The organism is Enterococcus sp. AZ091, from assembly GCF_051714805.1.
Classification (GTDB): Bacteria; Bacillota; Bacilli; order Lactobacillales; family Enterococcaceae; genus Enterococcus_D; species Enterococcus_D gallinarum.
Map to the genome: position 1 here is coordinate 1 of NZ_JBIOSO010000001.1, position 57671 is coordinate 57671.

A 57671-nucleotide genomic window follows, 5' to 3' on the forward strand; every position below is an offset into this window, starting at 1 on the left:
AGAAATTTTTGCTTCTTTGTCTTGTTGTTCACCTTTTTTGACAAAAAATCCCAGTACTCTTGAAAAAATGGAATTGACAAACAGCAGGCTTTCAGGTATTCTATATCTTGTGTTAAATAACAAGCCGCTTTAGCTCAGTTGGTAGAGCGCATCCATGGTAAGGATGAGGTCGACGGTTCAAGCCCGTCAAGTGGCTTTCTCAAAACAACGTTCTTGGGACGTTGTTTTTTTGTTTGCAGTTAGCACCGATTATTTTCAGTTGCTCCTTATTTCAACAACGAAAATGATAAACGGTCCCTGCATTGCATCACTATTTCACACTGTTCATTATGTTCATTTGAACAATCATAAATATCAATGATTCTCAAGAATAACTTCTTAGCCTATTATTTATCCAGTCACCAAAACTAGCTACGTATTCTATAGGGCCTTGTATTATTACTCTGGCTTGTTCTTTAGAAATTGCCTGGTAAAAGAACTGTCGGTTTTCTCCATCGTATACATTGTTATATTGATTCAACAAATCATTTTTTAAATTTTCAACTAACCTCATACTAGAGATTGGAATATTAATGACGAGTATTGAACCCGTTTTAAAATTATTCTCGTTTTCAAAAAAGTTAGTAACAGGGTTCTCAACTGACTGACCTATAAAACGATACACTTCGGATTTCAAAAATTTCCATTGTCCACCAATCTTTTGCCCTTTTAATTTACCATCAGACAAGTAGTTTCTAATAGTTCTTGTAGTTACTCCCAATGCATCCGCAACTTCAGATACACTTAGCAAATCGTGATTCATAGTTTATCTCCTTACATTAATAATTTTGTTCGCGTATTTCTTGAATGATTTATCATGGGTTGTATATAAAATAATTTTCTCTTGTGATTTGATTGTAATGAAATTCAATATTGCATTTGCAGATTCTTTATCTATATTACTAATGCTTTCATCTAAAATATATAATTCTGCATCAGATATAATTAATCTACATACTGCAATTCTTTGTTTTTCTCCTCCAGATAAATTCGCACCATTTTCTAATAATACACTATCCCAATGCTTTTCTTTAAATATCGGACTTAAAATACCAGATGTTTCAATCAAATATTTTTCATCTCTGGTTAGTTTTCTTCCCATTCCTATATTGTTTTCTAATGACGTAGACAAAATCGTTGGATCTTGTGAAATATAAGCAATTTTATTCCTTAAACTTGAATTTTCCAAGCTGTTAATTTCTAATCCATTGATCTTTATTCCTTTAGATTTTCTAAATTTCAACATCAGTCTCAATAGAGAAGTTTTTCCACTACCAGAATCTCCTTCTATATAAACTATATCCTCTTTATTCACTACTTCTTTTAAATTATAATTAAAAATTTGTTTATTTATTAAAAATGATGGGAAATTAAACTCAATATTGTTTATATTTTGTATTTCTATTTCCCCATTTTCTTCACGTAATAAGTCAAGATTATTCTTAATGAACTCATTAGAAATAGTTAAAGATTTATAATCTACATTTGCCTTAGATAAATCACTTAAAGCGGAATAATACATTGGAATAACAATACTTAGAATAATTAAATTTCCCACAGGAAATTCATTTTGAACAATTAATATACTCGCCCAAATATAAGTCATATTTTGAACCAATTGATTAATAAAGACAATAGCATTACTAGTAACTTGTGCATATTTATTATTATTTGCTAATGAATCATACATTGCAATCATCTTTGGTTTAAGCAGATGTTCTAATGCAGATACATTAGCTTGGGATTTTATATTATCCACATTTGATAATGTCACAATTAAATCTTTATTTGCACTTGCAGCATCTTTTTGCATTTTTTCCATTCTAATAGATAATTGCTTGTTAATATGCTTAAAGCCAACTAAATTTAAAGGAAGTAATATCAATAAGAGCAAAAAAATTTTCCATGATATAAATCCAACAATTCCTAGAGATAACAAAATTACAAAACATGACTTTACTATAGTCGATACACTATTAATCAAAAATAAATATAAAGAATCCACTGAAGTAAATATACGATTAATTAAATACGTGGGTTCTTTTTCAATAAAACCATCATAAGAAATTTTAGTCAGCTTACTTATCAGTTTGAACAAATAATTCGAATTAAACTTTGCTGCAAAATTTTCTCTATACACGAGCATGAAAGTCTGCAATAAGAAAGAAAACAACATAACTATAAATATAAAGAGCATTATCTCATAGGTTAGTTTGATCTTATTTTCATTAAAATATTGTATGAATAGAGGAGTAATCATTGATGTTAAAGAGCCAATAACAACTAATAGACTGGTTATTAATACAAATTGCTTATTTTCTTTTAGAACATTTTTCATATTTTTTCCTCTTTTTCGTTTTATTTTTCATAATTGTACTCTTTATCATTTATAAATGTCAATTATTTTCCTTAAATTAGGAAAAAATACGAAAAAACAAAACGACACTTCAATTAGAAAATATACGAACACCTGCCTTGAATAAAGCAACTACAAACTATTTAAATAGTACGTGTGGGAAATTAGTTGGAAGTGGGAAATTAAATAGTTACGGAAAACAGGAAAATGGAGAGTTATTGCAGAAAAAATAAACTAGCATAAACATTCCCAGCTTATTTCGTATTCAGACCTTGCTGCTCTCCAGTTAGTCGTAGTTAGTCTATTTACTCCGTATACGGTGAAATCACTTATCTGATTTTATAACCATTACTAAGTACGATTACTTCATCAACAATTTCCAGGTTTTTCGGACGATGGGTAATCATAAGGACGATCCTATTCTTAAATATTTTCATTACTTCTTTGAGCAACTTTTCTTCGGTTGATTCATCCAATGCCGAAGTGGCCTCATCTATCACTATTATCTCTGCAGTAGAAAAGAACATTCTCGCAAACGCAATACGCTGCTTCTCTCCACCAGAAATATTAGAACCTTTTTCACCAATTCGTGTATCTAATCCTTCTTCAAGTGAATGATAAAAATGTCCTAATTGACATTTCTCTAGTGCCTCTATTACTTGAATATCTGGTATATTTTTGTCAAAAACAATAGTTTCTTTTAATGTTCCCTGAAAAATAGGAGCATCTTGTGAGAGATAGAAAATATGATCGTAATATTCATTTAAATTATACGAAGATAAATTCTTATGATTCACAAAAATATCTCCACTAGTGGGTTTGAATAATCCCAATATAACTTTCATCAAATAAAAAAGGGAAATCAGCAGTTACCTGATTTCCCTTTTTTGATCAAACAAATCAATAGTTTATTTCACAACAAATACCGAACATTTTGCATGGTTGACGACATAGTCAGTTGTCGATCCCACCACAGCTCTTGTGAGAGTTCCTTTACCCGTCGCACCAATCACGATTAGATCAATTGGATAAGTTTCTGTTGCTGCATGGATGATAAATCGCTTAGGGTCTCCTACCTCTACGATCACCGCAACGTCTTCGACACCATGGTTATTTGCATCATAGATTTTCTTTAGCATCTCGGTTTCAACCCTCGTCTTTTCCTGTTCAAATAGCTTTGAAAAAGAATAAGCACTCGTTGAAAGCTCTGCATTGTTAATGATTGAAAGGACATACAGTTTGGCTTTGTTTCGTTTGCAAATATCGACAGCTTCCCAAAAGGCCTTTTCTGATTGCTCAGAACCATCTAACGCAACGAGAACATTTTGACATGTACGCAACATTTTTATCCCCTCCTCTTTAGTTTACCACATTCAAGTGACAGCTGAAAGATTCACGAATGAACTGCTTTGTTATTTTTATTTTTTCTGTTCCAATTGCATGCAATATATGTTTTTTTACTTCATTTCCCATGAATAAACCTTAAACATCTACAAAGATTTCTAGAATTTCATTCAAACAGGCTCTTTCATGCTAGAATCATAGTGAACAACTGATTTGAGGTGAAGACAATGCGTCAATTCTTTCAAGCCCTGTTAACTTTTATTCTGTATATTGGTCTTTTTTTCGTGATTCTCGGATTGATAGCCTACTTCTTACTACGATAGGAACGAAATAACACCTGAGTCTTTGCATCTTAGCATTTCCATGTTAAAATAACAAAAGAAGCATTGTGCCCTTTTAGTCGTCTTCCACAAGCTAACTATCTGGTCCAATGCTTTTCGTTATCTGTTTATAAGTTTTTTATGTTCAAGTCAATCAGCCAACAAAGAAAAATAGCAATTGCTTTTATAGAAAGAAGGTACTAGAAATGGAGCTAACGATTACCACAGAAGCAGCACAACGTCTTCCACAAGGTACAACTCAATTTATCTTGACAGCCAATGATGGTTCCAACCAGTTTTCCTCTGCTGAAGGCTGCTGTATGATTGGCGAGCGTTTCTTGATCGCACCTATTGAAGAAATCATTGTTCCTTTTACATTAGAGATCACTAGCAATTTGTTTACTTTCTATACTTCTGAGTACGACACAATGTTTTTAACTGGTCACCTCGAGTTAATGGTGCATCCGACTTCCGGCACCCTCGTTTTGAAAAATGAGAGTGGCTATCTGGATAATAACGTCTTAGTCCTAAAAACTACTACCATCAAATAACATTCATGAGCTTAAAAAAGAGTCGAAGTAAGTCCCGCTACTAATCAAACATCGCGGGGATAATCACCTTTCTTCCTCTGTTCTAAGCTCTTTTTTGCATTTATTTTCCAGCATGATCCATTCTGATCAATTCCAGCAAATCTAGGGGTTTTTCTGCCAAAGCGACTGCTCCTGCAGAAAGTAGTTCTTCCTCGCTACCAAATCCATAAAGAACACCGATCGCGGATAACCCATTGGCTTTTGCTCCTAGAATGTCATGGCTTCGATCACCAATCATTAAGGCACTTGTATTGCCATCCGCCTTCTCTAGTGCATATGCAAGGACTGCCGCTTTTTCTCCCCGCTTATTTTCAAGATCAGCTCCGTAAATTCCTTTGAAGTAATCTGTAAAATCTAAGTAACTTAAAATTTCTTTTGCGAATATCTCTGGTTTTGATGTAGCAATGAAGACATCATGTGTTTCCGAAAGTTCAGCCAAAGTGGTTTCGATTTTTTCGTAAGGCGTAATCTGAAACATCCCTTTTTCTCGATAATTCTCCCGATAATAATTCACAGCACGCTGCGCAGTCTCTTCTGTAAAGCCCAGCTCACGAAAAGAATTAATCAGTGGTGGACCAATAAAAGCTCTCAATCCATCGGTTGAGAGAGGTTCATGTCCCAATTTTTCCAGTGCATAGCGAATCGAAGAATAGATTCCTTCGCTAGAATCAATGATCGTACCATCTAAATCAAAAAATAATTGTTGTTTCATGTCATCTCCCCTTTTCCTTATTATAGGAAAAAAAGGACTCTCCCGCAAACGCTTCTTTTTTGAAACATTCGACAAATCGACTGATCTTTGGATTCCTCAAAATAGTTTTAACTTTTATCTGCAAAAAAAGAGCGATCTTTCCGCTAGTAGAAAGACCGCTCCAAAATGGCAAAAAAAAGATAGCTTCACAGCTATCGATAACTCCGGCAGTAGGACTCGAACCTACGACATCATGATTAACAGTCATGCGCTACTACCAACTGAGCTATGCCGGAATGAAACAGCGTGGCGACGTCCTACTCTCACAAAGGGAAACCCTTCACTACAATCGGCGCTAAGAAGCTTAACTTCTGTGTTCGGCATGGTTACAGGTGTATCCTTCTCGCTATCGCCACCACACTATTCAATTGAGTAAGTGTTGCTCACTCAAAACTGGATCGAAGAATCAAAACTCTTCCGAGTTTCCTTGCTTTTTTCAATCGTGGTTAAGTCCTCGATCGATTAGTATCAGTCCGCTCCAACCATCACTGGCCTTCCACTTCTGACCTATCTACCTGATCATCTCTCAGGGATCTTACTTTCTTAAAGAAATGGGAAATCTCATCTTGAGGTGGGCTTCACACTTAGATGCTTTCAGCGTTTATCCCTTCCCTACATAGCTACCCAGCGATGCCTCTGGCGAGACAACTGGTACACCAGCGGTAAGTCCATCCCGGTCCTCTCGTACTAAGGACAGCTCCTCTCAAATTTCCAACGCCCGCGACGGATAGGGACCGAACTGTCTCACGACGTTCTGAACCCAGCTCGCGTGCCGCTTTAATGGGCGAACAGCCCAACCCTTGGGACCGACTACAGCCCCAGGATGCGACGAGCCGACATCGAGGTGCCAAACCTCCCCGTCGATGTGGACTCTTGGGGGAGATAAGCCTGTTATCCCCAGGGTAGCTTTTATCCGTTGAGCGATGGCCCTTCCATGCGGAACCACCGGATCACTAAGCCCGACTTTCGTCCCTGCTCGAGTTGTAGCTCTCGCAGTCAAGCTCCCTTCTGCCTTTACACTCTTCGAATGATTTCCAACCATTCTGAGGGAACCTTTGGGCGCCTCCGTTACCTTTTAGGAGGCGACCGCCCCAGTCAAACTGCCCATCTGACACTGTCTCCCAGCCCGTTAAGGGCTGCGGGTTAGAGTGGCCATAACGCAAGGGTAGTATCCCACCATTGCCTCCATCGAAACTGGCGTCCCGATCTCTACGGCTCCTACCTATCCTGTACATGCGGTACAGACACTCAATATCAAACTACAGTAAAGCTCCATGGGGTCTTTCCGTCCTGTCGCGGGTAACCTGCATCTTCACAGGTACTAAAATTTCACCGAGTCTCTCGTTGAGACAGTGCCCAAATCGTTACGCCTTTCGTGCGGGTCGGAACTTACCCGACAAGGAATTTCGCTACCTTAGGACCGTTATAGTTACGGCCGCCGTTTACTGGGGCTTCAATTCGTACCTTCGCTTACGCTAAGCACTCCTCTTAACCTTCCAGCACCGGGCAGGCGTCAGCCCCTATACGTCATCTTTCGATTTTGCAGAGACCTGTGTTTTTGATAAACAGTCGCTTGGGCCTATTCACTGCGGCTGCTCGTTAGAGCAGCACCCCTTCTCCCGAAGTTACGGGGTCATTTTGCCGAGTTCCTTAACGAGAGTTCTCTCGCTCACCTTAGGATGCTCTCCTCGACTACCTGTGTCGGTTTGCGGTACGGGCCATTGTTTTCTCACTAGAAGCTTTTCTTGGCAGTGTGACATCAGAAGCTTCGGTACTATTATTTCCCTCCTCATCACAGCTTGTCCTTGAAAGTAGAAGCATTTGACTCCCACTAAGACTCACTGCTTGAACAGACATATCCATCAGTCTGCACTTCTTAGCCTCCTGCGTCCCTCCATTGCTCAAACAAAAACAACGGGTACAGGAATATCAACCTGTTGTCCATCGCCTACGCCTGTCGGCCTCGGCTTAGGTCCCGACTAACCCTGGGCGGACGAGCCTTCCCCAGGAAACCTTAGTCATACGGTGGACAGGATTCTCACCTGTCTTTCGCTACTCATACCGGCATTCTCACTTCTAAGCGCTCCAGTAGTCCTCACGATCTACCTTCAACGCCCTTAGAACGCTCTCCTACCAATGCACCTTATGGTGCACTCCACAGCTTCGGTAAACTATTTAGCCCCGGTACATTTTCGGCGCAGGGTCACTCGACTAGTGAGCTATTACGCACTCTTTAAATGGTGGCTGCTTCTAAGCCAACATCCTAGTTGTCTGTGCAACCCCACATCCTTTTCCACTTAATAGTTATTTGGGGACCTTAGCTGGTGGTCTGGGCTGTTTCCCTTTCGACTATGGATCTTATCACTCACAGTCTGACTCCCGGATATGAATGAATGGCATTCGGAGTTTATCTGAATTCGGTAACCCGAGATGGGCCCCTAGTCCAAACAGTGCTCTACCTCCATCATTCTCAATTCCGAGGCTAGCCCTAAAGCTATTTCGGAGAGAACCAGCTATCTCCAAGTTCGTTTGGAATTTCTCCGCTACCCACACCTCATCCCCGCACTTTTCAACGTACGTGGGTTCGGTCCTCCAGTGCGTTTTACCGCACCTTCAACCTGGACATGGGTAGATCACATGGTTTCGGGTCTACGACAACATACTCATTCGCCCTATTCAGACTCGCTTTCGCTGCGGCTCCGTCTCTTCAACTTAACCTCGCATGCTATCGTAACTCGCCGGTTCATTCTACAAAAGGCACGCTATCACCCATTAACGGGCTCTAACTTGTTGTAGGCACACGGTTTCAGGATCTATTTCACTCCCCTTCCGGGGTGCTTTTCACCTTTCCCTCACGGTACTGGTTCACTATCGGTCACTAGGGAGTATTTAGCCTTGGGAGATGGTCCTCCCGGATTCCGACGGAATTCCTCGTGTTCCGCCGTACTCAGGATCCTCCTAGGTGTGAGCCAGATTTCATCTACGGGGTTTTTACCCTCTTTGACATACTTTTCCAAGTATTTCGACTATCTGTTTCAACTACCATATCGGAGTCCTACAACCCCAACAAGCAAGCTTGTTGGTTTGGGCTTTTCCCGTTTCGCTCGCCGCTACTCAGGGAATCGAATTTTCTTTCTCTTCCTGCAGGTACTTAGATGTTTCAGTTCTCTGCGTCTACCTCACAGCTGCTATGTATTCACAACTGTGTAACATCCTATAAAAGATGCTGGGTTCCCCCATTCGGAAATCTCTGGATCATAGCTTACTTACAGCTCCCCAAAGCATATCGGTGTTAGTCCCGTCCTTCATCGGCTCCTAGTGCCAAGGCATCCACCGTGCGCCCTTATTCACTTAACCTTTGACCTTACGGTCGGTGAGTACTTCTTCTAGCGATAGAAGGTTGCTCAAGAAAATAAGCGTTGAACTTATTAAAAAACTCTTTAACTTGTCAACTCGGTGTGTGTTACTTGTTTTGATTTTCTTCGATATCCAGTTTTCAATGAACAAACTATTTTGAGAGTAAACCTCTCAAAACTGAACAAAGGCAAACGATGTGTAGTCTTCCGTATTATTCCTTAGAAAGGAGGTGATCCAGCCGCACCTTCCGATACGGCTACCTTGTTACGACTTCACCCCAATCATCTATCCCACCTTAGGCGGCTGGCTCCAAAAAGGTTACCTCACCGACTTCGGGTGTTACAAACTCTCGTGGTGTGACGGGCGGTGTGTACAAGGCCCGGGAACGTATTCACCGCGGCGTGCTGATCCGCGATTACTAGCGATTCCGGCTTCATGTAGGCGAGTTGCAGCCTACAATCCGAACTGAGAGAAGCTTTAAGAGATTAGCTTAGCCTCGCGACTTCGCAACTCGTTGTACTTCCCATTGTAGCACGTGTGTAGCCCAGGTCATAAGGGGCATGATGATTTGACGTCATCCCCACCTTCCTCCGGTTTGTCACCGGCAGTCTCGCTAGAGTGCCCAACTAAATGATGGCAACTAACAATAAGGGTTGCGCTCGTTGCGGGACTTAACCCAACATCTCACGACACGAGCTGACGACAACCATGCACCACCTGTCACTTTGCCCCCGAAGGGGAAGCTCTATCTCTAGAGTGGTCAAAGGATGTCAAGACCTGGTAAGGTTCTTCGCGTTGCTTCGAATTAAACCACATGCTCCACCGCTTGTGCGGGCCCCCGTCAATTCCTTTGAGTTTCAACCTTGCGGTCGTACTCCCCAGGCGGAGTGCTTAATGCGTTTGCTGCAGCACTGAAGGGCGGAAACCCTCCAACACTTAGCACTCATCGTTTACGGCGTGGACTACCAGGGTATCTAATCCTGTTCGCTCCCCACGCTTTCGAGCCTCAGCGTCAGTTACAGACCAGAGAGCCGCCTTCGCCACTGGTGTTCCTCCATATATCTACGCATTTCACCGCTACACATGGAATTCCACTCTCCTCTTCTGCACTCAAGTCTCCCAGTTTCCAATGACCCTCCCCGGTTGAGCCGGGGGCTTTCACATCAGACTTAAGAAACCGCCTGCGCTCGCTTTACGCCCAATAAATCCGGACAACGCTTGCCACCTACGTATTACCGCGGCTGCTGGCACGTAGTTAGCCGTGGCTTTCTGGTTAGATACCGTCAAGGGATGAACGTTCTACTCTCATCCTTGTTCTTCTCTAACAACAGAGTTTTACGATCCGAAAACCTTCTTCACTCACGCGGCGTTGCTCGGTCAGACTTTCGTCCATTGCCGAAGATTCCCTACTGCTGCCTCCCGTAGGAGTCTGGGCCGTGTCTCAGTCCCAGTGTGGCCGATCACCCTCTCAGGTCGGCTATGCATCGTGGCCTTGGTGAGCCGTTACCTCACCAACTAGCTAATGCACCGCGGGTCCATCCATCAGTGACGCAAAAGCGCCTTTCAACTTTCTTCCATGCGGAAAATAGTGTTATACGGTATTAGCACCTGTTTCCAAGTGTTATCCCCTTCTGATGGGCAGGTTACCCACGTGTTACTCACCCGTTCGCCACTCTTTTTCTTTCGGTGGAGCAAGCTCCGGTAAAAGAAAAAGCGTTCGACTTGCATGTATTAGGCACGCCGCCAGCGTTCGTCCTGAGCCAGGATCAAACTCTCATAATGATTTGTTTGAACGATCCATAGGATCGTTAAGCTCAAATAAAATTAACTTTGCTAGCTATTGCTTGCATGTATTTTGCTTCATAAATGAAGCGCCCTACACATTGGTTCGTTTGCTTGCTTTGTTCAGTTTTCAAAGGTCTACTGCGCTGCGTTAGCAACTTTTAAATCATATCAGATCAACAAGTGAATGTCAACTCTTTTTTAAAAGTTTTTTTCGAAAGTGTTTATTCAACAACTTCCTGTGCGTCATCAGCGACTTCATTAGAATAACAAATGAATTGTTATTTGTCAACAACTTTTTTCAATCTTTTTTGTTGCTGCATCAGCATCAAATTGATTTTTTAAATTTTCGACTTCGTTATAATATCATCTGTTTCCGTTTTGGTCAAGCCCTTTTTTCAAAAAGTTTTTTTGAAAGGTTTTGACTGTCGGCGTGTTTTGCCAACGTTGATAAATTTACCATTATTCTATCTGAGGGTCAAGCATATTTTCTGTTTTTCTCCAATAAATTTTCTAAAAAGAAAAAAAGCCGTATCAACGGCTTTTTTATGTAGTTGTCTTCTATCCATTTGATTAGAAGAATGGCATACCTTCTATTTTGTAATCTTCAATAATTTGTCTGAAAACATTCGGTTCTTCCCACGCATAACCATCAGGTAGTTGTTTGTCTTGTCCTGATTCTTGGGTTTCAAAAACAAAAAGTGGAATATTCTCAGCATCAATCGAACCATTGGTTAATTCAACAAGATCGATCGCTGTCACGTCTAAATGAATACTGTCTTTAAACAATTGTAAAATATTTGCTAGACCGGTCTTATCTTCAGAGAAGTCTGTAGATGCCAGTTCTGCGGTACCTTCGTGCGTCTGCATCAAAAACTTTTTCGAGCCATTTGCCAAGTGCATCATAACTGTTCCTGCCACTTTTTTGGATCCCAAAATACCCACCTCGGTTATTCAACTGATTGTAAATCAATTTTAGCACATTTTCAGAAAATATGCACGATTATCTCTTTCCGTTTTCTTTTTCCAGCATCTCTTTGGCTTCCGCTGTCCATTTCGGTAATGCTTCAGCAATCGTGCGAAAACCGATTCGTTTGTTTTTATTCGTAAAATACCTTTTGCGCTTATAAGGAAGCTGAACAAATTTTTGTTCTAATGTTCTGCGGGACAGACTGATTTTTTGGCTATATTCATCGATATCGATAATCTGTACGCGCACCTCCTGGCCCACTTGCAAAACATCATGAATATTCTTCGTGTATCCAGACTGGATCTCAGAAACATGGATCAAGCCTTGTGTTTCTTTATCGAGCGACACAAAGGCGCCGTATGGTTGTATACCTGTGACCGTTCCGTCAATAATAGTTCCGATTTGATAGTCCATATGATTTCCTCTCTTTTCATCTTTTATTATACTTGAACTAGTGTTAGATTTGAAGTAGTAGAAAAAAACGATCTAGGAGGGGTACATATGACGAATTTTGACAATGTCCATTCACGGTTAAATACCAATAGTGTAAAGTGGGACAGTATTGCTACGACCTATAAGGAAGAAGGTTTACTGCCGTTATGGGTAGCCGACATGGATTTTTTGGCACCTAAGCCGGTCAAGAATGCCCTGCAGCAAGTGATTGATCAAGGAATTTACGGCTATACTGTTTTCCCTGAAAGTTTGTACGAAGCAATCATTTCTTGGCAAGAACGAAAACACAACTACTCGCTACAAAAAGAGGAGATTTTGTTCAACAGTGGTGTTGTCCCTAGTCTCGCATTAGCTGTGCAGAGCTATACCAATGAAGGCGACAGTGTAATGATTCATGATCCAGTGTACCCACCATTTGCTGACGTTGTTGAAAAAAATCAGCGTCAACTTGTGCGCAACCCGTTGATCGAAAAAAACGGGCATTTCGAAATCGATTCCGTTGCAATGGAATCTGCTATTGTAGATAACCATGTCAAACTGATGATTTTGTGTAATCCACACAATCCTGGTGGTCGTGTGTGGACAAAAGAGGAGCTGCAAACAATTGGGTCGATCTGTCAAAAACATCATGTTCTCGTGATCAGCGATGAAATTCATCAAGACATCGTTTTTGCTCCGAATACATTTGTTTCATTTCAGACAGTTGATCCTGCTTTTGCTGATTTCTCCATTGTTTTAACTTCAGCAACCAAAACATTCAACTTGGCTGGCATCAAAAATTCAATGATCTTTATCAAAAATCCGGATTTGAAAAAACAATTCATAACTGTTCAAGAAAAAAATGTTCAAAGTGAAATCAATACATTCGGTATTGTAGCAACAGAAGCAGCCTATCGAGAGTCAGAAGCATGGCTGGATGAATTGCTTAGCTATCTTTCAGCCAATATCGAATGGACCTGTGAGTTTTTGGTAGAAAAATTACCTGAAATCAAGTTTCAAAAGCCAGAAGGCACCTATCTTATGTGGCTAGACTTCTCTGCCTACGGTCTTTCTGACCGAGAGTTACAACGCAAATTGATCAAAGAAGCAAAAGTGGTCTTGAATCCAGGTATCAACTTTGGCCCATCCGGAACGCAACATATGCGGATCAACTTGGCTTGTCCTCGAGAAACGCTGCAAAAAGGTCTCCTGCAAATTGCTGCTGCATTCACAGAACTGAAACAATAAAAAAGAACCCCGCGGGGTTCTTTTTTATGCACTGATTTCAATTGTTTCGATCACAACATCATGAACAGGACGGTCTTGCGGTCCTCGTTGAACATTTGCGATTTCGTCCACTACATCCATGCCATCTACAACATGACCAAAAACAGTGTGACGGAAGTCTAACCATGGCGTTCCACCTTGTTGATATGCTTCGATCACTTCGGAAGGATAACCTGCTCCCTCTAATTGACCAAGCATATTCGCTGGTACGTTTTGATTGTTGACAATAAAGAATTGGCTGCCGTTTGTATTTGGGCCAGCATTAGCCATTGATAATGCTCCGCGAAGATTGAAGAGCTCTTTTGAAAACTCATCTTCAAAGCTGCCCCCGTAAATACTTTCGCCACCCATACCAGTACCGGTAGGATCGCCGCCTTGAATCATAAAATCAGGAATAACACGGTGGAAAATGATACCGTCGTAATATCCTTTTTGGGCAAGTTCGACGAAGTTTTTCACGGTTTTTGGGGCCAATTCTGGAAAGAGCACTACTGTGATATCTCCCCGATTCGTTTTGATAACTGCTTTATGACCTGTTTCTTTTAAATGTAGCTGTGGAAATTCAGACACACTTAACGCCTCCTTGTTTATACTAAATACTAAAACAATGATAGCAGAAAAATGAAAAAATGCTAGTTAAGACAATTTTTGCTATAATGAAGCTATTCGTCCAGGTGATACTGTAGAATAATCAATCAACAGAGGGAGATGCACTATGGAGATATATGATATTACCATCGTTGGTGCTGGGCCGAGCGGTATGTTCTCTGCCTTCTACGCCGGTATGCGCAACGCAAAAACCAAACTGATCGACAGTCTGCCTCAGCTAGGCGGCCAATTGGCCACGCTCTATCCTGAGAAATATATATATGATATTCCGGGTTATCCAAAGATCAAAGCCGGTGAATTGGTTCAAAATCTTGAAAAGCAACTGACTACCTTCAATCATCAATACTGTTTGGAGGAAACCGTCTTACAGATCGAAAAGCACGAAGACTACCTAGAACTGATCACAGATAAAGGCAATCACTATTCCAAAGCAGTGATTTTAGCCTTAGGCAATGGTTCCTTCCAGCCAAGAAAACTGTCTATACCCGACAGTGAACGTTTTGAAGGCAATGGACTCGACTATTTCGTAACTGACTTGATGAAGTATGCGGGCCGCAAAGTTGCTATCGCTGGGGGTGGCGATTCAGCGATTGACTGGGCGCTCATGCTTGAACCAATCGCTAGTGAAGTTTATTTGATCCATCGTCGCCCAGAATTTCGAGCGCATGAACATAGTGTCAACAAACTGCGCGCTTCTTCTGTCAACATTCTAACTCCTTATGTTATCCAGGATATCAGTGGAGAAAAACGTCTAACTGAAATTGCTTTGCAGCAAGTCAAAGGAGATGAATCTGTTTCCTTGCAAGTGGACTCTTTGATCGTTAATTACGGTTTTTCTTCGACTTTGAACATTAAAGAGTGGGGACTAAAAAGCACTCGACAAGGCGTATTCGTTACATCAGATATGCGGACATCCATTCCAGGAATCTACGCTTGCGGGGATGTGGTCTTATATGATGGCAAAGTAGATTTGATTGCTACTGGTTTCGGGGAAGCCCCCACTGCCGTCAACAATGCGCTTCATTACATTGATCCTAAAAACCGGACACAACCTGCCCACAGCACTAGTTTGTTCAAGGAGTAGACCATGCTGAGTCGGTATAAAATTGATTTACCTGATGCGTCCCTTGCAAACCAAATGCGTGTTTACTTAGAAGCCTTTGACCAAGTATCGACTGTCCAACATCATCTCGAAGTAGCCAATGCCGCTGAGCAACTTGCCAAACGTTTCGGTGGCGACTGCCAGAAAGCAACGATTGCTGGATTGTTTCATGATATCAGCGTGGTCATTCCCAATGATGAACGTCTCGCATTTCAAGAATATTACGGTTTGGAGATAGTGCCGGAAGAAAGAAAAGTACCATTATTGCTGCATCAAAAACAATCGGCTACTTTGGCAAAAGAGCTCTTTGGGATCACTGACCCTGAGATTTTGTCTGCCATTACCTGCCACACTACACTTAAGGAAAATTTTTCAAAGCTGGATCTCATTGTTTTCCTAGCAGATAAAATCGAATGGGATCGCGCAGATGCGGCACCTTTTTTAGATGAGCTAGTGGCTGCACTTGATAACTCTTTAGGAGCGGCAGCATTATGTTATCTTGACTGGCTGTTTACTGGTGATTTGCTAGTGGCCCACCCTTGGGCAGTTGCCGCAAAACAACAATTGCAAAAAAAGCTACTTTAAAAAAGCTACTTTAAAAAAGCTTTTTAAAAAAGCTACTTACCAAAAAAGCAAAAACTACTATATTAAAAAACAGCTTAAAAAAGAGCTAGTATAAAAAAGGAAAAAAGCTATAAAAAGAACCGGTCGCAGGATTTCTCTGCGACTTTTTTTCATACAGTTCAGAAACGACTACGTTGCTGTTCGTCGGTATTTTTTGATTCCACGGGCAAGATAAGATAGGATAGAAGTAAGAAAAAAGAATTGGAGGGAATCACATGGTATTAGAGAATAAAACACTTGAAGATAAGGCAAGGGAACTACTTTCAGAGCGCGGCGTATCACTTCAGGATATCGGCGAACTTGTTTTATTTTTACAAAAAGATTATATCGAAGGTATCACATTAGATATGTGCATTGAAAGTGTGAACGCAGTCCTCAGTAAACGTGAGGTTCACAACACGATTTTGACTGGTATCCAGTTAGATATATTGGCAGAAGAAAACAGCCTTTTGCATCCATTGCAGGAAATCGTCAAAGATGATGAAGGGTTGTATGGTATCGATGAGATTTTGGCACTTTCCATTGTCAATGTCTACGGTTCGATCGGTTTCACCAACTATGGCTACATCGATAAAGTGAAGCCAGGTATTTTAAAAGAATTAAACAGTCATGAAGGCCCCCGGGTCCATACATTCTTAGATGATATTGTAGGTGCAATCGCAGCTTCGGCAGCTAGTCGTTTGGCGCACCAGCATCCAAGCAAGTCTCATTACATCACTCAATAAACTTGTAAAAATCAGCTACTATCGAAAAAAGACTATCCCACAAGTCTGAAACACCTGAAGGGACTACCGTGTAAATCGTTACGCGATACTAGCAAGGAACGCCAGTATGACTGACGTTCCCGCTATCCTCTAGGTCTTTTCTCACTTATGAAATAGTCTTTTTTTGACTTTGTTTTGCCCACCAGTAAATCACAAAGAAAAACAGTTCAATCAGTACAAAAAATAAAATAAAACAGTGCATGAAGAACGTCTCCGGCAGAACATTGATAATGGGATCCGTTACTGGATCAAAAAGCCAATCGTCATTATTGAAGAAAATCTCATGAAACGTCACAAAAAATCGATCAAACCCGATTGCCATCAAGAAACCAAAGAAAATCGGCAGCAGCATCCCCCACTGCAATGGTCGCAACAACCGCCAGCGCTGGTCATTTTTCCAAAAAGATCTAAGAAGCATGAAACTGGGGATCAACGTTACGAGCAGTACACCATAGTTTAATAAAAATAGTTTCTTCACATCATAGAAATGTCCAGCTCCTGCCGCTGACATCGGAAAATCTGGCAAAGCTAATGTCGTATTCAATGGATTGTTCAAGAAATCCAGCAACAACCCATAATTTTTTATCAATTCTTCTTTTGAAATGTCGGTATAATCTAAAATATTCAACTGTTGAATATCAAAATGATATAGCCAGCGAAAATTGATCGTTACCGTAATTGCTAAGCTGATCAGAAATAAAAACAAACACAGCATCCCTAGCCGCTCGATCCATACTTGTTTTCTCATTGGTCAAAATCCCATTCATCTAAGGAATCAATGACATAAGTTGGGGGTTCCGGTAAATGAGGCACAGCAGATTTCGGTGTAAAACCGGATAGTACCAATAGGGAATCAATGCCATTCCGAATCCCCGAGCAAATATCCGTCTCATAGTTATCTCCCACCATAATGACTTCCTCTTTTGGTAAACCAAGGTGTGCCACGGCTTTGTCCATAATAATTGCTTCCGGTTTACCGATGAAAATCGGCGGTGTCTGTGTCGCAGTCTCCACCATTGCGATCAAAGAACCGGCTCCAGGTAACAATCCCCGTTCGGTAGGGATATTTTTATCTGGATTGGTGCCGATAAAGGTAGCCCCTTTTTGAATCGCTAATGTGGCTAAGACAAACTTTTCGTAGGTGACATCATTGTCTAAACCAACGACGACATAATCCGGATTTTGGTCATCCCATTCAAAACCGGCCGCTAAAATCAAGTCGATCAACCCTGCTTCGCCGATCACAAAGACTTTATTGCCGCGACCGTGGTCTTTCATAAAGTCGATCGTCGCCAAACTTGCCGTATAAATTGTTGCAGGCGCCACATGAATGGCGAATTCATCCGCTAATCGTTGTGCGACTGTTTCTGGACTGCGGGTCGTATTATTTGTGACAAAAAGGAAAGGCAATTCCTTTTTCTGCAAAGCTTCAACGAAGCGTTTGCCTGCTGGTATCGGCTCTTTCCCTAAATAGATCGTGCCATCTAAATCAATCAAATATCCCTTATATTTCATAAATTACTCTTCCCGTTGACGGATCGTGAATTCTTTTTTATTTGTTTTTTTCACTGTCGTTTCTGTCGATCGCGCCTTTTTTTCTTTTGGTTTTCGATTTTTAATCGTTGGCTTCACCTGTTTTTGAGAAACAACTTCTTGTTTCTCATCGATGTGTGCCGGACGTGTTTGATTGCTTTGAGCTGCTGGTTTCTTTTTACGGCGTCGGGTCGTACTCTTTTCTTTCTTGCCGCCAACTCGTTGAATCACAAAATAAGCGCAACCGAAATTACAGTATTCATATAAATAATCCTCTAGCATGTCGATCCGCTGATCCGGTAATGCTTTGCGATTGTCTTTGTCAAAAAAACCTTTTAGACGCAACTGTTCATAACCCCAATCCCCTACGATGTAATCGTAGCGAGCCAATACTTCACTGTACCGTTCGCCCAATTTTTGGGGATCAAATCCTTCGCGATAATCTACCACCAATTTGTATTGGCGTGTACCGATCAATAATTCATCATCATTAACAAGCGTAACCAGTTCGCCTTTTTGCGGCTGTTTCTCTGGTTCTTCGATGATCTCCTCGAGTACCGAAGTGATCTCGTCTGTAATTGTTTGTTTTTCGGTCATCTTTTCACCACCTGTTGTCTATTATACCTTGTTTTAATACGTAATGATAGTCGTGCTTGTATCAGATTCCCCTCCGACTTTTTCATTACTGGATCGGATATTTATGTGCTAAGTAGCTGCCAAAGACCGTACGAATAAATTCTGGAAATAAAAATTCACAGCGTCCGGCTATCTCGATCGTGGGGAAAAAAGGAATAAACAAATAATGATCCACTAATGTGATCTGGTATTCTTCCACTGGATTGATTACTTTGTTTTGCCACAATACTTGGTGATTGATGGCATCATAAGAGATCCCCTTATAAACCAGTTCACCAAATATTTTCCCACGAAATCCCATCCCAACAATTGGATAGTTCCGTAAAAAGCGCCGATTTTTTTCCATTTCTAAAACAAAACGGATCACATCTGCTCCCTTCAATGTCACTCGAATCAAGTGCATCGGATGAGGCAAGATGGTATGCAGTTGATCCTGGTCGATGCGCCCTGCCGGTAAATCACCTAAAAACAAACCGCTATTCAACACAGCAGCTTCCGTTTGTCCTCTAACACAAAGCGCCGCCAATGCTTCTTGGATAATCGAATCTTCGTTCCCTTCACAACGAAGCGCCCACGGAAGTTGTGCGACTTGTTTCGTTTTCAGCAAACGATGACCAATAGAAAGATAACCAGCAATCTCTTCTTCATCTTGCGGAAAAGCTAAAAGCTGCTCTGTAGGGATCACTCGGGCAGAACGCTCGATAGTTTGCCCCTGATCATCTAACGTAATCGTTACTTTACCAATATAAAAGCCAAATTTCCCCGCTGCTGCCAATTGTACGCCATTGACGATTTCGCCGATCTCGAATAAGTGATGCGTATGAGAGCCTAAAATCACATCCAACTGAGGAAACTCAGCCGCGATCGCTCGATCTGCATTGATTCCCAAATGACTCATCAAGACTAAAATATCGACTTGGGGCTGCAAATGATTGATCAATAAAGGCAGCAATTCCAAGGGTTCACGAATATCCCAGCCGTTTGGTGAATAGGTCAAAGGAAAGGGTGCCGTAAAAGCAATCAGCCCGACTTTCGTCCCTTGATTCGTTTCGATGATCTGGTAATCCTGCCGCCATTTTGGTGGTTTCAAATCATTCTTATCGAAAAGGTTCGCCAATAAGATAGGAAACTCCGCTTGATCATAAAGATGCTGAAGCTCTTCTTTGGAATTTCCCACACCTTCATTGTTGCCAATAGTCACTGCATCATAGTGTCCTTGGTTCATCAGCTCAATATTGGCTTGTCCGTTCGTTGCTTCAGTCAATGGATGCCACCGATCCACAAAATCTCCTAGATCCAAAGAAATCACTGTTTCTTGACTCGAATCTGCTTCTTGCTTCCGTTGATTAAGATAACGGCGGATCTTAGGCCAATGCTCCAGATGTGAATGCAAATCATTCGTGTGTACTAGCGTGATTTTTTCCATCTTATCCCTCTTCTCACCCATTTGCTGTCGGCTATTTGATAAGTCTTCAGCTTAATGTTCCAACTACTACTAGAATAGCACAATTTTTGCGAGGTACCAGAGGGATGCTTTTCGATTCAGGTTTTGTTTCCAGCGTTTGGACCGCCTTTCTAAAGACCTTGTGCTACAATAAAAAAAAGGAGGGATTTCGATGTTAGAACAGTTACGAGCAGAGTGGGAAAAACTTTTTGGCCATAAGTACACTTCTTCCTCTGAGAAACAACAAACGGTGGATGGAGAGACCTCCCATCGTTTATCCGACGAGGATCCAGAGACACTTCATGAGATGATGGGGACAGATTGGAACACGTTTTTAGACGGTAATGATATCTTCACTGAATTATCCGCTGAAGAACAAGAAGAGATCCGCAGGAATGGCCCTCGGCATGAAGACTATATCTAATTCGATCTGCTACAAACAATAATAGAACCCCTCGCTTATAGGTGTAGTGGCTCTCAGACTGCAACTAACTTCATTCGTGTCATGAAGTGCTGTATATCTGTTGGATATACAGCACTTCGTTTTTATCTTTTTTCTTTGATATAATTAAAAAAATCGGAGGTTTCGGAGGTCAAGAACTTGAAAATTATAGAGGTAAAAGAAAGAAGGGCACCATTGATAGAACAGCTATTAACCATTTGGGAAAGTGCTGTAAGAGCAACGCATCTCTTTCTATCAGATCATGAAATAGAAGAAATCAAGAAGTATGTACCACAAGCATTAAAAGAAATCCCCTATTTAATTCTCATAGAAAACGAAAATCAAGTACCTGTTGGCTTTATGGGGATCGTGGAGCAACATCTTGAAATGCTCTTTATTGCTAACGAAGAAAGAGGAAAAGGGTTAGGCAAAGAATTGCTTACATACGGCATAGAAAAATATTTGGTTAATGATTTAGCAGTGAATGAACAAAACCCGCTTGCAAAAGATTTTTATGAACACATGGGATTTGAAGTTTATAAAAAAACAGCGTTTGATGAACAAGGCAATCCATATCCACTAATTTATATGAGATTAGACAGATAACTATTCCAGTAGTTACTTTTTAGCAAGAGGTTATGCCATAAGTCATCATCCAACAAGTGAAACCGTATCATATTCTATTGCGATAGATTCCTCTGACTTTTGCGACGAGGAACCCCTGCACCGCAAGAGCAATACTATATCATGTTCGGATTTCACTTGTAGGAGACTTATGGCACAGCCCCTTTTTTTATTTATTATTGAATGAAGGATATAAAAAAAGGGCGTTTGTCTACCCCCTCAGAAGAACTCACTTAGAGAGGTTGCAGTTTCGCTTTTTGACAACAAAAAAAGCTGATTTTCATCAGCTAATAGTTAATTATAAAAAAATCAGACACATGGAGACTCCTGCTTAGTGCTGCTTCCTTCCGGATCTGACACGCTTCACAAGACCTCCATTGTCCTAGCCTTTCGACAAAATTTAGTATAACGTATTTTTCTATAGATTACCAGACTTTTTTTGTTTTTTCTTTTGGCGCAATGCCCGAAAAAAATCTTTTAGCACTTGCCCGCACGCTTCTTCCAAGATCCCGCCTTCTACGTAGGACCAATGGTTGAAACGCTCATCTTCCAACAGATTCAGCAAAGAACCGGCAGCACCGCCTTTTGGATCGTAGGCGCCAAAGTAAACTTCTTCGACACGAGCCAGCATCATTGCACCACTACACATAGGACAAGGCTCCAATGTAACAAATAGCTGCGCTTGTTCTAAGCGCCAGCTTTCGATGGCTTGGCAGGCTTGTTGGATGGCAAACATTTCGGCATGAGCTGTTGCCTCTTGCTGTTTTTCCCGCAAGTTGTGTCCTCGGCCAATAATTTGCCCCTCTAAGACGACAACTGCCCCGATGGGGACTTCGGCGATTGCTTCCGCTTTTTGCGCTTCTTTCAGTGCTTCACGCATAAAATATTCTTTTTCACTTTGTGTGAGGGTACTTTCTTTCTTCAAAATGATTCCTTTCAATTCTCAATTGGGATAAACATGGAAAACTGACACTGACTCTATAGAAAAGCTCTGGCAATTTCTTAACGCAGTCATTCAGTAGCCGTACCTGTTCCAGTTGCTATGGCTCCCAATTCCTATTTTCCTTTTCTCTGAACAAAAAAAGAAGCGCCAAATGAAGCCTAGTCAAACAACTGCTATGGCAGGACAACCACTGGCAGGTTCTTTCAACGATCTTCTGGCCGCTTCTAACAGCATTTTCTCCAAGGAGATATTAGCTTAAAAGACTGCATCAATAAAGCTAGTCAACTTGTCTTTGACATTCTCTGTTGCATCTTTGACGTTATCTCCATAAACCGAGACTTTATGACGGCTGTCTTTGACTTTCTTCATGACGCCGAGCAATGCATCTAAATCTTTATCCGTCAAATCATCGACGACACCTAATAATTTTTCGTTGCCATTAAATTTGTCGTCAACAAACTTTTTCACTTTGTGACGGTTGCAAGCGAAGCGTACTTTGTTCACGACTTTGTCTGAGACAACGACTGCTGTTGAGATGCCAGCAATTGCCGCAATACTTAATCCAATCGTTACTTTTGTTGATGTTTTCATATCGATCAGCTCCCTTTATTTGCTACTTCTATGATAGCACGACCGATCAAATAAAAATACTATTTCGTTTATTCCAGAGTGAACCGCAATCCTTTCGGGAAGAAGTTTTTCACCACACCTTGCACTTGTTTGCCGAAGCCAATCGGGACCTCAGCCACCTTCAAGACGACCCAGCCTTCATTTCCAGGTACCGTAATCGTTTCACCAGCCACGTACTTCTGCCACTGAGCTAACTCAATTGACAAGAAAGGTGCTTCATCATTTTCTTTGATCGCCATTGCCAATGCAAAACTCGGTTCGATACGATTCTTTTTCACAGTCCCTACGTGAAGCCCTGGACGTAATACGCGAACCCCTTTTAGTGATGGTAATTCACTAGGTACTAACCACAGATGATCCCCAAAAAGCTGGATATCGGCAGCAGTCTCTTTTAAAAATGGATAGTTTTCTTGGAAAGATTGCCAAAGTGATCGCGTGACAGAATCAATCCCAGAAGCTTTTTTGGTTTTTTTGGTTTTCTTTGGTTTGGCTATGTTCTCCGATCCAAGATAGGTCAGCTTTGCGGCAAAATGACCTTCCCCTTGATTTTTGTGAGGCCATAACCGAATCGTCTTTTCAATGCCGTTCATCGGTGCCCAATCGTGGCGTCCATGAGACACATTTTCCAATTCAATCGGTTCAATGGAAAAAGGATATGCTGAGACCAGCCATTCAATGATGGCTTCATTTTCTTCAGGTGCAAACGTGCAAGTAGAGTAGATCAACTGTCCGCCAGGCTTTAACATCGCAACCGCTTCAGCCAAAATCTCCTTCTGGCGCTGAGCGCACTGCAGTGGCGAATCAGCTTGCCATTCCGCGATGGCCACAGGATCTTTGCGGAACATTCCTTCTCCTGAGCAAGGAGCATCCACCACGATTTTGTCAAAAAATTGTGGAAAATGCGGCGTCAGTTCTTGCGGCGCATGGTTCGTCACCACCACATTACTGATCCCCCATCGTTCAACGTTTTCCGATAAGATTTTTGCGCGTTTAGTAAAAATCTCATTGGAAACCAATAAACCTTTGCCTTGCATCTGACTTGCTAATTGCGTGGTTTTCCCTCCAGGCGCTGCACAAAGATCGAGCACTTTTTCTCCTGGTTGTGCATCTGCGATCGTCGCAACGATCATCGCGCTTGGTTCCTGACTGTAGACATACCCCGCTTGATGAAGCAGTGATTTCCCTTTGACTTCTCCAATATAGGCGTTCATTGCGTATGGTGCTGGACTTTTATCCGGTCCAAACATTTCCAGCATCGAGACGGCTTGTGGCTTCAACGGATTCAAGCGAAATCCTTTTACTGGATGCCCTGTTTCTAAAGCAGTAAAAAAGGCCGCCGCTTCGGCTCCTAGTAACTGCTGATATTTGGTAATGAATGCTGCTGGTAATTTCAAGATGATCCCTCCTAAGCTCTCTTATCATAGCGAGTGCTCAGCGATTGTGCAAGTAGCGTCAGGCAATTTTGAAAAAAAATGTGACAAAAATCAACAGAAGGAAATCAAACCTAAAATAGGTCAGCAAAGGATCGTTCGTTCGAAAACGATTTACGCTATCCATTGCCCATTCACTGCTGATTTTGTCACAGTCTTTCGTTATTGCTGTAGGTATCGTTGAAATCGATCAATAGCATATCTACAGTGTTTTTTTGTACTGCTGGTATCTATCATCTGCTACTTATCATTGTTGTTTCGATAGGTCCGCGCTCATTTAAATAAAGATTTCTTGATGGTCTTTTCGATGAACGGCACTGAGGCGTAATCATCCCAGAACTTGATCAGCGGACCAACTAGAAAGGCACTGATAAATGTCCCAATCCCGATCGGTCCACCTGTGATCCAGCCGAGTGTCGCAAAAGCCACATCTTGGATCACTCTGACGACCCGATAATTCGCTTTCGTTCGATCAACGATCGTCGGTGCGATCGCATCATAAGGCGCACTTCCCACTTTTGCTGACATATAGAAGGAAGCACCAAAGGTAAAGAACAGAATACCGATCACTAAAAAGAGCCCTTTTTGCAGCCAACCTTCCGGAGAAACTGCGAAAAGTTCAAAGATTTTCGTATAAAAATCAATAAAAAAGCCCGTCAAGACCATATTGATCACTGTGCCGATCCCAATATGCCGACGATCAAAAAAGAAAATCAAGATCAACAAAACGAGATTGATCATCAATTGATAGACGCCTAATGAAAGATCTAACCGTTCACCTGTTCCAATATTGGCAGCTGTATACGGATCCAGCCCGACGCCACCTACGCGAAGCAAGGAGGCGCCAAAACCGATGATAGCTACCCCGATCAACGCAAAAAGCGACCGCAGCCATGTTTCTTTTTTCATTTATTCCCCACCTTTTTCTTTTTATTATAACGACAATTTCAAAAAAAAGGAAACTTGAGCATTCTCAAGTCTCCTTCTTTTCATTAGTCGCGGCGATTGTTATTGCCGAATAAAATAATCAAACGTAGTAATTGCAGCAATGTCGCAACTGCAGCTGCCACATAAGTCAAGGCTGCAGCAAACAATACTTTACGGGCCTGCGGTACTTCTTCTTCCGTTAAGAGACCGCCATCGGCTAAAATCCGTAACGCTCGTCTTGAAGCATCAAATTCGACTGGCAACGTCACCAATTGGAAAATAAATGCTAACGAGAATGCTAATATCCCCAGATTGATTAGGAAGGACCCTCTCAAAAGAACCCCGATCAAAATCAACGGGATCGACACCGCGGAACCAATATTAGCTACTGGGACGATCGCATGCCGGATACGCAATGGGAGATACCCTTTAGCATCTTGCACAGCATGCCCGCATTCATGGGCTGCCACTCCGATTGCTGCCACAGAAGTTGATTGTGCAGTTGCTTGAGATAGACTTAGCATCTTGTTGCCGGAATTATAATTATCAGTCAAATCTCCTGCGATGGCTTGGACGCCGACATTGTTGATGCCTTGGCTTTCCAAAATATACTGAGCCGCCTTGGTCCCGGTGATATTGTTTCTACTGCTTATTTTATCGTATTTGCTAAACGTGCTTTTAACGTATGCTGAAGCCGCCATCGAGATCACCATCCCGATAATGACTAAAATGAATGTTGGATCATAAAACCAACCAAAACCGTATCCACCGATTCCATACACGATGAAATCCCTCCCTTTCGTCTTTGACCTTATTTTACCATTAAATGGATGAAAATATTATGAAGAGGTATGGAAGATTCTGTTTTTAAAGTTTTTTTACAAATTCTGACTTCAATTTCATGGCACCGAAACCATCGACTTTACAATCGATATTGTGATCCCCTTCTACCAGACGAATGTTTTTGACTTTGGTTCCTTGTTTGATGGCACCAGAAGCACCTTTGACTTTCAAATCTTTGATGACCGTCACGGCATCGCCATCCTGAAGAACATTTCCGTTGGCATCTTTGACGACAGCAGCAGTTTCTTCTGTTTCCTGCCATTCATTGCCACATTCAGGGCAGACAAACAAGCCGCGATCCTCATAGGCATAGGCGGATTGACAAACTGGACAATTTGGAATTTGAGACATATTCTTACTCCTCGTAGTGATGTATTCTGTGTTTATTCAACGATCTAGCACGATCGTGAAAAAATAAACATAACTGTAGCATACAAAATTTCTGACTATCCTGCAATATCCTGCACAAAAAAATGCAATCGATAGAACAAACTAAGTTCTATCGATTGCATTTGATGATCTTCTCAGTTCTAGCTAAAGATGGCTTCTAAGAATAAGGCTTCCATAAGAACTGTCGCCTAAATGATTCTATGAACAGAATAATTCCGTCGCAAGACCATCCTCAGTCTAAAAATAGATTTTCGTCTAAAATACGGCCTTCAGAAACAAAAATCGCATCCCCAATCAGTTGGAGCTCCTCTGATGCAACTTCGACTTGCAGCTCTCCGCCTAAAACATGCAGCACAAGATTGGCTTGCGTTTGTTCCCGGCGTCGCGCCACCGCATAAGCAGTTGCCCCAGAGCCGGTCCCACAAGCATACGTAAAGCCCTCGACTCCCCGTTCATAGGTGCGGACAACAAGTTCCCCTGCTGAATCGGCATCGTAGAAATTCACATTGGCGCCTTTAGGAAATGCTGACCAATAGCGAATCCGTTGTGCTAAATCTGTTAATGCATCGAGGGATGTTTCTTGCAGACCGGGATACTTCACCACCGCATGAGGGATTCCTGGATCACCTAACTCGATATAATCAACGACAGGAACCTCTCTGTCAGCGAAAGGTTGGTCAAACTTCGCAACGGTGGGGGGATTTAACGTCACTTTGTACTGCTGCCGATCCAATCGCCAAGCAGGAACAGGTCCTGCAACGGTCTCGATCACCATTGCTTCTGAAGCAACCTTATTTTCATAAGCATAGCGAGCGATACAGCGTGCACCATTGCCACACATTTCCGCTTCCGTGCCATCCGCATTATAAAAACGCATGCGGAAATCTCCCGTTCCTTCGGGATGATCGACAGCCATCAACGCGTCTGCACCGATTGAAAATTTCCGCTGACAAACTTGGGCTGCTAACTTAGCCAACTGTTTCGAAGAAAAATTATAGCGACGATTGTCGATCACAATAAAATCATTACCAGCACCTTGCATCTTGGTATAAACGATTTCCATGATTTCACCTGCTTTTTTTTATTCTTTCATCAAAAACGAAGGGATACGTTCATTTTGAATCAACTGCTGGAAAGTCTGACGTTCAACCACCAATTCCGCGTGTCCCTTTTCAACAAAAACTACCGCTGGAATCGCAAGTTTATTGTAATTGCTAGCCATTGAATAACCATACGCTCCCGTCGCAAAAGTCGCAAAAAGATCTCCCGTCTCTACTTTGGGTAATTGCAGATCTTTGACTAAGATATCCGTGCTTTCACAAGCCTTGCCAGAAATCGTAACTGTCTCTGTGGCAGCTTCTGCTGCCCGATTGGCTAGAATCCCCGTATATTCAGCTTGATAAAGACCGGGACGAATGTTATCTGTCATGCCGCCATCAATACTGGCATAGGTTCGAATCTGTGGCAATGTCTTGATCGTACCAATAGTATGCAGACTGATACCTGCTTCCGCTACAATACTACGCCCAGGCTCGATCACCACAGTCGGACGTTGGAGCTGATGCGCTTGGCAGAACGTTTCAATCGTCGCCATCACCGGGTCCAAAAAGTAAGAATAGGGTTGACGAATATCCTTTTCCGTATAGCGGACACCAAATCCGCCGCCAACATTCAACTCTTTAACAGTATAGTCAAATCGATGATGGATTTCTAGAACTAATGCTAGCGCAGCCTCTGTCGCAGCAATATGGGAATGATTGTCAGACAATTGACTTCCGATGTGGAAATGCAACCCATAAAAATCGATTTCCGGTGCGTCAATCACTTCTTCAATCAAAGGAAATAAAATCTCTTCATCCAATGGGATCCCAAATTTTGAATCTTTCTGTCCAGTTGAAATAAACGCATGGGTCTGGACATTCACTTCTGGTGTGATTCGGAACATCACTTTTGCTTTCCGCTGTTTCTCTTGACATAGCGCTCGAATCAAACCGATCTCCTGACTGCCATCGACAATGATCCGACCTACACCATAATCGATCGCTAATGCCAATTCATCAATAGATTTATTGTTGCCATTGAATTCGATTTGTTCCGCTGGAAATCCTGCTTGGATGGCTGTGTATAGTTCACCGCCACTAACAACATCCAAAGACAGGCCTTCCTCATCGATCAACCGCAGCATGGCTAGTGTATTGAAGGCTTTCGAAGCATAGGCAGCTCGGGTGTTTTCATAGCGAGACAGAAATTCCTCGCGAATAGCACGACATTGAGTGCGAATCTCGGTCACCGAAAAAACGTACAAGGGTGTGCCAAATTCTTTTGCTAATGCCACTGTATCGCATCCATCCCAAAACAGGTGATTATCTTTAATCTCTTTGATCATTACTGCGCTCCTCTCTTAGTACCTGACTCTGATTCAATCTTTCAATCAATCGCAGGTAGCACTCAATGCCTCCTAATAAGACTTTCTCATCAAAATTCATCTTGCTGCTGTGCAGCGGATAGGTATACCCTTTTTCTTCATCCCGAGTCCCGACAAAGAAAAAGACACCAGGGATCTCTTTTTGGTACATGGAGAAATCTTCCGCTAACATGTACGGCGGTGTCTCGATATAACTGTCGCCAGCAACATCCCGAACAGCATCTACCATGTCTGGATCATTGTCTACCACCCGATACAAGTGTTCGAAAGAAACTTCTGCTGAACAGCCATACCCTTTAGCAATCTCTTCAGCCGCCAATTTTACTCGTTGCGTCAATGTTTCATAGACCCCATCTTCAAAAGCCCGCATCGTTCCGTTCAACACGACTTCTCCGGGAATAATATTTTCTGCATCTCCTCCGCGAATCTTGCCGAATGTAATGACGGCCGAAGACAATGGACTAATGTTGCGAGAAACGATTGCATGGAGACCTTGAATGACCGCAGCTGCCGCTAAGATCGCATCGCTGCCTTGATGAGGTTGGGCCCCGTGAGCACTTTCTCCCAGGACTCGAATCGTGATCTCGCCATTTCGAGCCATCATTGGTCCCTTGCGGCAAGCAATCACACCTTCAGGATAGTCTGGAAAAACATGCAGACCGATAATCTGATCAATCGCAAAATCGGTTAAGATTCCTTCATCAATCATTAGCTGCGCACCACCAGGGCCTTCTTCTGCTGGCTGAAAAATCAACACAATGGTCCCGCGAACAGCTTCCGGGTAATCGGATAAGTACTTTGCAAAACCTAAAAGCGTCGCCATATGTCCATCATGTCCACAAGCATGCATTTTGCCGAGATGTTGCGAGGCAAAAGGAGCATTCGTTTCTTCCTTGATAGGCAATGCATCGATATCCGTGCGGAATGCTAACGTCTTCCCTGGTTTTTCACTGCGAAAAACAGCGATCAATCCGGTATCCAGAACCGGATAAATTTCTTTGATCCCGAAAGACTGCAACTGTTTAAGCAAATATTCCTTCGTTTTGAATTCTTCTAATCCTAACTCGGGAATCTTATGTAGTTCCCGTCGAAAACGAACCACGTCTTCGGTTAATTTCATTACTGCTTGAGATAATTGCATTCGTGGGCACCTTTCTTTCATTTGATCAGCAATATCGGCTGAAAATGTATGGATATCCACATTTCCATTGATATTGGATAATATTATAGTATATAATTCGAATAATCTATAGTATAAATAATCAAAATTTTTTGATTTTTAGTACAATTAGAGAAAGAGTAAAAAGGTTGAAAGGATGTGGAGTAGTTTGACGATTTTTAAAGGTTCTGGCGTTGCATTGATCACCCCGATGTTTCATGATGGTTCGGTGGATTTCGACAAGTTGAAGTCACTGGTTGAGTGGCATATCCAGCAAGGCAGCGATGCATTGATCGCTTGTGGAACGACCGGTGAAGCCTCAACATTGAACGATGAAGAACATATTGCTGTTATCGAGGCGGTTGTCAAGCAGGCTGCGGGCCGCATTCCTGTGATCGGTGGCACTGGTTCAAACAATACGCAACATGGGATCCATCTTTCCCAAGAAGCAGAGCGTGTCGGTGCCGACGCATTATTGGTTGTAACCCCTTATTACAATAAAGCAACAAAAAAGAGTTTGGTTACTCATTACAAGGCAATTTGTCAAAGCGTTGAACTGCCTGTCATCTTATATTCGGTCGCATCAAGAACAGGAATGAACTTGACTTACGACATGGTTGCTGAATTAAAAGAGATTCCGAATGTCAAAGGAATCAAAGAGGCCAGTGGAGATATCTCACAAATTGCGTCTATCGCGCAACTAGTGGATGATGAATTTGCTCTCTATTCCGGCAATGATGATCAAGTCACACCAATCTTAGCATTAGGCGGTTCTGGTGTGATTTCGACGATCGGTAATATTGCCCCTAAACAAACAGCGACTTTGGTGGCAGATTTTCTTTCTGGAAATATTCAAGCAGCGATTCAGGAGCAGTTACGACAAAAACCTTTGATCGATGCGATTTTTAGTGAAGTCAATCCAGTGCCCATCAAAGCGGCGGTTTCCTTATTAGGAAAGTCTGACTTGCACTATCGGTTGCCATTAGGACCGCCTGAGAAAGAAACAATCAACCGTCTAAAAAAAGAAATGTCCGCTTATGGGCTTTTATAAGGAGGCAATCAAGTGAGACATATTTTATTGAGCGGTGCCAATGGTCGAATGGGAAAAGTTTTGCAGCACATGATTGCTGGACATGCTGAATTTGTGATCAGTGCTGGATTAGACCGTCACACGGAAGCAACTGGCGACTTTCCAATCTATTCTGCACCAGAAGCAGTCAAAGAACCTGTTGATTTGGTGATCGATTTTTCACATCATAGCAATGTAGCAGGCCTCCTTGACTTCTGTGTTGCCAACCAACTGCCCATCGTTGTGGCTACGACTGGTTTAAGTCAAGCAACCCAAGAAAAAATGGTCGCCGCTGCTCAAAAAATTCCTGTTTTTTATTCTGCGAATATGTCCGTGGGGATCAATGTATTGATCAAAGCCCTAAAAGCGATCACCCCACCTTTGGAAGCAGATTTCGATATTGAAATCATTGAAAAACATCACAATCAAAAAATCGATGCGCCAAGCGGAACTGCATTGTTACTGGCAGACAGCATCAATGAAAGTTGTCAAGAACCAAAAGAATATCTTTATGGCCGTTCTGGCAACGATCTGACCAATGATCGAAAACAATTAGGTATTCACGCGGTTCGTGGTGGCACGATCTCGGGCGAACACACGGTGATCTATGCAGGTGCAGACGAGATCATTGAGCTGAAACATACCGCATTATCACGGGATATTTTTGCCAATGGTGCGTTGAAGGCTGCCGAATATCTTGCACAACAACCTGCTGGACTATATGACATGGAAAATCTACTTGACAAGTAAAGGTGGTAACGTATGACTGAATTACAATTTTCTGATCCTTATCAATTAGCCAAATACATCAAAGAAGCCAATAAGCAGACCCCAGTCAAAGTCTATTTGAATGGTGATCTATCTGCCTGTTCTTCCGAGACACTGAAAATTTTTGGAGCTGGCTCCTTTTACTTTATTGTTGGAGACAGTCAAGAAGTCGCTGATTTTCTAACGGCCAATCAAGAGAAAATCACTGATTTCTATTTAGAAAATGACCGTCGGAATTCTGCGATCCCTCTGTTGGACTTAACAACAGTCGATGCTCGGATCGAACCAGGGGCTTTCATTCGTGATCAAGCAATCATTGAGAAGAATGCGGTCATCATGATGGGAGCGGTCATCAATATTGGTGCCGTTGTCGGCGAAGAAACAATGATCGATATGGGGGCGATTTTAGGCGCCCGGGCTACTGTCGGTAAAAAAGCCCATATCGGAGCTGGGGCTGTTTTAGCTGGTGTCTTAGAGCCACCTTCAGCTAGCCCAGTGATTATCGAAGATCATGTGTTGATCGGCGCCAATGCCGTAGTCCTTGAAGGTGTTCGTGTCGGTGAAGGTGCTGTGGTTGCTGCTGGATCTGTAGTCACAGAAGATGTACCGGCAGGGGCTGTAGTTGCTGGTTCCCCGGCTAAAGTCATCAAGATGAAAGATGAAAAGACGGCTAGTAAAACCGAGTTTCTTGACGATTTGCGGGGCTGATCTCGCCTGTTGCAACTTGCAAAAAAGCGTATGACCCGCGAGTCATACGCTTTTTTTATTTGCGTAATTTTTTACTACAGTTATTTACTACAATCAAAAACTCACCGATCATTCCCATAGCAAGTCCTAAGATTCCTCGCTATTGGTTTTTTCTTCTGCAAAAGAACACTGATCACGACGAATAAAGTCTATGCTTGTTCTCGAAAAGCTGAAACTGCGGTCTGGATTTCTTGATAGATGGCTGCCACTTCTTCCAGATCCGCTGCATTCGCTCCGCTGGCAAGCGGATGTCCGCCACCATGATGACGTTTGGCGATCTCATTGATCACAGGTCCTTTCGAACGCATCCGGACCCGATAATAGCCTTCTGGCTGCTCAACAAAAATTGCCCATGCTAAGACATCTTCAATCTTCCCTGGTAAGGACACGATAGCAGATGTTTCTGAATCAACAACGCCAAAACGCTGCTGAATCTCATTTGTCAGAATCACTTTGCCAGCTCCTAGTGAATCAACTTCTAAATTTTCAAAGACATAGCCGGAAAGACGAGCCACTGCTCTGGAAACCTGATCGATCTCACGATTGATTTTTGGTGCATCAAAACCATAATCCAACAAATCAGCTGCGTAACGCAATGTCGCGGAGGTCGTTGCTGGGTACAGGAAACGACCCGTATCCCCTACGATTCCGGCATAAAGCAAGCGCGCAGCTTCTTGCGACATAGTAAGTTCTTCAGCGAACATTTTCCAGAATGCCGTAATCATTTCACTGCAGCTGCTAGCAGTAGTATCCACCCAGACCAAATCTCCATAAGGTTCGTCATTAGGATGGTGATCGATTTTGATCAATTTTGCACCATTGGCATAGCGCTGATCACTGACTCTTGGTGAATTGGCGGTATCGGTCACGATCACTAAGGCATTTTGGTAGACTTCATCCGAAATCTCCTGCATTTCTGCTAAGTAGTCTAGCCCTTCAACAGGCCCTCCCACTTGATAGATCGCTTTTTCAGGAAAACTAGCTCGTAAAATTTCTGCCAACCCAACTTGTGACCCTAGTGCATCCGGATCAGGTCGCTGATGGCGGTGAATAATAATTGTCTGATATTCCTTAATTGCTGTCAATATTTCCTCTTGTACGTTCATTGCATATCTCCATTTTCTAAGCATTTATCTGATGACTGCTGTTCGAATTAAGGGCGCTCCATTACTTGGCAGACGACAATTGCTTTAGCTACCATGGAATTTTCGATATAGACTTCAATATCGATCTTAGCGGATCGGCGCCCCAGCTCCAAAATTTTGGGCTGAATAATGATCTCACTTTCTAATTGGATCAAGCGGAAATAGTGTAGATTCACTTGTTCGATCCAGCTGTTTCGCCGCTGATTGACTTGCATCGTTCGTTTGGCAGCATTGGCGATCACTTCACTGAGCACACCAAAAGAAATCGTTCCTACTTCATTGACCATTTGTGGAGTTACAGCAAAACGAAAGTTTGGCTGTGCCAATTTATTGCCTTCAAAATCTTGTTCAATGATTTGGATCTGACCAGAAATCTGATCAGAGATCGTATCGGAAATCTGGGTCTGTCTTTGGACTAGTTGCATCGCCTTCATAATGTCTTGCCGAGTCACGATCCCGATCAAAGATAAGTCATCTGCTACTACTGGCATCACTTCCAAGCCATCCCAAATCATTTGATGACTGGCAGAAGCAACACTCATCTCTTTTTTCACGACTCGCGGTTCACGAGTCATGATTCGTTCAATGATTTGCGTATCGGGTTTTTCCAAAACATCTTTTGCCGTAATGATCCCAACCACGCGCATGTTCTTGTTAACTACCGGATAGCGAGAATGATTGGTTTCTTCTGAAAGACGTTTATAGTCTTTGACAGTGTCAAACGTATGCAGATACTTTGTTTTTTCCAGCGGCATATAGATATCGCTAACGAGCATAATATCTTTTTTGATCAGCTGGTCACTCAATGCCCGGTTGATCATCGTTGCAACGGTAAACGTATCATAAGTCGTCTGCAATATTGGCAGTTCCAGCTTATCGGCCAAACGACAGTTTTCTTCTGATGTTTCAAACCCACCAGTGATCAAGACAGCAGCACCATCTTCTAATGCTAATTGGTGAACTTCATTTCGATTCCCTACGATCACGAGCGATCCCGGGGTGATATATCGTTCCATTGCTGATTCTTTCATCGCACCGATAACAAACTTATTCAAGTCCTTATCTAGACCGGCTGCGCCTCCTAGAACCTCTCCTTCAATAATTTGTACGACTTCTCCAAAGGTCAATTTTTCAATATGTTTTTTTAACTTACGCTCGATCCTAATGGTTCCTACCCGTTGAATGGTAGAGACCAGACCGATATTTTCTGCATCTTTGATTGCCCGATAGGCGGTTCCTTCACTGACACCTAAATCCTTTGCGATTCCCCGTACTGAAATACGGTCTCCTACCGGCAAACTTTCGATATGCGCTAAAATCAAGTCATGTTTCGTCGCCATAATTTTCTCCTAGTTAATAAAATCCGTCAATCAGACGGTCAACAATCAATCGATTCTCCCACAGCCAAAACGGTGCCTACTCCCTCAGGCAGCAAGTCGATAAAAGCGGCGGGATCTTGTTTGATCAGTGGGAATGTGTTGTAGTGAACTGGTACAACTTTTTTTGCTTTCAATAAGTGGGCAGCTGCGGCCGCATCTTTAGGTCCCATAGTGAAGTTATCACCAATCGGCAAGAAAGCCACATCGATCGCAAATTGTTCGCCAATCAGTGCCATATCACCAAAGAGGGCTGTATCCCCCGCGTGATATATTGTTTTGCCTTCCGCTTCTAAAATGATTCCCGCTGGGTTTCCCATATAGATCATCTTGCCGTCTTCTTCCAGACCGGAACTGTGCTGAGCTTGAACGAACCGTACCTTGCCAAAGGAAAAAGTATATGAGCCGCCGATATTCATACCGTGAGTCTTCGTTACTCCCTTACTTGTTGCATACTGACAAACTTCCACTACACTGATAATAGGTGCTTCTGTACGTTTGGCAATCGCCACCATATCTCCTACATGGTCGCTGTGCCCATGAGTGATCAGCAGCCAGTCTGGATCAACTGTTTCTGCATCCAGATCAGTCATAGCGTTTCCATTTATAAAAGGGTCAAACAACAACTTTTGTCCGTCTTCCAACTCGATCGAAAGAACCGCGTGTCCATGAAAAGTAATCTTCACAACAATTACCCCTTTCCTATTCATAAGTAATACAGACTAATATTTTCTATTATAACAGACTAATACAAAATTCCAAACAATCAATTCGGTGTATCCATTTCATTCATGACGTTATTCTTCTCTTAGTCAAGAAATCACAAAAAAACTGTTCTAGTCTTCAGAAAAAAGAACTAGAACAGTTTTTTTAGGTTCGCAGCTTACAGAGAGTGTTTCTGGAAGCCACCTTGTTTTTTGATACGCCACATAGTCATCAATAGGGCCACAGCACATAAAAGAAACGCACCGAAGAAAGTAACTTTCATTCCATAATTGAAGATATCTGGTCGTCCATTGATATACGTCGTCACATGCTGACCATAGGCACTGCTCATCGCAGAATATAGAATCGTTGTGGACATTGCAATCCCTAGCACCATGCCTAGATTACGAGCAAAAGAGTTCAAGCTACCGGCCACTCCCAAATTTTCTTTGGTCACGCTGCTCATGACCATGGTATTATTCGGCGATTGGAACAAGGAATTTCCTAATCCCATGATTGCTGTAGCCACCACATAATACCAAATAGGTGTATGCTGGTTCATAAACATGTACATCAGTTGGGTAATCGATAGTAAGGCCAAGCCAATCAACACCAAGATTTCTGGACCGACTTGGTCTGTCAAATAACCGCTGATAGGCGATCCGATGACCATCATCAAAGGAAAGACCATCATCAACATCCCGGCTACACTTGGAGTCAACCCACGGGCATTTTGCAGATAAAATGGAATCACGACATTAACAAAAAAATTAGCAGAAAAGATCAGAAGTGCCGTAAACAAACTTAACGTAAAAATTTTATTTCGGAAAATGCTGAAAGTAATCAGCGGCATCGCCACCCGTTTTTCTACTTGAATAAAAGCAATAAAAGCAATGATTGCAACGAACATCAATACTAATGGCAACCATGTCAAGAAGCCTTGCTCCTGACCGATGAAAATTCCACCGAAAAAGGTCAAGATCGCCACAGAGAATAGACCAAATCCACTTTTATCGATGGAGTTGCGGCTCATGGTGATATCTTTGGGTAAAATTTTCTCCCCGGCAATCATAGTCAGAATCCCGACAGGAACATTGATCCAAAAAATATAAGGCCATGAAAAATGAGACAATATGATCCCGCCTAGTCCTGGACCAGCAATTGATCCTAGCGACACGAAAGCGCCGATCATCCCCAGTGCTCGTCCTCGCTCACTAATAGGAAATACTTCCGTAATGATTCCAGTATTTGTTGCCATCGTCATACTTGCACCGATCGCTTGGACGACTCGTGCAAAGAGCAAAAAAGCCAACGAATGGTTGAACCCGCACAATAAAGAACCGATGGTAAAAATCAACATGCCGAGACGAAAGACCTTGATTTTCCCCCAACTATCGCCAATCTTACCAAATAGCAACAAACAAGCACAAACCACCATCAAATAAACCGACACGACCCATTCCGCTTGGTTCATGGGTACGGACATATTTGCCGATATCGTCGGCAACGCAATATTCACGATGCTGCCGTCTAATGTAGACATAAACGTGAACATCGCAACAGCAATCAAGATCCACCATTTTCTCTGCTGGACAAGCGTATCTTCTTGATAACTTTTCACTCAAAACCATCCTTTCGATCCAATCAATTTTCTTTCAACACGAGTTTCTTCGTGGAATTGTTTTTTATCCAGACATCACTCCAGCATCCGGACAAGTCAAATTAGCCAGACTAACAAAAATAACTGACACGCCTTGAGAGACTCCACCAATCCGCACCAGAAAACAGGAGCAATTTCAATGTTTGGTTATTGGAACACTTGCTTTAGACAACACCCTGTCAATGAAGACCTAGATATTATCGATCGGACAATGTTCTCGTATTTCTGCGCTATGTATCTAAAGAGACACCACAAAAATCAAAGCAAAAACTAGGACGTTTGTAGCTGGCGTCCTAGTTTTCTGGATGTTTTATTTGCGTGATCGATTTCTTTGACTGGATTCCATGATCACAGGCAAGATCACTGGTCGGCGTTTTGTCTGTTCAAACAAGAAGCGGCTTAAGCGATCTCGAATGTCTTGTTTCAATTTGCTCCATTCAAACTCTTCATCATGCAAATGTTTTTCAACGATCTCTGCAACGATCTCACCACTTTCCCGAATCAAATCACGACTTGCTTTGACATAAACAAAGCCGCGGGAAGTGATTTGCGGTGCTGCAATGATTTTCTTTTCGCGACGGTTGATCGTTACGACTGCGACGAAAATACCGTCTTCAGATAAGACTTTACGATCGCGTAAAACAATATTGCCGATATCACCGACACCGATCCCATCGATCATGACATTCTCAGCTGGTACAGCACCAGCTGAATGCATTTCGCCTTTTTTGTATTCTAAAACATCCCCGCGTGCGGTAATGAAAATATTCTTCAACGGAATGCCCACTTCATGAGCCAAGTCCACATGTGCTGCCAACTGACGATATTCTCCTTGGATTGGTAGGAAATACGTTGGCTTCATTAAATTCAGCATCAATTGCAGATCATTCGGATTCGCATGACCGGAAACACGAAAATTATCTGAAATTTGCTTCACGGTTCCACCCGCTCGGTAAATGATATCTTCCGTTTTGGCAACGACCGTTTCCATAGCTGTCGTAGGCGTCGTCGTAATATAAACGAGATCCCCTTCTTGAATCCGTAATGTACGATGTGTTCCGTTCGCCATTTTCTGCAATGCTTTGATCGGTTCACCCATACGGCCAGTCTCTAGAATAAGCAATTGCTCATTGGCATACTTTTTCATTTCTTTTTGGGTGATCAGCAAATCCTCTGCTGGTAATTTTAGTTTACCTAACTTCATCGCAGTGCGGATGATCCGTCCAAAGTCCTGACCAGTCAAAACTACTTTTCGTCCGGAACGATATGCTGCATCCAGCACTTGTTGAACCCTCTGTAGATTGCTGGCTACACTTGCGACAATGATCCGACCTTCCCAATAGCGAATGTTGTCAAACACTTCATCTTGAATCGTCAATTCAGAAGCAATCGGTGCTGGGTTTTCTGCATTTGTTGAGGTGCTCAGCAATGCCAGAACGCCTTCTTTACCGATCTCTGCCAAACGTCCGAAATCCGTTTGATACATTGGGATAGCTGTTTGATCAAATTTGAAATCCCCTGTATAGACGATATTTCCAGCGCTGGTTTTGACGCTGATTCCGACAGAATCAGGAATCGAATGCGTTGTCCGGAAAAAGCTGATGGTTGCATGACCAAAATCGATTTCTGAATGTTCATCAATGATATGGAAATCTTTGAATTTCTTTGTTGCTTCGTTTTTTGCTACGGTCAATTTTGCCAACTCGATCGTTAGCTCTGTTCCAAACACCGGAACTGGGACATTCTCCAAGAAATAGGGCAGCGCCCCAATGGCGTCGGCATGTCCATGAGTCAAAAAGACCCCCGCTACGCGATCTGCGTTTTCTTCTAGATACGTGAAATCAGGAATGACCGTATCGATTCCCAATAACTCGTTTTCTGGATAACGGACACCGCAATCCAGAACAAATATATCCTCTCCAACTTCAGCAATGTACATATTTTTTCCGTTTTCACGTACACCACCGAGAGGAATGATTTTGATAGTTTCCAATCTATTCACCTCTTGATTTTTTTACACTATTTATTTCCCTAGCCTAAGCCGTCTCTTTCATTATACAACAAAAAAAAGAAAAGCGTGGCATTCGCTACACTTTTCTGAAAAACTTATGATTTACACTCGAACTAGAGACTGTTCATGCAGCGATTCTGCGATTTGGATAGAGTTCCAGGCAGCACCTTTCAGCAAATTGTCCGCTACCACCCAAAGATGCAGACCATTCGCTACATCTAAATCTTTTCGAATCCGGCCGACAAAGGTCTCTGTCTTACCGACACTCGTCAGTGCTTGTGGATAAATCTGCTGACTTGGATCGTCTTGCAGAACTGCTCCGGGAGCTGCTTTGATCCACTCTTTGACTGCAGTCAATTCCGCAGGTTGTTTTGTTTCGATATAAATAGATTCTGAGTGCCCGCTAAAGACTGGGATCCGAACACAAGTAGCCGCTACTTGGATCGCTGAGTCTTCCATGATCTTTTTGGTTTCATTGATCATTTTCCACTCTTCATAGGTGTAATCATCTTCCGCAAAAACATCGATCTGCGGCAAGGCATTGAATGCGATGGGATAGTGTTTCTTGTCACCTCCCGCTGGCATGATCTCTGGTGCCAACTGATCAGCTGGTGTTCCTGACAAGTAAGCTTGAGATTCCCGTGTCAATTCTGCCATTGCCTTAGCACCGGCACCTGAAACAGCTTGATACGTCGAAACAATGATCCGCGATAAACCTGCGTGTTGCCGAATCGGTTCTAATGCCACCATCATCTGAATCGTTGAACAATTTGGGTTTGCGATAATCCCTTGGTGTTTTGCTAAAGCATGAGCATTTACTTCGGGAACCACTAAAGGGACATTCGGATCCATTCGGAAGTAGCTCGTATTGTCGATTACGACCGCACCGCTTTTAACCGCTTCTGGGGCAAATTGCTTGGAGATACTGCCGCCAGCACTAAATAAAGCCAAATCTACTCCAATAAATGAGGTCGTAGTTAATTCTTGAATGACCAAAGTGGCTCCTTTGAAGACACAGGTTTTCCCAGCTGATCGCTTTGAAGCCAATAGAATCAATTCCTTGATCGGCAATGTAGTCTTTTCTAACATCTCAATCATTTTTGTTCCAACTGCGCCAGTCGCACCAACAACAGCTACCCGGTACCCTCTATCCATTTGATCACTCCTCGAATAAAAATACATTTTTACTAGTTTATCATATTTAAGCAAAAAGAAAAGACCTTACATAAGCATTCTCAGAAAGAAAAAGAAAAAATCTGAAAATTCCCTCTTCTTTCGCTTTCTTTCAAAAAAGGGTTGTTTTTCGACTGTTATTATTTGTCACATCTACGGGTTATAGGCTATAATATTAGTAGAAAGAATTTTGGGGAAGATTCTTTCCAACGTGCATGGGGAAATAAAACCCAATCAGCCTAAATGAGGCAAGACCTGTTTTAACAGATCTTGCCTCATTTTATTTTTTAATTATTGCTGATTTCATTGTTGATTTTTGCAATGACAAATCCTTTATTATCAATGATCATTGTCTCATCTTCGATCTGCATAAACTGATCTAATAAAATTTCCTCTGGGCAAGACAATGTGAGTTGATCTTCCCCAGTATTAAAGATTCCAATGATTCGTTGCGCACCTAATTCCCGCTCAAAAATGATCAATCCTTCTTCTTCAGAAATCACGTTCCAATTCAAAGAGCCCTCTGAAAGGATTTTTTGATGACTCTTGCGCAAATGAATCAAATCAGTTGTGAAGCGCAACAAATCGCGGTCTTGCTTTTCCTCTTCCCAAACCATACATTTCCGGCAATCCGGATCCATATCCCCGGTCAAGCCGATTTCATCGCCATAATACAGGCAGGGAACCCCTTGCTGCAAGTAGGTAAAGGCCATCACCTGCCGCATCAGGTCCTTATCGCCCCGTGCCAATGTCAATAGACGCGGCGTATCGTGAGAATCCAAAATATTGAATTGGACTTGATTTGTCTGGTCCCGATAAAGCATCAATTGATTATTTAGTTCCGAGACCATCTTTGTCATTGATATTTCGTCTTTGACGAAGTATTCAATGATTGCATCTGTAAAAGCATAGTTCATGACTGCATGGAATTCGTCCCCTTGGAGCCATCTTTGAGAAGAATGCCATATCTCTCCTAAAATATAAAAATCGTCTTTGGCTTCATCACAGACCTGACGAAATTTCTTCCAGAAATTATGGCTCACCTCATTGGCTACATCCAAGCGCCAAGCATCGATATCAAATTCTTCGATCCAGTAACGAGCAATTTTCAGGAGATAGTCTTGAACATCCGGATTCTCTGTATTCAGCTTCGGCATATGCGGGGTAAATGCAAACACATCATACGTGATATCATAAGCATCTTCAAAATCTTCGCCTTCTTTATAATTGACAGGGAATTCATTGATATGGAACCAATCGGCAAAGGGAGAATCTGCACCATTCTTAATGACATCGAGCCATTGGTGGGAAGTATCCCCCATATGATTGAAAACTGCGTCAAGCATGACCTTGATTCCTCGTTTGTGGCATTCTTCCACCAAACGTTTGAAGGTCTCATTATCCCCAAAAGCTGGATCAATCGCTAAGTAGTCGATCGTATCATATTTGTGGTTGGAGTAGGCTTCAAAAATCGGACAGAAATAAATCCCATTGATCCCTAGCGAAACGAGATAATCCAGATGATCGATCACGCCTTGTAAATCTCCACCAAAAAAATCTTGCCGATCGGGATTTTTGGACCCCCAAGGCAATGTGCCTTCAGAATCATTGGATGGATCACCATTCGCAAAGCGCTCCGGAAAAATTTGATACCAGACTGTTTCTTTGACCCATTCCGGTACTTTGAACCGATCCGCCTCTTGAAAGTAAGGCATCCGAAAATAATTGTTGTTCATTTCTAAATATTGCTCTTCAAACGGATAGACCCCATGATCACCATAGAAAACATGGAGACCGTCAAAACTTTCAATAGAGAAGCCGTAAGACAATCGGCGAAATTCTGCACTCACGGTCACTTGCCAATAATCGTGCAAGTCAGTAGAGAGAATTTTATCCATTTCGATTCTTCGTTGATACCAGGCTTCTTTGTATAGCGTATACGGATCCCCGCATAATAATTGCACGTGACGAACATCTTGACGAGCTGTGCGCAGCCGAATGTGCATTTTGTCTTTTTCAAATAAATAAGCAAATTCACTTTCTGGACGATGATAGATAGCAGTAGTATTCATAGCAGACTCCTTTAATTATTTGTTGTCTCTATTTTCCCACACACAAGAAGAGAATACAAGAAAAACATGCAATCGATTGCTTTCTTGTATTCTTTTTATAAAAGGTTAAAAATATAAACTCAACATCAAATAACAAAAACACAGCAATCGTTTGCATTGGTAGAGAAAGCGAATCCGTTACTTGATCGCAGGATGGTTCGAGCAGTTATGTTCTTTTAAAATGTCATACTTTCGCAACAAGCCAATCACCAAAGTCAAGGCTTGATAAAGCTCTGTAAAATCTGATGGGCGCATCACTGAAACCTTCTCATTCAAGCGATCCTCAATTTGTTGTTTTTTGCGACTGAATAATTCTCTCCCCGCATCACACATGAAGACATTGACTCTGCGGCGATTGGTTTCATTGGTTTTACGCATGACAAACCCAGCTTTTTCCAATCCAGCAATTGATCGACTAATCTGTACCTTCGATGTGCCGATTTGTCTTGCTAATTCAGACATCGTAATTCCTTCATTCGTTGAAATCAACACAAGTTCCAGAATCTCCATTTTTGTCAATTTTAAATCTTCTAACCCAACTTCTTCAAACAAAAGGTTCCCTAATAGCGAGAAAACTTCTGCAAATACTGAAATATCAAACTTTTCTACTGCTTTTGGCATTTTCTCCCTCTTTTCTTTCTCTATAGTTTAGTATAAGAACTTCTGCAAAACAATAACGATTGTTGATTTTTGTTAACTGTTATGATAGCTTTTAAACAGGATGAAAAAAACATGAAAATGGCAGGAAAAGAGTGACAGCATGCTAGAATTAAAAGATATCAAGAAGTATTATACGGTTGGATCAAGTACCACCAAAGCATTAGATGGTGTTTCGGTAGCTTTCCGAAAACAAGAATTTGTAGCCATCTTGGGACCAAGCGGCTCCGGAAAAACCACCATGCTAAACGTAATCGGTGGATTAGACAACTACGACTCTGGAGACATGGTCATCAACGGGAAATCGACCAAATCATTCAAGGATCGTGATTGGGATGCCTATCGGAACAATTCGATCGGTTTTGTATTCCAAAGCTACAATTTGATCAGTCATTTAGGGATCATTGATAACGTCGAATTAGGGATGACCTTAAGTGGTGTATCAAAAGAAGTCAAACGGGCGAAAGCAGAAGATGCTCTGACACGGGTTGGCCTTGCGGATCATATGCACAAAAAACCAAATCAACTTTCTGGTGGACAAATGCAGCGGGTAGCGATTGCTCGAGCATTAGCCAACGACCCAGATATTCTTCTTTGTGATGAACCAACTGGCGCGTTGGATTCAGAGACTAGCGTCCAAATCATGAAGTTGATCCAAGAGCTTTCCAATGAAAAGCTAGTAATTATGGTTACTCATAACCCGGAACTAGCCAATCTGTATGCGGATCGTATCATCGAGTTCAAGGATGGTCGGATCTTAAAAGATTCTAACCCGCATATCGAAGGTCAAAAGAAAGATCAATTTGAATTAAAGCACACAAAAATGAGTTTTCTCACTGCATTGCGCCTTTCTTTCAATAATATTCGTACCAAAAAAGGCAGAACTTTCTTAACAGCGTTTGCCTCAAGTATTGGAATCATCGGAATCGCCATCGTCTTGTCTTTATCGACCGGATTCCAAAAGCAAATCGATAATACACAGTCTGAAACATTGGCCCGTTTCCCGATCACGATCTCTAAAGTAACGACGGAACAAGACCCTTCTGCAATCAGTACTCGTACTAAAGAAGAGAATTTCCCGTCCACTAAAGAAGTGACCGCAAAACTGAGTGACGCTGACCGGGCAACCCATATCAATAATATTGATCAGGACTTTCTTGACTATCTCAATAAAATTGATCCTGAGTTAAGCAACAACATTGGCTACACTCGTTCGACTTCGTTGAACTTACTGCGTAAGGTCGATGATAAAGTAGAACAAGTCAGCTTTTCAAATGCTTCAGCTGATAACGAGCAGACAAATGCCATGATGTCCGCAATGAGTGCTTCGACGGGAATCGGCGTTTCAACCTTCCCAGAACAACTATCTGAGGAAAACGGCAACTTCCTGAAAGACAACTATGATTTGCTGCAGGGAGAATATCCTGCATCAGCAAATGACGTTGTACTGATCGTTGACGAGAACAACGTGACGAACGTCAACGCATTGATCAACTTAGGATTTGATATCAAAGACGGCGATAAAGTGTCTTTCGATGATATCGTAGGAACAACAGTCAAGTTGGCACTTAACGATGCCTTTTATACTGAATTGCCAACTGGGAACTTTATCCCAAATCAAGATTTAACAGCTGTTTATGACAACAGTGCAAATAAAGAATTAAAAATCAGCGGGATTTTACGTATCAAAGAAAAATCTACGATGAATTTGCTTTCTACCGGGATCGCTTATAGCGATGCATTAGCCCAAGAAGTTATCAAAGAAAACAAAAACTCGGCAATCGTCAAAGCCCAAAAAGACAATGATATCAATGTTATGACCAACGAAAAAATCGATGCTAGCACGCGCGATTCTCTAATCGATTACTTAGGTGGCAGCGACTTGCCAAACAGTATTATGATCTATCCAAATGATTTTAGTTCCAAAGAAAAAATCTTGGACTATCTTGATGCTTACAACAAAGGCAAAGATCGTAAAGATCAAATCGTTTATTCTGATTTAGCTGGAACCATGACGCAATTGACCGGCGGCTTGATGGATGCCATCACTTATGTTCTGATTGCTTTTGCCGCTATCTCATTAGTGACGAGCATGATTATGATCGGTATCATCACCTATACTTCAGTTTTGGAACGTACGAAAGAAATCGGCGTCCTAAAAGCTTTAGGTGCGCGTAAAAAAGATATCACTCGTGTCTTCGATGCTGAAACATGTATCCTTGGGATTGCTTCTGGTGCATTAGGTGTCTTGATTGCTTGGTTAGCTACTTTCCCAATCAACGCGGTCTTATACAATATGACTGATCTGGAAAATGTTGCACAACTGAATCCAGTCCATGGATTGATCTTAATTCTGGTCAGCACGATCCTAACCATGATCGGCGGCCATATCCCAGCACGGATGGCAGCGAAAAAAGATGCTGCGATCGCTTTGCGGGCAGATTAATTCTTTCTAACTAGTCACAGCTAAAGAGAGCATTGCAGCTGTCAGTTAATGGTGCTCTCAACAAAACAAAAAGTACTCGAAAATGACTTTTCGAGTACTTTTTGTTTTATGCCTGCGATAAGCTCTTTTGTAACCTGAAAATCCGGGTTATAGAGGACTGCTCCTTTGAGTTTGTGGATGGTCTGCTTCCACTAAAAGAAAGCATTCAGCTAGAGCAGCCAGCACTTATCTTCTATTCTCTTTAACTCTCTTTAATCTTAGTCAATGATTTCTCCATTACTGCGGATAACTTTTTGATACCAAGCAAAGCTATCTTTTTTGATTCTTTCGCCACTGCCTTTTCCATAATCATCACTATCTACATAAATAAATCCATAGCGTTTGCTCATTTCACTAGACGAACAGCTGACTATATCAATGGGTCCCCAAGCATAGTAACCGCGCAGATCCACACCATCTTTGATTGCTTCTTTCATGGCTCGAATATGATCTCGATAATACTCTATACGATAGGAATCATGAATGCTCCCATTTTCCAATTTATCAAAATAGCCAATCCCATTTTCAGTGATATAAATTGGACACTGATAGCGATCATAAAACTCATTTAAAAGAATTCTCAAGCCAATGGGATCAATTGTCCACCCCCAAGGATTTGCTGGTAGTTCCTTATTTCTGTGTGGTCCTAAATCCTTATCGTAAGAGTCTTGATCGCATATTTGTGTATAGTAGTAAGAAAAAGACATAAAGTCTGCCGTATGCTTCAGTGCTTCTTCGTCATCTTCTCCAAAAGTTACATGAATGCCTTTATCATCAAAGTAACGGAAAGCATAACCAGGATAGCGGCCGCGAAGTAAGACGTCTGCAAAGAAATACTCCATTTGATTTAATTTTAATGCAGCTAGAACATCTTCAGCCTTGCTAGATGCCGCATAAGAGGGACCGCCACAAAGCATCATGCCGATCTCATTATCTGGATAATGTGCATGCGCATATTTTGTAATCAATGCACTAGCAACCATTTCATTGTGTACTCCTTGATATTTAGCAGAAAGCAAATCCTCTACTGCATCCTCAGGAATTCCAAGATGATTGAACGATTCATGGACAATTAAATTGATTTGATTAACCACTATCCACTTCTTTACTTTGTCATGATAGCGATCTAGCAGAACTTGACCATAACGGACAAAGAAATCAATAACTTCTCTTGAATACCAGCCTTTATACGAAGTTGTCAAATGAAGTGGCATTTCATAGTGAGACATTGTGATCATTGGTTCCATACCATTTTTTATTATTTCATCAAATAAATCGTCATAAAACTGCAAACCCGCTTCATTCGGCTCCAACTCATCTCCGTTTGGAAAAATTCTTGCCCAGTTGATAGAAGTCCGAAATGTTTTTAGCCCTAATTCAGCAAGCAATTTCAAGTCATCTTTATACGTGTGATAGAAATCAATTCCCCACCGTTTTGGAAAAATTCGCTCTGTACTGTTCATTGCTTCTTTGATATAAGCTGTCGTTATTTCCATATTAGATTTCTTTTCTAAGTCAACATCTGGAAGAAACTCATTAATATCTGCCACACACCAGCCTTTTCCGTCTACATCCCACGCACCTTCAGCTTGATTGGCTGCAATAGCACCGCCCCATAAAAAATCTTTTGGAAAACCTTCAGGTATTTTAGTCATTTTCTTCCTCTCTTTCCAGTCTACTCTCCAATTGCTCAATGCGCCGATCATAGGCTTTAAAAATTGCCAGCATGCGTTTAGCAATATTTATCTCACTGTAAATAGTCATCAATGTATCCTGTGCATGTGCGAACAACACAGAATACTCTCCATCTTCACCAGATGTTTCAGCCGTAATTGCATCTGTCTGTATGCGGTGTGCCTGTACAATCTCCTCATTTGCTTGCTTTATTTCCACTTCAGCCAGTGCAAAATCATATGATTCAATCGCTTTCAAGGCATCCATACAATGCTTTCTGGCATCTCCAGCATGTAGAATTATCTGCATGGCATGTTGAACGATTTGTTCTTTCACCATTCTAAGACCTTCTTTCACAATTATCTTTCTATACTCTTTCAGTTGCTTCAGCAGCTTCTCTTTCGCATTCTTGTTTTTCATAGGCTTTAAAAAATGGATACCAAATCGCTGCCGCCACGACAAAAACAATCAGCATTAGCAGAATGCCTGAAATTGTTCCGGTAGTTAGCCAAGTGGCAATCGGAAATGGACAGTACCACATTTGAAACATGACTGTTGGAATAGGTGCAAAAGCGATGACTTTCGTAAATAACCAGACAATTAATGGCAATATCAACCCTTGTAACCACATCGGGACCATCAATAGTGGATTCCAAGCAATACAGCCAAAAACAATCGGTTCATTGATATTAAAAATCGTCGGAGCAACCGAAGCCGTACCCAAGGCTTTTAATTTTTTTGATTTGGAGCGCATCAACATAAAAACAAGAGGCATTGTACAGCCGATACCGCCAATCCATAGATAAGCAGAATAAATAGTTGGATCAGTTACTAAATTCATTGCCTTTCCGTCAATATTTGCTTGAATAGCAGTCAATAAAACCGGGTTTAAAACAGGCGTTAATACCCATGTTGAAATTCCCAACGAATAGAGGAAACAAACAATCAACATCATCAATGAAAAGCCCCATGGCGTCTCAATCACACTTTGTAATGGCATAAAGATGGCTAGAACAGCATTGTAGACATCAAAGCCAAGAAGATCAACGAAGATCCATCCGGTAAGGACAACAATACCGATTGGCAGCATAGCATCAAACCAAGAGCGGACAAAATCGGGAATCACCGATTCCTCACTGAAAAAAGAAAACTTTCCAAATAAATTCAACACCATACCAGCGAATAGTCCTGCAACAATTGCAATAAACATTCCCCCTGCACCAAGCGCACTATGACTAAAACCAGGTTCTCCGTCAGAAATGACTTGTGGAGAAATAATAATCAAAAATAAGATGATTCCAGACATTCCAGCATTGATTCTTTGCTTACGCAGTCTTTTTTTCTCCATCAAGTTGAAAGGAATCAGAAAAGATATGACAAGTGAGATCATCCCCATCGTCCATCCGTATGGCGTCCAGAAATTGGGTAAACTTGGAAAATAATCATTTAAAATTGCCAGCATACAAAAGACCGATCCTAAGAAAATTAATGGCAAAGCCTGCATGATTGAGTCTTTAAGAGTCACGATCCAAACGTTATGATTGATTTTATTCATTTTGGGCGTAAAGCTGTTTTCCAGCCAGTTAATTAAGGATTGCATTTTATTCCCTCCATTCTGAAAGCTACTGTACCTCTTCCAACAAGTGGTCCAAAGCTTGTTTTCCGTTTAATGTGGCATAGTATTCAGGCTTCATCAAAATCACTTTCACTGGTGCATCACCAACAAATTCTTCTACTTCATCCAAAATATACGCTAGATGGGGACCAACCATTAACGCATCAATGTCGTCAATGTAGTTTTCAATCTCACTTTCACCGCGAGCAGTAATTTTTATGTCCAATCCTTTTTCAGCAGCAGCTTTACGAATATTAGCAGCCATAAAACCTGAGCTGGCTCCAGATCCACACACAAGTAAAACATTCAATTTTTTCATGATTTTTCTCCCCCAATTCAATTTTCATTGATAGCGCTATCAATTACAGTTATACTATAGTCAATCTACAGCGGTGAAACAAATATTCTTTTGCACTGCAGTGGTGAAAGAGAGGGTGTCAGCTAATGAAAGCAAAGTATATAAAACTTCTTCACTATCTAAATGAGCAAGACAATTGGGTTTCCTCCACTCAATTAGCGGAAAAATTTGGGTTATCCAAACGGACGATAAAATCGTATATCGCAGATATTCAAGACAATGAATCTGATTTGATCCTTTCTTCAAACAAAGGCTATCGAGTGATAGCAAGTAATCTGGTCACTTTTTTCAATAACACAGAAACAAGTGTCCCTGAAACACCTACTGAACGAACTGCTTATCTCCTTTTGCGACTGATTTCAACCGAGGAAGCTCTGTCTGTTTATGATCTAGCAGAAGAACTATTTATCAGCGAGTCCACATTATTGAGTGATGCAAAAAAACTTAAAAAAAAATGTTCTGAACTGGCTATCGAAGTCAGACTGACCAAAGATACACTACAGTTGATTGGGACAGAAAAAGCGAAAAGACAATTAATCCATCAGACATTGCTATCCGAATTGGATAATCATTTCGTTGATATGACTAAGCTACAAGAAAGTTTTATAGATTTTGACCTTGATTATATCAAGGAAATTATTGCCGAACTTTTTTCAGACTATGATTTTTTCACGAATGATTATGCGTTAACAAATATAGTTATTCATCTAGCAATTGCCGTAGACCGTATGAAAGGAAATTTTCAGTCTCCTGAAGCAAAAGCTCAACCGCCTCACTCAATCCATCCGACAGTACTAAAAATTTCCGAAAAAATCGCGGAAAAAGTAGCGGAACGGTACGGTATTCGTTTTCCCAAAGAAGAAATTCGTGATTTAGCTATCCTAATTTCAGCGAATGGAACTAGCGTGAATTTCACTCAAATTTCACCTGATGAGTTAGAGAAGGTCACGGACAAAAACTGCCTTGACTTAGTAAGAAAAATTCTAGCAAAAGTGGATGAATTATACTTTATTGATGGCAATGAACCTGAGTTCTTCATTCGATTTGCCCTCCACATAAAAAATTTACTGTATCGGATCAATAACGGCTACTCTTGTAGAAACCCAATGACAGAAACACTAAAAAAAGAATGTCCGCTCATCTATGATTGTGCCGTCCAGGTTTCTCATGTCATTCAAAAAGAAATCGGTTATACGATTAGTGAAGACGAAATTGCCTACATAGCTTTTCATTTAGGCTATGCGTTAGAAATTCAAAAACAGCGTACGAATAAAATAAACTGCACGATTCTAGTGCCTCATTACTACAACATGAATATTCAGGTGATGGAAAAGCTTCAGAAAAATTTCTCTGATGACCTTGAGATCCAGAATATTCTTACTAGTGAAAAAGAGTTGCAGTATGTAGATACAGAACTGATTGTGTCTGCTGTTAAACTGAAGCAAGTGATCGCTACCCCATACGTGATCATTAATCCTTTTTTTACCCTTGAAGATCGGCAACAAATTACCGCCAAGATCTTTGATATCAAAGAAAAAAAACGAAAAGAACAATTTGTGAAAACCTTTCTATCGCTTGTTGATAAAAAGCGATTCTCATATACAACTGAAAATCAAAACTCCGCAGAATTGCTCAAACAATTATGTGGTCAAATGAAAGAAGAAGGAATCGTGGACGAGACCTTTTATCCACAAGTAATTGAGAGGGAGCAACTTTCTTCTACTGCCTTTGGTTCAGTGGCTATTCCACATTCACTGACAATGAATGCCAATCGTACGGGGGTTGCGATTGCCGTCAATCCAAAGGGGATCCAGTGGGGAAATAATCGTGTCACATTGGTTTTTTTGATTTCCATCAATTACCATAACCGTCATGTGTTTCGGGAAATTTTTGATGATCTGGCCATGATTTGTACAGATGAACAAAACATTCATAAATTAAGTGCCATAACCACCTTCGATGAATTTGTAGACACGCTGACACAGTGTTTTATCAGCAACAACACAAAACAATGATACTTTTTATTATTGATAGCCATCCACGTCGCACAATAGTGGGCAGCCTCTTGGCTGTTCTTTGATTAATAAACTTGGTTATTAACATTCTAAAGGCTGCTCTTCTTGTTCTTTTGACATAATAAGAATATAAAAAAGATCCTGATAAAAGTTCATTCATCCTCCACATACAATCCAGCGTCAAGAAGCACTCAAAATCATCAATTTTGAGTGCTTCTTGTTTTTTTATGTTTCTTAAGAAAATTTTCGGTCTTTCTAAATAAGTGGGATCAAATAGATTTCCCTCATTCATCAATTCTATGTAGAGCAACATTCCCTATTTTAGATTAAAATTGATCAATCCAACAATCACCAATCACCTTGGCAAACGAAATCTGTCCTTTTCTAATATCTGTTTTTTTAGTTAATGCAAACTTTCAGAAGTTTTTCTCTTGAAAAATTCATAAACAAGGAATACAATAAGATTGTTTTTAGGTACACCTAAAAAGATAGGATGTGACAGAATGAATGAAGAAAAAAAATTGATCCAGGCAGCAAACGGACCTAGCTTGGAAGAAATAAACAATACCGTAGCTATTCCCAAGGATGGGAATTTTTGGCGTAATCTTTTAGCTTTTTCTGGTCCCGGAGCGTTAGTCGCGGTTGGGTATATGGATCCTGGTAACTGGATCACTTCAATCGGGGGTGGTGCCGAATATGGTTATCTCCTGCTATCCGTCATCTTGATTTCAAGTCTAATTGCGATGTTGCTCCAATACATGGCAGCTAAACTAGGGATTGTCACCCATATGGACCTCGCACAAGCAACCCGTAAACACACCAGTAAAAAGCTGGGCTTTTTCCTTTGGATTATTACCGAGTTGGCGATCATGGCAACAGATATCGCCGAAGTAATCGGTGGAGCAATTGCTTTGAATCTATTATTCGGTCTACCATTAGTTGTAGGGGTCTTTTTGACGATTTTCGATGTCTTTTTACTGCTTTTCTTGATGAAATTAGGATTTCGAAAAATCGAAGCCATCGTGATGACCTTAATATTGGTGATTCTGCTTGTTTTTGTTTACGAAGTGATTATTGCCCAACCTGATCTTCCGGCACTTGTTCAAGGCTTCATTCCCCAAAAACAAGTATTGAACCCTGGACAGCTGACCATGGCATTAGGGATCGTTGGCGCGACCGTCATGCCCCATAATTTGTATTTGCATTCGTCGATTTCACAATCAAGAAAGATTGATCGGACGAATCCGCAAGAAGTCGCTACAGCTGTTCGCTTTGCCACATGGGATTCAAATATTCAGCTTTCGGCTGCTTTTGTCGTTAATTGTCTGTTGCTGATTTTAGGGAGCGCATTGTTCTTCGGTCACAGCGAAGAAGTCGGTACTTTTTCAGCGCTGTATGATGCCTTACAAAATTCAGCGATCGCGGGAGCGGTGGCTAGTCCAGCCCTTAGTGTTCTTTTTGCCGTAGCATTACTGGCTTCCGGACAAAACTCAACTATCACTGGAACACTGACAGGACAAGTCGTCATGGAAGGCTTCATCCATATGAAGATTCCAACATGGGCAAGACGATTGATCACTCGTGGCCTTTCTGTCGTACCTGTTTTACTATGTACCCTCTACTTTGGCGGTAATGAACAGGCACTAGATAATCTTTTAATCTATTCACAGGTCTTTTTGAGTATTGCATTACCAGTCTCAATGATTCCATTGGTTTACTTTACTAGTTCCAAAAAAATCATGGGCGAAAAGTTCAAGAACCCTCTGTGGGTCACTTCTCTGGGCTGGATTTGCGCCATCGCATTAACAGTCCTCAACATTCGCTTGATCATCGAAACAATGTCTGGTATTTTTTAAAAAAAGAAAAAAAGCCGCACGATCGCAGTTTTCTCTGCAGATCGTGCGGCTTTTTTTCTTTTTAGCTTTCTAGCTTTTGGTTTCTAAATCATGTAAAAACAGACCACTTAACAATTTGGGTTCAAACCATGTAGATTTAGGCGGCATGATCTCATTCGCATCGGCAACAGCCAATAAATCTTTCATCTGCGTTGGATACATCAAAAAGGCCATTGTCCATTCTCCGGAATCCACCATCCGTTCCAATTCTTCTGGACCACGAATTCCTCCTACAAAATCGATGCGCTTATCTGTGCGGACATCTTCAATACCGAGTAATGGCGCTAAGATATTTTTTTGCAAAAGAGAAACATCCAGACTTTCGACTGCGTCATTCCCTGCTTCTTTGATGGTTAAAGAGAACCATTCGTGGCCCAAATACAAATAGAAGGTTCCCTTTTGAGAAGGCTTGCTGCTAGTTGGCTTCTCAATGTGAAATTTCTCTGCTAGATGATCGAAGAAATGATCTGGAATCGGTACATTGACCACTCGGTTGTATTCCCAGATCGCCAATTCATTTTCCGGAAACAAAATCGCTAAGAAGCGCTCGCTTTCCTCACTATTGTTTTTTTCCTTGCGCTTTTGCAAGCCGACTTTCACTGCCGACTCGGTACGATGATGGCCGTCAGCGATATACAACGCATCAATCGCTGAGAATTCTTGTGATAAAGCAGCAATCACCGCAGAATCATCGATCAGCCAAACCCGATGATGGACCTCGTGATAACTCGTGAAATCATAGATCGGTTGATGGTGACTCTGCCAATCCTGGATCGTTTTTTTTAAGGACTCAGGCTGACGGTAACTTAGAAAGATTGGACTCGTGTTTGCATCACAAGCTTGGATGTGATTGATGCGGTCAACTTCTTTTTCTGGTCGAGTAAACTCATGTTTTTTGATTTTACCAGCTACATAATCCTCAATCGATGTGCAAACAACAAGCCCAGCTTGACTCCGCCCCGCCATTGTCAGCTCATATAAATAATAGGACGGTGCATTGTCTTGGATCAGCCAGTTTTTTTCTCGAAAAGCAGCCAAATTTTCTGCTGCTTTCGCATACACTTGCGGATCATAAGGAGCAATATTTGGAAGATCGATTTCTGAGCGATCGATATGAAAATAGCTGTACGGGTTGCCGGCAGCATATGCCGCTGCTTCTTGCGTGTTGACTACATCATAGGGCAACTCCGCAATTTTCTCTGCTAAGTCAGTTTGTGGGCGGATTGCTTTAAAAGGAAAAACTTGAACCATTAATAGCCTACCTCCTGATTCTTGATCACTCGCACGCGAATAATATCTTCTTTAGCTCGTAATTTATCTGCCACCGCTTCAAGCAATGCAGCATCTGTTGCTCCGACATCCACCAATGTGTAGGCATAGTCGTCACGTCCGCGATTCAACATATTATCGATGTTGATTCCAGATTCAGCGATGATCGAGGAAATTTGTCCTAGCATATTTGGCACGTTGCGGTTAATCACTGTTAAACGATACGGCGAATGGAACGCCATTTCTACGGTTGGAAAATTCACTGAGCGTTTGATCGTCCCAAACTCCAAAAATTTCTTCAATGTGCGGGCAGCCATTTTGGCACAATTGATCTCAGCCTCTTCTGTCGATGCTCCTAAATGCGGTAGAACTAGCACGTTGTCATGGCCCAGTAAGCGTTCATCTGCAAAATCAGTTGTATAACCAGCAATCTCATTATTATCTAACGCAGCAAGAGCTGCAGCTGTATCAACGATCTCACTACGAGAAAAGTTAAACAGTTTAGCCGTTGGCTTCATTTTGGCCAATTCATTCTTGCCCACTAAATGGCGGGTGTTTTCCATCAATGGCACGTGAAGAGTAATGAAATCACAGGTTGTGAAAATTTCTGCTAAATCATTGGCCCGTTTGACTCTGCGGGAGATGGTCCACGCTGTGTCCACCGAAACATAAGGATCATAGCCCACAACTTCCATCCCTAAGCGGTAGGCATCGTTAGCGACCATGGCACCAATCGAGCCTAACCCAACCACACCAAGCTTTTTGCCTTCTAGTTCCGTACCGGCGAATTGCTTTTTGTTGGCTTCTGCCTGTTCCTCTACATCTGATCCGTTCAGTGTTTGGACCCATTGAGCACCTTGGAGAATCGGGCGAACACTTAATAACAAGCTTGCAATAACCAACTCTTTGACTGCATTTGCATTAGCTCCTGGGGTATTGAAGACGACGATGCCTTGTTCTGTACATTCTTTGACCGGAATATTGTTCGTACCAGCTCCAGCTCGCGCAATCCCTAATACACTTTTTGGAAAAGGATAGTCATGCAGCTTTTGGCTTCGCAGCAAGATTCCTTCTGGCTCATCACTTTCATTGATGGCATATTTTTCTTTGTTTAGCCTTTGAAGCCCTTCTGGTGCAATCGCATTGAATGTCTTGATCTGATACATTTATTTGACCTCCGCTTCGAATGATTTCATGAAATCGACAAGTGCCTGAACGCCTTCGATAGGGAACGCATTGTACAAACTTGCTCGCATACCGCCTACCGAACGGTGTCCTTTTAAGTTTTTAAAGCCGGCTGCTTCTGCAGCTTCATTAAATTGTCGATCCAGCTCCTTATCGCCAGTGATAAAAGGAATGTTCGTTAGGGAGCGGCTATTTTTGTCTACGGGACTGCTAAACAAGTTCGATGCTTCGATCGCTTGATAGAGCAGTGCAGCTTTTTGACGGTCTTGCGCAGTAATCGCTGCTACACCGCCTAATTCTTTCAACCACTCAAAAACCAGTTTTGCGATATAAATGCTGTAAGTAGGCGGCGTATTGTAAAGGGAACCGTTGTCAGATTGAAGACGATAGTCCAACATTGGAGCAAAGACCGCTTCTTCATTTAATAAATCTTCTCGAATAATAACCACCGTCAATCCTGCTGGTCCAATGTTCTTTTGGGCACCTGCATAGATCATACCGAAATCTTCTACACGATACTCATTGGCCAAGATATTTGATGACATGTCAGCAATGATCGGGACTTTGCCAGCATCCGGAATCGTCTGAAAAGCTGTTCCTTCAATCGTATTATTCGTAGTAATATGCAGATAAGCCGCTGTTTGGTCGATGTTATCTACTGTGATTTCTGGAATATAAGTAAAATGCTTATCTTCACTTGATGCGATCACCTCAACCGTAGCAACTGCTTCAGCCGCTTGAATTGCTTTTTTTGACCAAGAGCCCGTGTTGATATAAAGGGCCTTTTTGTTTTTCGCTAAATTTAATGGCACCATACTAAATTGCAGACTTGCTCCACCTTGCAAAAACAGCACCCGATAGTTATCCGGGATCGCCATCAATTCCCGCAAGAGGGCTTCTGCGTCTTGAATGATCTCTTCAAACAAGGAGGACCGATGACTCAGCTCCATAACGGACATCCCACTGCCACGATAATCCAAAAGCTCGGATTGAGCTCTTTCCAATACGGGGCGGGGCAAGACGGCGGGACCAGCTGAAAAGTTATAAACAGTCATACAAAAATCTCTCCTTTGTTGTTAGATGTGACACCCATTATAGCAGAAGGAGGAATATGAAAAAAGGTTAAAAATAATTAAAATTCTCAATTTTCTGAAAAAAAGATGAAAGCAATTGATGACGTTCATCCATTGCTTTCTAACCATTGCCAGATTTCATGAAATACGACTTGTTTATTGGTTTCATTTAAGATCTCGTGACGACCGCCTTCCAGCAAATAAACTGTCAGATGCCGCTGCCCTTGCTGGTTCAAATAGTTTGCTAGCTTACGGACACTCTTGCCATAATGGCCCACAGGATCTTCTTTTCCTGAAATCAGCAGTAACGGCAATTCGCGATCGATTTTCTGCAACAGGCGGGGGGCACTCGCTTTTTTTGTCAATAAAAACAAATCTCGATAGGCACTTAATGAAAAATGAAATTGCGTATGCGGATCTGCTAAATAAGCATCTACTTGTTGGGGATCACTGGACAACCAATCTTTCGCCGTTCGGTTGGGCTGAAACCGCCGATTATGTTGACCAAAAACCAGATTTTCCATCACGCGATAGGGCCATGCTTGCTGTCGAAAAGGCATCAACGACTTCGTCAATAAAGCGGCACTGGTCATTTTAGCCGGCGCTTCCAGTGTCGTCCCCATAATGATTGCACCTGCCAATTTTGTATTTTTCTGATACAAAAAATTGCGCAAAACCAAAGAGCCCATACTATGACCTAAAAGATAATAAGGTTGAGCTGGAAACTGCTCCAACGCAAAACGCTGAACCAATCCTACATCTGCTACAAGATAATCCGCACCGTTTGTTTCTCCAAATGTCCCATACTCGTTTTGCTCAGCTACTGTTTTCCCGTGTCCCAAGTGATCATGACCGATCACTGTGAATCCTTTTGAAACGAGATATTGAGCAAACGGATCGTACCGTTCAATGTGTTCAATCATGCCA

At 41.8% G+C, this 57671-nt stretch carries 50 protein-coding genes, 2 tRNA genes, 3 rRNA genes and 1 other RNA gene (1 of these 56 running past the window's edge); 14 read left to right on the plus strand and 42 right to left on the minus strand.

The features are described 5' to 3' along the window. Positions 1 to 123 precede the first annotated feature (123 nt). Positions 124 to 196 (plus strand) — tRNA-Thr (locus IGJ28_RS00005). A gap of 168 nt (positions 197 to 364) precedes the next feature. On the opposite strand, the gene IGJ28_RS00010 is transcribed toward IGJ28_RS00005, so the two are convergent. The 4 genes from IGJ28_RS00010 to IGJ28_RS00025 form a co-directional block, all read right to left on the minus strand. After that, entirely contained in the window at positions 365 to 802 is a 438-nt protein-coding gene (locus IGJ28_RS00010; RefSeq protein ID WP_103300548.1) for a helix-turn-helix domain-containing protein, read from the minus strand. A 3-nt stretch (positions 803 to 805) separates the two neighbouring features. After that, on the minus strand, positions 806 to 2377 hold the full coding sequence (locus IGJ28_RS00015) for an ATP-binding cassette domain-containing protein (protein ID WP_252712629.1): 1572 nt from the start codon (positions 2375 to 2377) through the stop codon (positions 806 to 808). 347 nt (positions 2378 to 2724) lie between these two features. Next, on the minus strand, positions 2725 to 3240 hold the full coding sequence (locus IGJ28_RS00020; RefSeq protein WP_254005534.1) for an ATP-binding cassette domain-containing protein: 516 nt from the start codon (positions 3238 to 3240) through the stop codon (positions 2725 to 2727). Between the two features lie 63 nt (positions 3241 to 3303). Then, a complete protein-coding gene (locus IGJ28_RS00025) occupies positions 3304 to 3738 on the minus strand; it encodes a universal stress protein (protein ID WP_003127309.1) in 435 nt (144 codons plus the stop codon). A 527-nt stretch (positions 3739 to 4265) separates the two neighbouring features. Between IGJ28_RS00025 and IGJ28_RS00030 the strand changes: the two genes are divergently transcribed. Then, positions 4266 to 4610 (plus strand): iron-sulfur cluster biosynthesis family protein, encoded by a 345-nt coding sequence (locus tag IGJ28_RS00030; RefSeq protein WP_103300545.1) that lies wholly within the window; start codon positions 4266 to 4268, stop codon positions 4608 to 4610. Between the two features lie 100 nt (positions 4611 to 4710). Here the strand turns inward: IGJ28_RS00030 and IGJ28_RS00035 are convergent, their stop codons facing one another. The 7 genes from IGJ28_RS00035 to IGJ28_RS00065 all read right to left on the minus strand — a co-directional run bounded on the left by IGJ28_RS00035 (position 4711) and on the right by IGJ28_RS00065 (position 11923). Continuing rightward, on the minus strand, positions 4711 to 5361 hold the full coding sequence (locus tag IGJ28_RS00035; RefSeq protein ID WP_103300544.1) for an HAD-IA family hydrolase: 651 nt from the start codon (positions 5359 to 5361) through the stop codon (positions 4711 to 4713). A gap of 201 nt (positions 5362 to 5562) precedes the next feature. Continuing rightward, positions 5563 to 5636: transfer RNA gene (locus tag IGJ28_RS00040), tRNA-Asn, on the minus strand. A gap of 8 nt (positions 5637 to 5644) precedes the next feature. Beyond that, positions 5645 to 5760: ribosomal RNA gene (gene rrf, locus IGJ28_RS00045) — 5S ribosomal RNA — on the minus strand. Between the two features lie 82 nt (positions 5761 to 5842). Next, a 23S ribosomal RNA gene (locus IGJ28_RS00050) occupies positions 5843 to 8757 on the minus strand. 222 nt (positions 8758 to 8979) lie between these two features. Then, positions 8980 to 10539: ribosomal RNA gene (locus IGJ28_RS00055) — 16S ribosomal RNA — on the minus strand. The 16S, 23S and 5S rRNA genes sit together here with 1 tRNA gene alongside, the layout of an rRNA operon. A gap of 573 nt (positions 10540 to 11112) precedes the next feature. Then, entirely contained in the window at positions 11113 to 11475 is a 363-nt protein-coding gene (locus IGJ28_RS00060; RefSeq protein WP_021149210.1) for a hypothetical protein, read from the minus strand. A gap of 67 nt (positions 11476 to 11542) precedes the next feature. Then, positions 11543 to 11923, minus strand: a complete 381-nt coding sequence (locus IGJ28_RS00065) for a CvfD/Ygs/GSP13 family RNA-binding post-transcriptional regulator (RefSeq protein WP_003128793.1) — start codon at positions 11921 to 11923, stop codon at positions 11543 to 11545. A gap of 87 nt (positions 11924 to 12010) precedes the next feature. Here IGJ28_RS00065 and IGJ28_RS00070 point away from each other — a divergent pair, with 87 nt between their 5' ends. Then, the gene (locus IGJ28_RS00070) at positions 12011 to 13189 is read left to right on the plus strand and encodes a MalY/PatB family protein (protein ID WP_252712624.1); all 1179 of its coding nucleotides are present in this window, start codon (positions 12011 to 12013) and stop codon (positions 13187 to 13189) included. 24 nt (positions 13190 to 13213) lie between these two features. Here IGJ28_RS00070 and IGJ28_RS00075 read toward each other — a convergent pair whose 3' ends face one another. Further along, positions 13214 to 13798 (minus strand): peptidylprolyl isomerase, encoded by a 585-nt coding sequence (locus IGJ28_RS00075; protein WP_003128790.1) that lies wholly within the window; start codon positions 13796 to 13798, stop codon positions 13214 to 13216. A gap of 145 nt (positions 13799 to 13943) precedes the next feature. Here IGJ28_RS00075 and IGJ28_RS00080 point away from each other — a divergent pair, with 145 nt between their 5' ends. The 3 genes from IGJ28_RS00080 to IGJ28_RS00090 all read left to right on the plus strand — a co-directional run bounded on the left by IGJ28_RS00080 (position 13944) and on the right by IGJ28_RS00090 (position 16288). After that, positions 13944 to 14921: an NAD(P)/FAD-dependent oxidoreductase gene (locus IGJ28_RS00080; protein ID WP_003128789.1), complete on the plus strand. Its 978-nt coding sequence runs from the start codon at positions 13944 to 13946 to the stop codon at positions 14919 to 14921. 3 nt (positions 14922 to 14924) lie between these two features. Then, positions 14925 to 15524: a bis(5'-nucleosyl)-tetraphosphatase (symmetrical) YqeK gene (gene yqeK, locus IGJ28_RS00085; RefSeq protein ID WP_219645425.1), complete on the plus strand. Its 600-nt coding sequence runs from the start codon at positions 14925 to 14927 to the stop codon at positions 15522 to 15524. Between the two features lie 254 nt (positions 15525 to 15778). Continuing rightward, positions 15779 to 16288, plus strand: a complete 510-nt coding sequence (locus tag IGJ28_RS00090; RefSeq protein ID WP_003128785.1) for a phosphatidylglycerophosphatase A family protein — start codon at positions 15779 to 15781, stop codon at positions 16286 to 16288. A gap of 145 nt (positions 16289 to 16433) precedes the next feature. On the opposite strand, the gene IGJ28_RS00095 is transcribed toward IGJ28_RS00090, so the two are convergent. From IGJ28_RS00095 to IGJ28_RS00110, 4 genes are all read right to left on the minus strand, one after another. Continuing rightward, the gene (locus IGJ28_RS00095; RefSeq protein WP_003128784.1) at positions 16434 to 17075 is read right to left on the minus strand and encodes a TIGR01906 family membrane protein; all 642 of its coding nucleotides are present in this window, start codon (positions 17073 to 17075) and stop codon (positions 16434 to 16436) included. Then, a complete protein-coding gene (locus IGJ28_RS00100) occupies positions 17072 to 17842 on the minus strand; it encodes a TIGR01457 family HAD-type hydrolase (RefSeq protein WP_021149204.1) in 771 nt (256 codons plus the stop codon). Before IGJ28_RS00100 ends, IGJ28_RS00095 begins: the two co-directional genes overlap by 4 nt. A gap of 3 nt (positions 17843 to 17845) precedes the next feature. Then, complete coding sequence (locus tag IGJ28_RS00105) at positions 17846 to 18457, minus strand: YutD family protein (RefSeq protein ID WP_103300409.1); 612 nt, start codon at positions 18455 to 18457, stop codon at positions 17846 to 17848. 85 nt (positions 18458 to 18542) lie between these two features. After that, positions 18543 to 19922, minus strand: a complete 1380-nt coding sequence (locus IGJ28_RS00110) for a bifunctional metallophosphatase/5'-nucleotidase (RefSeq protein ID WP_252712625.1) — start codon at positions 19920 to 19922, stop codon at positions 18543 to 18545. A gap of 190 nt (positions 19923 to 20112) precedes the next feature. On the opposite strand from IGJ28_RS00110, the gene IGJ28_RS00115 reads away from it, so the two are divergent. Together IGJ28_RS00115 and IGJ28_RS00120 are read left to right on the plus strand one after the other, a co-directional pair. Next, on the plus strand, positions 20113 to 20364 hold the full coding sequence (locus IGJ28_RS00115; protein WP_103300407.1) for a hypothetical protein: 252 nt from the start codon (positions 20113 to 20115) through the stop codon (positions 20362 to 20364). A gap of 177 nt (positions 20365 to 20541) precedes the next feature. After that, positions 20542 to 20988, plus strand: coding sequence for a GNAT family N-acetyltransferase (locus tag IGJ28_RS00120; protein WP_103300406.1), 447 nt, complete (start codon positions 20542 to 20544; stop codon positions 20986 to 20988). A gap of 314 nt (positions 20989 to 21302) precedes the next feature. On the opposite strand, the gene ffs is transcribed toward IGJ28_RS00120, so the two are convergent. The 10 genes from ffs to IGJ28_RS00170 form a co-directional block, all read right to left on the minus strand. Beyond that, an RNA gene (ffs, locus tag IGJ28_RS00125) (signal recognition particle sRNA small type) lies at positions 21303 to 21400 on the minus strand. A gap of 24 nt (positions 21401 to 21424) precedes the next feature. After that, on the minus strand, positions 21425 to 21931 hold the full coding sequence (gene tadA / locus IGJ28_RS00130; protein WP_005472626.1) for a tRNA adenosine(34) deaminase TadA: 507 nt from the start codon (positions 21929 to 21931) through the stop codon (positions 21425 to 21427). Between the two features lie 273 nt (positions 21932 to 22204). Then, positions 22205 to 22540 carry a hypothetical protein gene (locus tag IGJ28_RS00135; protein ID WP_003128776.1) on the minus strand — a complete coding sequence of 112 codons (336 nt, stop codon included), beginning with the start codon at positions 22538 to 22540 and terminating at the stop codon, positions 22205 to 22207. A 68-nt stretch (positions 22541 to 22608) separates the two neighbouring features. Further along, positions 22609 to 23973 (minus strand): RsmB/NOP family class I SAM-dependent RNA methyltransferase, encoded by a 1365-nt coding sequence (locus tag IGJ28_RS00140; protein ID WP_103300405.1) that lies wholly within the window; start codon positions 23971 to 23973, stop codon positions 22609 to 22611. 309 nt (positions 23974 to 24282) lie between these two features. Then, complete coding sequence (locus IGJ28_RS00145) at positions 24283 to 24918, minus strand: YczE/YyaS/YitT family protein (RefSeq protein ID WP_438845071.1); 636 nt, start codon at positions 24916 to 24918, stop codon at positions 24283 to 24285. An 83-nt stretch (positions 24919 to 25001) separates the two neighbouring features. Then, the gene (locus tag IGJ28_RS00150; RefSeq protein ID WP_003128772.1) at positions 25002 to 25718 is read right to left on the minus strand and encodes a zinc metallopeptidase; all 717 of its coding nucleotides are present in this window, start codon (positions 25716 to 25718) and stop codon (positions 25002 to 25004) included. An 85-nt stretch (positions 25719 to 25803) separates the two neighbouring features. Further along, on the minus strand, positions 25804 to 26130 hold the full coding sequence (locus IGJ28_RS00155; protein ID WP_041120438.1) for a zinc ribbon domain-containing protein YjdM: 327 nt from the start codon (positions 26128 to 26130) through the stop codon (positions 25804 to 25806). Between the two features lie 271 nt (positions 26131 to 26401). After that, the gene (dapF, locus tag IGJ28_RS00160; protein ID WP_171918219.1) at positions 26402 to 27232 is read right to left on the minus strand and encodes a diaminopimelate epimerase; all 831 of its coding nucleotides are present in this window, start codon (positions 27230 to 27232) and stop codon (positions 26402 to 26404) included. An 18-nt stretch (positions 27233 to 27250) separates the two neighbouring features. Then, positions 27251 to 28555 (minus strand): diaminopimelate decarboxylase, encoded by a 1305-nt coding sequence (gene lysA / locus IGJ28_RS00165; RefSeq protein WP_003128767.1) that lies wholly within the window; start codon positions 28553 to 28555, stop codon positions 27251 to 27253. Next, entirely contained in the window at positions 28539 to 29735 is a 1197-nt protein-coding gene (locus IGJ28_RS00170; protein ID WP_005472632.1) for a M20 metallopeptidase family protein, read from the minus strand. Before IGJ28_RS00170 ends, lysA begins: the two co-directional genes overlap by 17 nt. A gap of 187 nt (positions 29736 to 29922) precedes the next feature. Here IGJ28_RS00170 and dapA point away from each other — a divergent pair, with 187 nt between their 5' ends. From dapA to dapD, 3 genes are read left to right on the plus strand one after another with little or no spacing between them, the layout of a single operon-like run. Further along, on the plus strand, positions 29923 to 30804 hold the full coding sequence (gene dapA, locus IGJ28_RS00175; RefSeq protein WP_103300417.1) for a 4-hydroxy-tetrahydrodipicolinate synthase: 882 nt from the start codon (positions 29923 to 29925) through the stop codon (positions 30802 to 30804). Between the two features lie 12 nt (positions 30805 to 30816). After that, entirely contained in the window at positions 30817 to 31572 is a 756-nt protein-coding gene (gene dapB, locus IGJ28_RS00180) for a 4-hydroxy-tetrahydrodipicolinate reductase (RefSeq protein WP_252712308.1), read from the plus strand. A 12-nt stretch (positions 31573 to 31584) separates the two neighbouring features. Beyond that, positions 31585 to 32298 (plus strand): 2,3,4,5-tetrahydropyridine-2,6-dicarboxylate N-acetyltransferase, encoded by a 714-nt coding sequence (gene dapD / locus IGJ28_RS00185; protein WP_103300402.1) that lies wholly within the window; start codon positions 31585 to 31587, stop codon positions 32296 to 32298. Between the two features lie 188 nt (positions 32299 to 32486). On the opposite strand, the gene IGJ28_RS00190 is transcribed toward dapD, so the two are convergent. From IGJ28_RS00190 to IGJ28_RS00225, 8 genes are all read right to left on the minus strand, one after another. Beyond that, entirely contained in the window at positions 32487 to 33443 is a 957-nt protein-coding gene (locus tag IGJ28_RS00190) for a DHH family phosphoesterase (protein WP_138371527.1), read from the minus strand. Positions 33444 to 33490: 47 nt separating this feature from the next. Beyond that, positions 33491 to 34822: a DRTGG domain-containing protein gene (locus IGJ28_RS00195; protein WP_003128761.1), complete on the minus strand. Its 1332-nt coding sequence runs from the start codon at positions 34820 to 34822 to the stop codon at positions 33491 to 33493. Between the two features lie 38 nt (positions 34823 to 34860). Continuing rightward, positions 34861 to 35544: a metal-dependent hydrolase gene (locus tag IGJ28_RS00200; RefSeq protein ID WP_252712310.1), complete on the minus strand. Its 684-nt coding sequence runs from the start codon at positions 35542 to 35544 to the stop codon at positions 34861 to 34863. A 197-nt stretch (positions 35545 to 35741) separates the two neighbouring features. Then, positions 35742 to 37184 (minus strand): MFS transporter, encoded by a 1443-nt coding sequence (locus IGJ28_RS00205; RefSeq protein WP_103300400.1) that lies wholly within the window; start codon positions 37182 to 37184, stop codon positions 35742 to 35744. A gap of 349 nt (positions 37185 to 37533) precedes the next feature. Beyond that, positions 37534 to 39216: a ribonuclease J gene (locus IGJ28_RS00210; RefSeq protein WP_003128755.1), complete on the minus strand. Its 1683-nt coding sequence runs from the start codon at positions 39214 to 39216 to the stop codon at positions 37534 to 37536. A gap of 120 nt (positions 39217 to 39336) precedes the next feature. Further along, positions 39337 to 40389, minus strand: a complete 1053-nt coding sequence (locus tag IGJ28_RS00215; RefSeq protein ID WP_005472640.1) for an aspartate-semialdehyde dehydrogenase — start codon at positions 40387 to 40389, stop codon at positions 39337 to 39339. 305 nt (positions 40390 to 40694) lie between these two features. Further along, positions 40695 to 42479 (minus strand): glycoside hydrolase family 13 protein, encoded by a 1785-nt coding sequence (locus IGJ28_RS00220; RefSeq protein WP_438845072.1) that lies wholly within the window; start codon positions 42477 to 42479, stop codon positions 40695 to 40697. 177 nt (positions 42480 to 42656) lie between these two features. Further along, on the minus strand, positions 42657 to 43139 hold the full coding sequence (locus tag IGJ28_RS00225) for a MarR family winged helix-turn-helix transcriptional regulator (RefSeq protein WP_156248082.1): 483 nt from the start codon (positions 43137 to 43139) through the stop codon (positions 42657 to 42659). A 139-nt stretch (positions 43140 to 43278) separates the two neighbouring features. On the opposite strand from IGJ28_RS00225, the gene IGJ28_RS00230 reads away from it, so the two are divergent. Next, complete coding sequence (locus IGJ28_RS00230; RefSeq protein WP_438845073.1) at positions 43279 to 45621, plus strand: ABC transporter ATP-binding protein/permease; 2343 nt, start codon at positions 43279 to 43281, stop codon at positions 45619 to 45621. A gap of 257 nt (positions 45622 to 45878) precedes the next feature. Here IGJ28_RS00230 and IGJ28_RS00235 read toward each other — a convergent pair whose 3' ends face one another. The 4 genes from IGJ28_RS00235 to IGJ28_RS00250 are packed head-to-tail and all read right to left on the minus strand — an operon-like array spanning position 45879 to position 49268. Next, positions 45879 to 47315, minus strand: a complete 1437-nt coding sequence (locus IGJ28_RS00235) for a glycoside hydrolase family 1 protein (RefSeq protein ID WP_113850204.1) — start codon at positions 47313 to 47315, stop codon at positions 45879 to 45881. Then, the gene (locus IGJ28_RS00240) at positions 47308 to 47754 is read right to left on the minus strand and encodes a PTS lactose/cellobiose transporter subunit IIA (protein WP_260279122.1); all 447 of its coding nucleotides are present in this window, start codon (positions 47752 to 47754) and stop codon (positions 47308 to 47310) included. Before IGJ28_RS00240 ends, IGJ28_RS00235 begins: the two co-directional genes overlap by 8 nt. Further along, on the minus strand, positions 47702 to 48934 hold the full coding sequence (locus IGJ28_RS00245) for a PTS sugar transporter subunit IIC (RefSeq protein WP_438845074.1): 1233 nt from the start codon (positions 48932 to 48934) through the stop codon (positions 47702 to 47704). Before IGJ28_RS00245 ends, IGJ28_RS00240 begins: the two co-directional genes overlap by 53 nt. A 22-nt stretch (positions 48935 to 48956) precedes the next feature. Then, a complete protein-coding gene (locus tag IGJ28_RS00250) occupies positions 48957 to 49268 on the minus strand; it encodes a PTS sugar transporter subunit IIB (RefSeq protein WP_005472652.1) in 312 nt (103 codons plus the stop codon). A gap of 125 nt (positions 49269 to 49393) precedes the next feature. Here IGJ28_RS00250 and IGJ28_RS00255 point away from each other — a divergent pair, with 125 nt between their 5' ends. Together IGJ28_RS00255 and IGJ28_RS00260 are read left to right on the plus strand one after the other, a co-directional pair. Then, positions 49394 to 51322 carry a BglG family transcription antiterminator gene (locus IGJ28_RS00255; RefSeq protein ID WP_252712312.1) on the plus strand — a complete coding sequence of 643 codons (1929 nt, stop codon included), beginning with the start codon at positions 49394 to 49396 and terminating at the stop codon, positions 51320 to 51322. Positions 51323 to 51825: 503 nt separating this feature from the next. Continuing rightward, a complete protein-coding gene (locus IGJ28_RS00260) occupies positions 51826 to 53178 on the plus strand; it encodes an Nramp family divalent metal transporter (protein ID WP_003128741.1) in 1353 nt (450 codons plus the stop codon). Positions 53179 to 53247: 69 nt separating this feature from the next. Here IGJ28_RS00260 and IGJ28_RS00265 read toward each other — a convergent pair whose 3' ends face one another. From IGJ28_RS00265 to IGJ28_RS00280, 4 genes are all read right to left on the minus strand, one after another. Continuing rightward, positions 53248 to 54468, minus strand: a complete 1221-nt coding sequence (locus IGJ28_RS00265; protein WP_242387364.1) for a DUF1015 domain-containing protein — start codon at positions 54466 to 54468, stop codon at positions 53248 to 53250. Beyond that, complete coding sequence (locus tag IGJ28_RS00270; RefSeq protein WP_003128739.1) at positions 54468 to 55652, minus strand: phosphoglycerate dehydrogenase; 1185 nt, start codon at positions 55650 to 55652, stop codon at positions 54468 to 54470. Before IGJ28_RS00270 ends, IGJ28_RS00265 begins: the two co-directional genes overlap by 1 nt. Then, positions 55653 to 56726 (minus strand): 3-phosphoserine/phosphohydroxythreonine transaminase, encoded by a 1074-nt coding sequence (serC, locus tag IGJ28_RS00275; protein WP_060813019.1) that lies wholly within the window; start codon positions 56724 to 56726, stop codon positions 55653 to 55655. A 125-nt stretch (positions 56727 to 56851) separates the two neighbouring features. Next, positions 56852 to 57671, minus strand: the 3' portion of a protein-coding gene (locus tag IGJ28_RS00280; RefSeq protein WP_252712313.1) for an alpha/beta fold hydrolase. The gene runs 107 nt beyond the window's last position; the window shows 820 of its 927 coding nt (coding positions 108-927); its start codon lies beyond the right edge, outside the window; the stop codon is at positions 56852 to 56854.

Bases quoted from the DNA above. Each gene is read 5' to 3' on its own strand.
- IGJ28_RS00010 (WP_103300548.1), bottom strand. From the start codon at position 802: ATGAATCACGATTTGCTAAGTGTATCTGAAGTTGCGGATGCATTGGGA.
- IGJ28_RS00015 (WP_252712629.1), bottom strand. From the start codon at position 2,377: ATGAAAAATGTTCTAAAAGAAAATAAGCAATTTGTATTAATAACCAGT.
- IGJ28_RS00020 (WP_254005534.1), bottom strand. From the start codon at position 3,240: ATGAAAGTTATATTGGGATTATTCAAACCCACTAGTGGAGATATTTTT.
- IGJ28_RS00025 (WP_003127309.1), bottom strand. From the start codon at position 3,738: ATGTTGCGTACATGTCAAAATGTTCTCGTTGCGTTAGATGGTTCTGAG.
- IGJ28_RS00030 (WP_103300545.1), top strand. From the start codon at position 4,266: ATGGAGCTAACGATTACCACAGAAGCAGCACAACGTCTTCCACAAGGT.
- IGJ28_RS00035 (WP_103300544.1), bottom strand. From the start codon at position 5,361: ATGAAACAACAATTATTTTTTGATTTAGATGGTACGATCATTGATTCT.
- IGJ28_RS00065 (WP_003128793.1), bottom strand. From the start codon at position 11,923: ATGGACTATCAAATCGGAACTATTATTGACGGAACGGTCACAGGTATA.
- IGJ28_RS00070 (WP_252712624.1), top strand. From the start codon at position 12,011: ATGACGAATTTTGACAATGTCCATTCACGGTTAAATACCAATAGTGTA.
- IGJ28_RS00080 (WP_003128789.1), top strand. From the start codon at position 13,944: ATGGAGATATATGATATTACCATCGTTGGTGCTGGGCCGAGCGGTATG.
- yqeK (WP_219645425.1), top strand. From the start codon at position 14,925: ATGCTGAGTCGGTATAAAATTGATTTACCTGATGCGTCCCTTGCAAAC.
- IGJ28_RS00090 (WP_003128785.1), top strand. From the start codon at position 15,779: ATGGTATTAGAGAATAAAACACTTGAAGATAAGGCAAGGGAACTACTT.
- IGJ28_RS00095 (WP_003128784.1), bottom strand. From the start codon at position 17,075: ATGAGAAAACAAGTATGGATCGAGCGGCTAGGGATGCTGTGTTTGTTT.
- IGJ28_RS00100 (WP_021149204.1), bottom strand. From the start codon at position 17,842: ATGAAATATAAGGGATATTTGATTGATTTAGATGGCACGATCTATTTA.
- IGJ28_RS00105 (WP_103300409.1), bottom strand. From the start codon at position 18,457: ATGACCGAAAAACAAACAATTACAGACGAGATCACTTCGGTACTCGAG.
- IGJ28_RS00110 (WP_252712625.1), bottom strand. From the start codon at position 19,922: ATGGAAAAAATCACGCTAGTACACACGAATGATTTGCATTCACATCTG.
- IGJ28_RS00115 (WP_103300407.1), top strand. From the start codon at position 20,113: ATGTTAGAACAGTTACGAGCAGAGTGGGAAAAACTTTTTGGCCATAAG.
- IGJ28_RS00135 (WP_003128776.1), bottom strand. From the start codon at position 22,540: ATGAAAACATCAACAAAAGTAACGATTGGATTAAGTATTGCGGCAATT.
- IGJ28_RS00145 (WP_438845071.1), bottom strand. From the start codon at position 24,918: ATGAAAAAAGAAACATGGCTGCGGTCGCTTTTTGCGTTGATCGGGGTA.
- IGJ28_RS00155 (WP_041120438.1), bottom strand. From the start codon at position 26,130: ATGTCTCAAATTCCAAATTGTCCAGTTTGTCAATCCGCCTATGCCTAT.
- dapF (WP_171918219.1), bottom strand. From the start codon at position 27,232: ATGGAAATCGTTTATACCAAGATGCAAGGTGCTGGTAATGATTTTATT.
- lysA (WP_003128767.1), bottom strand. From the start codon at position 28,555: ATGATCAAAGAGATTAAAGATAATCACCTGTTTTGGGATGGATGCGAT.
- IGJ28_RS00170 (WP_005472632.1), bottom strand. From the start codon at position 29,735: ATGCAATTATCTCAAGCAGTAATGAAATTAACCGAAGACGTGGTTCGT.
- dapD (WP_103300402.1), top strand. From the start codon at position 31,585: ATGACTGAATTACAATTTTCTGATCCTTATCAATTAGCCAAATACATC.
- IGJ28_RS00190 (WP_138371527.1), bottom strand. From the start codon at position 33,443: ATGAACGTACAAGAGGAAATATTGACAGCAATTAAGGAATATCAGACA.
- IGJ28_RS00195 (WP_003128761.1), bottom strand. From the start codon at position 34,822: ATGGCGACGAAACATGACTTGATTTTAGCGCATATCGAAAGTTTGCCG.
- IGJ28_RS00215 (WP_005472640.1), bottom strand. From the start codon at position 40,389: ATGGATAGAGGGTACCGGGTAGCTGTTGTTGGTGCGACTGGCGCAGTT.
- IGJ28_RS00220 (WP_438845072.1), bottom strand. From the start codon at position 42,479: ATGAATACTACTGCTATCTATCATCGTCCAGAAAGTGAATTTGCTTAT.
- IGJ28_RS00225 (WP_156248082.1), bottom strand. From the start codon at position 43,139: ATGCCAAAAGCAGTAGAAAAGTTTGATATTTCAGTATTTGCAGAAGTT.
- IGJ28_RS00230 (WP_438845073.1), top strand. From the start codon at position 43,279: ATGCTAGAATTAAAAGATATCAAGAAGTATTATACGGTTGGATCAAGT.
- IGJ28_RS00235 (WP_113850204.1), bottom strand. From the start codon at position 47,315: ATGACTAAAATACCTGAAGGTTTTCCAAAAGATTTTTTATGGGGCGGT.
- IGJ28_RS00240 (WP_260279122.1), bottom strand. From the start codon at position 47,754: ATGAAAAACAAGAATGCGAAAGAGAAGCTGCTGAAGCAACTGAAAGAG.
- IGJ28_RS00245 (WP_438845074.1), bottom strand. From the start codon at position 48,934: ATGCAATCCTTAATTAACTGGCTGGAAAACAGCTTTACGCCCAAAATG.
- IGJ28_RS00250 (WP_005472652.1), bottom strand. From the start codon at position 49,268: ATGAAAAAATTGAATGTTTTACTTGTGTGTGGATCTGGAGCCAGCTCA.
- IGJ28_RS00255 (WP_252712312.1), top strand. From the start codon at position 49,394: ATGAAAGCAAAGTATATAAAACTTCTTCACTATCTAAATGAGCAAGAC.
- IGJ28_RS00260 (WP_003128741.1), top strand. From the start codon at position 51,826: ATGAATGAAGAAAAAAAATTGATCCAGGCAGCAAACGGACCTAGCTTG.
- IGJ28_RS00265 (WP_242387364.1), bottom strand. From the start codon at position 54,468: ATGGTTCAAGTTTTTCCTTTTAAAGCAATCCGCCCACAAACTGACTTA.
- IGJ28_RS00270 (WP_003128739.1), bottom strand. From the start codon at position 55,652: ATGTATCAGATCAAGACATTCAATGCGATTGCACCAGAAGGGCTTCAA.
- serC (WP_060813019.1), bottom strand. From the start codon at position 56,726: ATGACTGTTTATAACTTTTCAGCTGGTCCCGCCGTCTTGCCCCGCCCC.